The sequence below is a fragment of the Pontibacterium sinense genome (genome assembly GCF_015209595.1).
GTDB lineage: Bacteria > Pseudomonadota > Gammaproteobacteria > Pseudomonadales > Balneatricaceae > Pontibacterium > Pontibacterium sinense.
This window is the reverse complement of the sequence record NZ_JADEYS010000025.1, coordinates 1-57,671: the sequence shown is the minus strand read 5'-3', so window position 1 is coordinate 57,671 and position 57,671 is coordinate 1. Positions and strand designations below refer to the sequence as shown.

General features: G+C 50.6%; 51 protein-coding genes (1 of these 51 running past the window's edge). 40 read left to right on the top strand and 11 right to left on the bottom strand.

Annotation, left to right across the window (positions count from 1 at the left end; genetic code table 11):
• The 12 genes from IOQ59_RS18955 to IOQ59_RS18900 form a co-directional block, all read left to right on the top strand.
• Positions 1-127, top strand: the final stretch of a protein-coding gene (locus IOQ59_RS18955; protein ID WP_193955039.1) for a metallophosphoesterase. Its footprint begins 842 nt before the window's first position; the window shows 127 of its 969 coding nt (coding positions 843-969); the start codon falls outside the window, past its left edge; the stop codon is at positions 125-127.
• A 33-nt stretch (positions 128-160) separates the two neighbouring features.
• Positions 161-1,021 carry a rhomboid family intramembrane serine protease gene (locus tag IOQ59_RS18950; RefSeq protein ID WP_193955038.1) on the top strand — a complete coding sequence of 287 codons (861 nt, stop codon included), beginning with the start codon at positions 161-163 and terminating at the stop codon, positions 1,019-1,021.
• A gap of 71 nt (positions 1,022-1,092) precedes the next feature.
• Positions 1,093-1,362 carry a YeaC family protein gene (locus IOQ59_RS18945; protein WP_193955037.1) on the top strand — a complete coding sequence of 90 codons (270 nt, stop codon included), beginning with the start codon at positions 1,093-1,095 and terminating at the stop codon, positions 1,360-1,362.
• Between the two features lie 42 nt (positions 1,363-1,404).
• A complete protein-coding gene (locus IOQ59_RS18940; protein ID WP_228051022.1) occupies positions 1,405-2,199 on the top strand; it encodes a DUF2797 domain-containing protein in 795 nt (264 codons plus the stop codon).
• 16 nt (positions 2,200-2,215) lie between these two features.
• Positions 2,216-4,843, top strand: coding sequence for an aminopeptidase N (gene pepN / locus IOQ59_RS18935; protein WP_193955035.1), 2,628 nt, complete (start codon positions 2,216-2,218; stop codon positions 4,841-4,843).
• Between the two features lie 85 nt (positions 4,844-4,928).
• Complete coding sequence (locus IOQ59_RS18930; RefSeq protein ID WP_193955034.1) at positions 4,929-5,315, top strand: hypothetical protein; 387 nt, start codon at positions 4,929-4,931, stop codon at positions 5,313-5,315.
• A 38-nt stretch (positions 5,316-5,353) separates the two neighbouring features.
• Positions 5,354-6,184, top strand: a complete 831-nt coding sequence (locus IOQ59_RS18925) for an AlbA family DNA-binding domain-containing protein (RefSeq protein WP_193955033.1) — start codon at positions 5,354-5,356, stop codon at positions 6,182-6,184.
• Position 6,185: 1 nt separating this feature from the next.
• The gene (locus tag IOQ59_RS18920; RefSeq protein WP_371871897.1) at positions 6,186-6,785 is read left to right on the top strand and encodes an HAD family hydrolase; all 600 of its coding nucleotides are present in this window, start codon (positions 6,186-6,188) and stop codon (positions 6,783-6,785) included.
• 233 nt (positions 6,786-7,018) lie between these two features.
• Entirely contained in the window at positions 7,019-9,307 is a 2,289-nt protein-coding gene (locus IOQ59_RS18915; protein ID WP_228051021.1) for a TonB-dependent receptor, read from the top strand.
• Between the two features lie 36 nt (positions 9,308-9,343).
• Positions 9,344-10,243 carry an energy transducer TonB gene (locus tag IOQ59_RS18910; protein WP_193955032.1) on the top strand — a complete coding sequence of 300 codons (900 nt, stop codon included), beginning with the start codon at positions 9,344-9,346 and terminating at the stop codon, positions 10,241-10,243.
• A gap of 343 nt (positions 10,244-10,586) precedes the next feature.
• Entirely contained in the window at positions 10,587-11,372 is a 786-nt protein-coding gene (locus tag IOQ59_RS18905) for a TIGR01458 family HAD-type hydrolase (protein ID WP_371871896.1), read from the top strand.
• 21 nt (positions 11,373-11,393) lie between these two features.
• On the top strand, positions 11,394-11,987 hold the full coding sequence (locus tag IOQ59_RS18900) for a DUF938 domain-containing protein (protein WP_193955031.1): 594 nt from the start codon (positions 11,394-11,396) through the stop codon (positions 11,985-11,987).
• Positions 11,988-13,105: 1,118 nt separating this feature from the next.
• On the opposite strand, the gene IOQ59_RS18895 is transcribed toward IOQ59_RS18900, so the two are convergent.
• Positions 13,106-13,633: a retropepsin-like aspartic protease family protein gene (locus IOQ59_RS18895; protein WP_193955030.1), complete on the bottom strand. Its 528-nt coding sequence runs from the start codon at positions 13,631-13,633 to the stop codon at positions 13,106-13,108.
• A 41-nt stretch (positions 13,634-13,674) separates the two neighbouring features.
• The gene (locus tag IOQ59_RS18890) at positions 13,675-14,817 is read right to left on the bottom strand and encodes a response regulator (RefSeq protein ID WP_193955029.1); all 1,143 of its coding nucleotides are present in this window, start codon (positions 14,815-14,817) and stop codon (positions 13,675-13,677) included.
• A gap of 300 nt (positions 14,818-15,117) precedes the next feature.
• On the opposite strand from IOQ59_RS18890, the gene IOQ59_RS18885 reads away from it, so the two are divergent.
• Both IOQ59_RS18885 and IOQ59_RS18880 read left to right on the top strand, forming a co-directional pair.
• A complete protein-coding gene (locus IOQ59_RS18885; protein ID WP_193955028.1) occupies positions 15,118-15,567 on the top strand; it encodes a YaiI/YqxD family protein in 450 nt (149 codons plus the stop codon).
• Positions 15,568-15,684: 117 nt separating this feature from the next.
• The gene (locus tag IOQ59_RS18880) at positions 15,685-16,077 is read left to right on the top strand and encodes a YbaN family protein (RefSeq protein ID WP_193955027.1); all 393 of its coding nucleotides are present in this window, start codon (positions 15,685-15,687) and stop codon (positions 16,075-16,077) included.
• Between the two features lie 60 nt (positions 16,078-16,137).
• Here IOQ59_RS18880 and IOQ59_RS21670 read toward each other — a convergent pair whose 3' ends face one another.
• The 3 genes from IOQ59_RS21670 to IOQ59_RS18865 all read right to left on the bottom strand — a co-directional run bounded on the left by IOQ59_RS21670 (position 16,138) and on the right by IOQ59_RS18865 (position 18,260).
• Positions 16,138-16,938 (bottom strand): MOSC domain-containing protein, encoded by an 801-nt coding sequence (locus IOQ59_RS21670; protein WP_193955026.1) that lies wholly within the window; start codon positions 16,936-16,938, stop codon positions 16,138-16,140.
• Positions 16,939-16,963: 25 nt separating this feature from the next.
• Positions 16,964-17,197: a Rho-binding antiterminator gene (locus IOQ59_RS18870; RefSeq protein WP_193955025.1), complete on the bottom strand. Its 234-nt coding sequence runs from the start codon at positions 17,195-17,197 to the stop codon at positions 16,964-16,966.
• 268 nt (positions 17,198-17,465) lie between these two features.
• A complete protein-coding gene (locus IOQ59_RS18865) occupies positions 17,466-18,260 on the bottom strand; it encodes a glutathione S-transferase family protein (protein ID WP_193955024.1) in 795 nt (264 codons plus the stop codon).
• Between the two features lie 151 nt (positions 18,261-18,411).
• On the opposite strand from IOQ59_RS18865, the gene IOQ59_RS18860 reads away from it, so the two are divergent.
• From IOQ59_RS18860 to IOQ59_RS18845, 4 genes are all read left to right on the top strand, one after another.
• A complete protein-coding gene (locus IOQ59_RS18860) occupies positions 18,412-19,308 on the top strand; it encodes a LysR family transcriptional regulator (RefSeq protein ID WP_193955023.1) in 897 nt (298 codons plus the stop codon).
• A gap of 33 nt (positions 19,309-19,341) precedes the next feature.
• Complete coding sequence (locus IOQ59_RS18855) at positions 19,342-19,560, top strand: DUF3820 family protein (protein ID WP_193955022.1); 219 nt, start codon at positions 19,342-19,344, stop codon at positions 19,558-19,560.
• A 117-nt stretch (positions 19,561-19,677) separates the two neighbouring features.
• Positions 19,678-20,670, top strand: a complete 993-nt coding sequence (gene ubiU / locus IOQ59_RS18850) for a ubiquinone anaerobic biosynthesis protein UbiU (RefSeq protein ID WP_193955021.1) — start codon at positions 19,678-19,680, stop codon at positions 20,668-20,670.
• A 10-nt stretch (positions 20,671-20,680) separates the two neighbouring features.
• Entirely contained in the window at positions 20,681-21,583 is a 903-nt protein-coding gene (locus IOQ59_RS18845; RefSeq protein WP_228051020.1) for a U32 family peptidase, read from the top strand.
• A 195-nt stretch (positions 21,584-21,778) separates the two neighbouring features.
• Here the strand turns inward: IOQ59_RS18845 and IOQ59_RS18840 are convergent, their stop codons facing one another.
• Positions 21,779-22,996 carry an NADH:flavin oxidoreductase/NADH oxidase family protein gene (locus IOQ59_RS18840; RefSeq protein WP_193955020.1) on the bottom strand — a complete coding sequence of 406 codons (1,218 nt, stop codon included), beginning with the start codon at positions 22,994-22,996 and terminating at the stop codon, positions 21,779-21,781.
• Between the two features lie 193 nt (positions 22,997-23,189).
• On the opposite strand from IOQ59_RS18840, the gene IOQ59_RS18835 reads away from it, so the two are divergent.
• The gene (locus tag IOQ59_RS18835; protein ID WP_193955019.1) at positions 23,190-24,089 is read left to right on the top strand and encodes a LysR family transcriptional regulator; all 900 of its coding nucleotides are present in this window, start codon (positions 23,190-23,192) and stop codon (positions 24,087-24,089) included.
• 165 nt (positions 24,090-24,254) lie between these two features.
• On the opposite strand, the gene ubiT is transcribed toward IOQ59_RS18835, so the two are convergent.
• Positions 24,255-24,743, bottom strand: a complete 489-nt coding sequence (gene ubiT / locus IOQ59_RS18830; RefSeq protein WP_193955018.1) for a ubiquinone anaerobic biosynthesis accessory factor UbiT — start codon at positions 24,741-24,743, stop codon at positions 24,255-24,257.
• Between the two features lie 154 nt (positions 24,744-24,897).
• Here ubiT and IOQ59_RS18825 point away from each other — a divergent pair, with 154 nt between their 5' ends.
• Genes IOQ59_RS18825 through IOQ59_RS18815 form a run of 3 tightly spaced genes read left to right on the top strand, consistent with a single transcriptional unit; the run spans position 24,898 to position 27,559 of the window.
• Positions 24,898-26,616 carry a ribonucleoside triphosphate reductase gene (locus IOQ59_RS18825; protein WP_193955017.1) on the top strand — a complete coding sequence of 573 codons (1,719 nt, stop codon included), beginning with the start codon at positions 24,898-24,900 and terminating at the stop codon, positions 26,614-26,616.
• A 32-nt stretch (positions 26,617-26,648) separates the two neighbouring features.
• Positions 26,649-26,816, top strand: coding sequence for an anaerobic ribonucleoside-triphosphate reductase (gene nrdD / locus IOQ59_RS18820; RefSeq protein WP_228051019.1), 168 nt, complete (start codon positions 26,649-26,651; stop codon positions 26,814-26,816).
• Between the two features lie 38 nt (positions 26,817-26,854).
• A complete protein-coding gene (locus IOQ59_RS18815) occupies positions 26,855-27,559 on the top strand; it encodes an anaerobic ribonucleoside-triphosphate reductase activating protein (protein WP_193955016.1) in 705 nt (234 codons plus the stop codon).
• A 14-nt stretch (positions 27,560-27,573) separates the two neighbouring features.
• On the opposite strand, the gene IOQ59_RS18810 is transcribed toward IOQ59_RS18815, so the two are convergent.
• Both IOQ59_RS18810 and IOQ59_RS18805 read right to left on the bottom strand, forming a co-directional pair.
• Positions 27,574-29,301 carry a bifunctional protein-serine/threonine kinase/phosphatase gene (locus IOQ59_RS18810; protein ID WP_193955015.1) on the bottom strand — a complete coding sequence of 576 codons (1,728 nt, stop codon included), beginning with the start codon at positions 29,299-29,301 and terminating at the stop codon, positions 27,574-27,576.
• A gap of 88 nt (positions 29,302-29,389) precedes the next feature.
• Positions 29,390-30,862, bottom strand: coding sequence for a NarK family nitrate/nitrite MFS transporter (locus IOQ59_RS18805; RefSeq protein ID WP_193955014.1), 1,473 nt, complete (start codon positions 30,860-30,862; stop codon positions 29,390-29,392).
• A gap of 1,033 nt (positions 30,863-31,895) precedes the next feature.
• On the opposite strand from IOQ59_RS18805, the gene IOQ59_RS18800 reads away from it, so the two are divergent.
• A complete protein-coding gene (locus tag IOQ59_RS18800) occupies positions 31,896-35,741 on the top strand; it encodes an EAL domain-containing protein (RefSeq protein ID WP_193955013.1) in 3,846 nt (1,281 codons plus the stop codon).
• Positions 35,742-35,836: 95 nt separating this feature from the next.
• Here IOQ59_RS18800 and narL read toward each other — a convergent pair whose 3' ends face one another.
• Both narL and IOQ59_RS18790 read right to left on the bottom strand, forming a co-directional pair.
• Positions 35,837-36,505 (bottom strand): two-component system response regulator NarL, encoded by a 669-nt coding sequence (gene narL, locus IOQ59_RS18795; RefSeq protein WP_193955012.1) that lies wholly within the window; start codon positions 36,503-36,505, stop codon positions 35,837-35,839.
• A 15-nt stretch (positions 36,506-36,520) separates the two neighbouring features.
• Entirely contained in the window at positions 36,521-38,341 is a 1,821-nt protein-coding gene (locus IOQ59_RS18790; RefSeq protein ID WP_193955011.1) for a type IV pili methyl-accepting chemotaxis transducer N-terminal domain-containing protein, read from the bottom strand.
• Positions 38,342-38,638: 297 nt separating this feature from the next.
• Between IOQ59_RS18790 and IOQ59_RS18785 the strand changes: the two genes are divergently transcribed.
• From IOQ59_RS18785 to ybaK, 17 genes are all read left to right on the top strand, one after another.
• On the top strand, positions 38,639-39,889 hold the full coding sequence (locus tag IOQ59_RS18785; protein WP_193955010.1) for an MFS transporter: 1,251 nt from the start codon (positions 38,639-38,641) through the stop codon (positions 39,887-39,889).
• Positions 39,890-40,006: 117 nt separating this feature from the next.
• Positions 40,007-41,611 carry an MFS transporter gene (locus IOQ59_RS18780; protein ID WP_193955009.1) on the top strand — a complete coding sequence of 535 codons (1,605 nt, stop codon included), beginning with the start codon at positions 40,007-40,009 and terminating at the stop codon, positions 41,609-41,611.
• A gap of 679 nt (positions 41,612-42,290) precedes the next feature.
• Positions 42,291-46,043: a nitrate reductase subunit alpha gene (locus tag IOQ59_RS18775; protein ID WP_193955008.1), complete on the top strand. Its 3,753-nt coding sequence runs from the start codon at positions 42,291-42,293 to the stop codon at positions 46,041-46,043.
• Complete coding sequence (gene narH / locus IOQ59_RS18770) at positions 46,040-47,602, top strand: nitrate reductase subunit beta (protein ID WP_193955007.1); 1,563 nt, start codon at positions 46,040-46,042, stop codon at positions 47,600-47,602. Before IOQ59_RS18775 ends, narH begins: the two co-directional genes overlap by 4 nt.
• Positions 47,595-48,347, top strand: coding sequence for a nitrate reductase molybdenum cofactor assembly chaperone (narJ, locus tag IOQ59_RS18765; protein ID WP_193955006.1), 753 nt, complete (start codon positions 47,595-47,597; stop codon positions 48,345-48,347). The genes narH and narJ overlap by 8 nt, the downstream gene beginning before the upstream one ends.
• 19 nt (positions 48,348-48,366) lie before the next feature.
• The gene (gene narI / locus IOQ59_RS18760; RefSeq protein ID WP_193955005.1) at positions 48,367-49,041 is read left to right on the top strand and encodes a respiratory nitrate reductase subunit gamma; all 675 of its coding nucleotides are present in this window, start codon (positions 48,367-48,369) and stop codon (positions 49,039-49,041) included.
• Between the two features lie 70 nt (positions 49,042-49,111).
• Positions 49,112-49,927 (top strand): peptidylprolyl isomerase, encoded by an 816-nt coding sequence (locus IOQ59_RS18755; RefSeq protein WP_193955004.1) that lies wholly within the window; start codon positions 49,112-49,114, stop codon positions 49,925-49,927.
• A gap of 49 nt (positions 49,928-49,976) precedes the next feature.
• Entirely contained in the window at positions 49,977-50,600 is a 624-nt protein-coding gene (gene can / locus IOQ59_RS18750) for a carbonate dehydratase (protein WP_193955003.1), read from the top strand.
• A gap of 339 nt (positions 50,601-50,939) precedes the next feature.
• The gene (moaA, locus tag IOQ59_RS18745; protein WP_193955002.1) at positions 50,940-51,941 is read left to right on the top strand and encodes a GTP 3',8-cyclase MoaA; all 1,002 of its coding nucleotides are present in this window, start codon (positions 50,940-50,942) and stop codon (positions 51,939-51,941) included.
• Positions 51,942-51,948: 7 nt separating this feature from the next.
• Complete coding sequence (locus IOQ59_RS18740) at positions 51,949-52,653, top strand: Crp/Fnr family transcriptional regulator (protein ID WP_193955001.1); 705 nt, start codon at positions 51,949-51,951, stop codon at positions 52,651-52,653.
• Positions 52,650-53,123, top strand: a complete 474-nt coding sequence (locus IOQ59_RS21410) for a putative zinc-binding protein (protein WP_193955000.1) — start codon at positions 52,650-52,652, stop codon at positions 53,121-53,123. The genes IOQ59_RS18740 and IOQ59_RS21410 overlap by 4 nt, the downstream gene beginning before the upstream one ends.
• Positions 53,069-53,617: a molybdenum cofactor biosynthesis protein B gene (moaB, locus tag IOQ59_RS18730; RefSeq protein ID WP_193954999.1), complete on the top strand. Its 549-nt coding sequence runs from the start codon at positions 53,069-53,071 to the stop codon at positions 53,615-53,617. The genes IOQ59_RS21410 and moaB overlap by 55 nt, the downstream gene beginning before the upstream one ends.
• A 57-nt stretch (positions 53,618-53,674) precedes the next feature.
• Complete coding sequence (locus IOQ59_RS18725) at positions 53,675-54,904, top strand: molybdopterin molybdotransferase MoeA (protein ID WP_193954998.1); 1,230 nt, start codon at positions 53,675-53,677, stop codon at positions 54,902-54,904.
• A 26-nt stretch (positions 54,905-54,930) separates the two neighbouring features.
• On the top strand, positions 54,931-55,533 hold the full coding sequence (mobA, locus tag IOQ59_RS18720) for a molybdenum cofactor guanylyltransferase MobA (RefSeq protein WP_193954997.1): 603 nt from the start codon (positions 54,931-54,933) through the stop codon (positions 55,531-55,533).
• Between the two features lie 289 nt (positions 55,534-55,822).
• Positions 55,823-56,371 carry a BPSL1445 family SYLF domain-containing lipoprotein gene (locus IOQ59_RS18715; protein ID WP_307727063.1) on the top strand — a complete coding sequence of 183 codons (549 nt, stop codon included), beginning with the start codon at positions 55,823-55,825 and terminating at the stop codon, positions 56,369-56,371.
• A gap of 6 nt (positions 56,372-56,377) precedes the next feature.
• Positions 56,378-56,944, top strand: coding sequence for a hypothetical protein (locus tag IOQ59_RS18710; RefSeq protein WP_193954995.1), 567 nt, complete (start codon positions 56,378-56,380; stop codon positions 56,942-56,944).
• Positions 56,945-57,040: 96 nt separating this feature from the next.
• Entirely contained in the window at positions 57,041-57,514 is a 474-nt protein-coding gene (gene ybaK / locus IOQ59_RS18705; protein WP_193954994.1) for a Cys-tRNA(Pro) deacylase, read from the top strand.
• Positions 57,515-57,671 lie beyond the last annotated feature (157 nt).

Below are 57,671 nucleotides of genomic sequence, written 5' to 3'. Positions count from 1 at the left end.
TATCGCATGCTTGGATTACAGTGCGGTGAAGTTTGGTAAATTGGTTGCCTACCGATACGATGGCGAAGCAGAATTACGCAAAGATAAATTTATCTGGGTTGATGTACGCAAGGAAATCTTCGAATAGGGGACCTGCCATCAGTCCCTTGAAGAGGTCGCCATGATAAAAGTGTTAGAGGTCCCGTTGTCTGAGGACCTCTCTGAGTTCGCCGAATTTCTTTGGATGAACGAAATCCCCCATCGTATTCTTGAGCGTGACCAGCAACAGCAGTTGTGGGTCGCTCCCAGCATTGATTCGGAAAAAATTGCGGCCCTGTTTCAGATGTGGAAAGAGGGTGCTGACCTGCGCAAGATTAAAGTCGGCCACGCCCAGCCTAAAACAGGCATTTCAGCGGTTGGTCTGCCACAGATCTGGTTAACCGTCTCTCTTATTTTACTCAGCCTGGGAATTACTTTTTTGATAGGCATGGGAGAGAATTTCGAGTATTTCCGGCTGTTTACCATGACCGATATTGTTGAAAGAAACGGTAAACTGGTCACTACCAGCCTTTCTTATACGTTCACCAACGGTGAATGGTGGCGCTTGATTACCCCTGTCTTTATCCACTTCAGTGTATTGCATATCATCTTTAATCTGCTCTGGGTCTGGATCGTTGGCAGCAAAATTGAGTACTTTCAGGGCCGCTGGGCGCTCGCAGGTCTGGTTTTGTTCTCTGGTATATCGTCCAATTTGGCACAGTTCTATATCAGCGGACCGCTGTTTGGTGGCATGTCAGGCGTTGTATTTGCTCTATTGGGATATGCCTGGTTATGGGACCGGCGGAACCCGTCCAACGCGATCGGCCTACCTCCGGCGTTGCTGGGTTTTATGGTCGTCTGGTTAGTTCTGGGGTATAGCGGATTACTCGAAGGTATGGGGCTAGGTGCGATTGCGAATACAGCCCATTTGGCGGGTTTGATTGCTGGCTTTGTGTTTGTACCCTTCGGGGAAATGGTTGCTCGCCCAAGGCGGAAGTCCTGACTTGAGCTCAGTTAAGTGACAATGAATGGGATATGGTAAACTGCGCCCATTGGCAACAGGAGTATCATGAGATGACCTATGAAGAACTGATTGCAGCGATGACGCCTGAGATGCATGTGTCGCTGAAACAGGCGGTAGAGTTGGGTAAGTGGCCTGATGGGCGACGCCTGAGTAGTGAGCAGCGTGATATCTGCATGCGTGCAGTCATCGCTTATGATATGGAAAAACTTCCACCGGAAGCGCGTACGGGGTTTATTGACCGTACAAAGAAAGACGGTTCTCAGCATGGTGCTGATCCATTGGAACCACAAACGCTAAAAATCCTTTCTGACGCGGATTGATCCCTTCTTATGCAAGAGCTGGCACGTGGCGTTTTGCAAAAAATGCGCACTGAACTTGCCGACACAGTGCAGTACCGTTTGCCATTGGGTGATGAAGAAGTCCCAATGAACGAGCTGATCGGTAAGCCGATCTCACTGCAGTATCTGGGTGCTATCAATTGCACTCATTGTGGTCGGAAAACGAAAAAGAGCTTTAGTCAGGGATACTGCTATCCCTGTTTTACCAAACTCCCACAATGTGACCGTTGTATGGTGAGCCCGGAAACCTGTCACTTTCATGAAGGGACTTGTCGCGATCCTGCTTGGGGTGAACGTACCTGTTTTGCGGATCACTATGTGTATCTGGCGAACTCTTCTGGTGTAAAGGTAGGGATCACACGAGGTACTCAGGTTCCGACTCGTTGGCTGGATCAGGGGGCTATTCAGGCTTTACCTATTCTGAAAGTCTCAACGCGTCAGCAATCGGGTTTTGTTGAACGTCTGCTAGGTGAGCATGTTGCCGATAAAACCAATTGGCGGGCAATGCTCAAAGGGCAGGTTGACCCACTGGATCTTGCGGTAGAGCGAGACAAGTTGTTTGAACTCTGTGCTGAGGGATTGTCCGAGCTTGAGCAGCAATATGGTATTCAAGCGATACAACGTTTACCTGAGGCTGATCAGATCGAAATCAACTACCCGGTTATGAACTATCCTCAGAAGGTATCGACCTTCAATTTTGATAAAACACCTGAAGTGAGCGGTGTGCTCCAGGGTATTAAGGGGCAGTATCTGATCCTTGATGGTGGGGTTATCAATATTCGCAAATTCACAGCCTATCAGGTTGCGTTTAGTGCCTGATAATGGAAGTCAGAAGATGTCTCAGGAACTTAATGAAATTTTTCTCAAAGACTATCAGGCACCACGTTACCTGATAGAAAGCACTGATATGCACTTTGAGCTGCATGAGCAGGATACACTGGTCCGTACCCGGATGCAGGTGACGGCTAATGTTGATGGTGGCGCAGGTGCTGCATTTGAGTTGTTTGGTCATGAAGATGTGGAACTATGTCGCATTGCTATCAATGATCAGGTGCTGTCGGAAAAGGACTATCAGCGACAAGGTGAAAAGCTGATTGTCAAAAGTGTTCCAGCCTCCTTTTTATGTGAAACCCTGACGCGTATTCAGCCACAAGATAATACAGCGCTGGAAGGGTTGTATAAGTCGGACGGGATGTTCTGTACACAGTGTGAAGCCGAAGGCTTCCGCCGGATTACCTTTTACCCGGACCGCCCTGATGTGATGTCGGTGTTCCGTACAACGGTAGAAGCGGACAAAGCGCTGTATCCGGTGTTGTTGTCGAATGGTAACCCGGTGGAGCAGGGTGAGAGTGATGATGGCCGTCACTGGATCACATGGGAAGATCCATTCCCTAAGCCAGCTTATTTGTTTGCGTTGGTCGCGGGTGATCTGGAGTACATCGAAGACAGCTACCCCACGATGTCTGATCGCGATGTAAAACTGCTGATCTACGGTGAAGCGAAGGATCTCGATAAGCTCGAATACGCGATGGCCTCTCTGAAGAATGCAATGCGTTGGGATGAAGAGGTATACGGGCGCGAATACGATCTCGATATCTATATGATCGTTGCCGTTGATTTCTTCAACATGGGAGCGATGGAGAACAAAGGGCTCAATATCTTTAATACGTCCTGTGTTCTGGCGCACCCTAAAACAACAACTGATGCGGGCTTCCAGCGGGTTGAAGGCGTTGTTGCACACGAATATTTTCACAACTGGTCGGGTAACCGTGTGACCTGCCGTGATTGGTTCCAGCTGAGCTTGAAAGAGGGCTTTACGGTTTTCCGTGATGCTGAGTTCTCTGCTGATATGAATTCCCGCACCGTTAAGCGTGTAGAAGATGTGGCCTTGTTGCGTACCGCTCAGTTTGCTGAAGATGCGGGACCTATGGCGCATCCGATTCGTCCGGCTTCTTTTATCGAGATCTCTAATTTCTACACCCTGACGATTTATGAAAAAGGTGCAGAAGTTGTGCGGATGATCCACACGCTGTTAGGGGAAGAGCAGTTTCGAGCCGGTAGTGATCTCTACTTTGAGCGCCACGACGGTCAGGCTGTAACGACTGATGATTTTGTGGCGGCGATGGAAGACGCATCGGGCCGTGATCTCAGTCAGTTCCGCCTCTGGTACAGTCAGGCGGGAACGCCTGAACTGAAGTTTAGCGATGAATATGATCCGCAGGCACATCGCTATGTTTTGCATGTTCAGCAGAGCTGCCCGGCAAGCCCTGGGCAAGCGACTAAAGAGCCTATGCATATCCCACTAGCGATGGGTCTACTCGATCAGCAGGGCAATGATTTAACGCTGGTGAATGGCGAGACAACATTGGTATTGGATGTGACCGAAGCGGAGCAAAGCTTCACGTTCGAAAATATCCAGTCCCGTCCTGTTCCATCGTTACTGCGAGGTTTCTCTGCACCGGTTAAATCGCACTATCCATACCAGCGTGATGAACTGGTGTTCCTGATGGCGAATGACAGCGATGGTTTCTCTCGCTGGGATGCGGCACAGAAGCTGGCTGTGGATATCATGCAATCGTTGATTCACGACCATCAGAATGGCGTGGCGCTGACGTTAGATCCGCGTTTGGTTGATGCATTCCGCGCGATTCTGGAAGACAGTACGTTGGACAAAGCGATGGTGGCGAAGGTTCTGACGTTACCAAGCGAAGCGTATTTGAGTGAACTGGCAACCGAAATAGATGTGGACGCGATTCATCATGTCCGTAACTTTGTGCGTAAAGAATTAGCACAAGGACTGGAGTCGATACTGCTGTCTGTTTATGAAGCCTGTGAGCTGGCTGGTGAGTATTCACCTGATGCTGCTTCGATTGCCCGTCGTAGCCTGAGAAACCTGTGCCTGTCGTATCTGATGGCGACTGAAGAGGCGCGCTATCTGGCGTTGGCTGAAGAGCAGTATGTTAACGCAGATAACATGACGGATCAGTCTGCGGCGTTGTCCATGGTTGCACACTCCCGGTTTAAGCAGGCCGCGCACAAGTTACTTGAGCGTTTTTATAAGCAGTGGCAGGATGAAGCACTGGTGGTAAATCAGTGGTTTGCGATCCAGGCAACGAATCCTGAACCTGGAACTTTAGCTGATGTTGAAGCTCTGATGCAGCATCCTGCTTTTGATATGAAAAATCCGAATAAACTTCGTGCATTACTGGGTGGATTCTGCGGCCAGAATGCGATTAACTTCCATATGGCGGATGGCAGTGGTTACCGATTCTTGGGTGACCGTATTCTCGAACTGAATAAGCAAAATCCGCAGGTGGCATCCCGGATGCTGACACCGCTGACGCGCTGGAAGAAATATGGTGAAGCGCGACAGCAACAGATGAAGGCTCAACTTCAGCGCATTCTTGATAGCGATGGGCTGTCTAAGGATGTTTATGAAGTAGTGAGCAAAAGTCTGGCTTAACTGAAACCTTACTTTAGTCGGGAAGACGCTACTTCCCGGCTTGGTTATACTCAATTTAAAACAATTACATTCGCAAGGATGGACAATGGAACACACTCTTTCGGCGTCAGATAAATACGAAATCCAACAGAATTTTCGTCGTTATATTCGTTTAAAAGAGCGCTTCGACACTGCTCGTGGTGCTTACGTAACATCCCGTGCCAGCAAGGTGTGGGTCGCTGGTGTTGTGGCTTTACTTTTTGCACTGGCGTCTAACTTCTTCCTGGGAGTTGCGACGGGTTTATTCGCTGTCTACTTCTACTCAATGGTACGCAGCTGGATGCAAATTAGTGAATCAGAAGAAGGCGTAGAAGAGCTGGATCGTTGGTTCTCTGGCAAGAAACTGAAGTTTGAAGGCAGCATTCTGTACTTCAGCAATGATCAGTTGCTGGAAAATCCTCTCGATCCTTTCGATGAAGATTGCTATCAGTAAATAAGTACTGGTAGAGCCTGTCCGTCAGGAGGCTCTGCATGCACAGGCACACTAAACCCGGTATTCAGAAAGAATACCGGGGACTCAGTCGGCGTACCTTGTCTCTGTTGCAAGTTTCAGAAGGCATGAACGTCGACTTTAAACGCGATGTCAGTGGCATTAAAAGCCGTGATCTTGTGGCCTTTGCCAATACGCCGCTGGGCGGCACTATTCTTGTTGGTGTAGATGAATATACTGATGTGGAAGGTGTTCAGCGTGGCGAAGTGGTGGGCTGTGAGGTCGACGACAATGCGCGACTGGTTATTGTAAACAAAGCAACCGACTGCTTTCCGACGGTAGAGTTGGGTATTTTCGTGGAGAATATTGCCCGAAAACCGATTCTGCGTATCGAAATCCCCCCCGGACATTACAAACCCTACTGCACCCAGCGGGGCGAATACTGTATTCGCTCAGATGCGCGCGTGCGTGCATTATTCCCCGATGAATTGCTGGCGATCTTTATGGATCGAGAAGGTGAGCAGTTTATTTCCCGTTTTCACGATGCTGTCCATCAATTGGAACAGCAGGTCGGTTCTATCCGCCATGTGTTAAGTGCAGGTATGCTGGATGTCAGTGATCATATTCATGATCTGGATGACCAGCTGCGAAGGACGCTAAACCGTATTGGTCGGTTAACCGACAGCAATAAGAAGCGCTCGCGGGATCTGTTGCAGGTATTGAAAGAAAGTCGTGACAGTCTAATGACACTGGAGCAGCTGATACTTTCGGGCAAAGCCAACGGAGAGCGTTTGGATATGCTTGAGGAGATTCATAGCAATCTTGGTATGCTGGTTGAGAACCTTGATATAGAAAACAACGAGGATACCTGACGTGTTATCACTGCCAGATCGCAGGGCCTGGATTTTTGATCTTGACGGCACGCTGACGCAACCGGTGCATGATTTTCTACATATCAGGCAGGAGTTGGGTATCGCACCCGATCAGGATATTCTGGCAACCATTGCAGCCCGTCCATCCTCTGAACGAGAGGAGATGATGGTTCGGCTGGATGAGCTTGAGCATCTCTATGCCGCTCGGGCAAAGCCGGCACCGGGCGTTCTTGAGCTGCTGGAGTTTTTAGCGGTTAATCGGTGTGATATGGGTATTCTTACCCGCAATACTCAGAGTATTGCTATTGCATCATTAGCGGCTATTGGGGCGGAACATTTTTTCATTCATGACCGGATTATCGGACGTGATGAAGCACGACCAAAACCCGATACACAGGGTATTACGTTGCTACTGAATAGCTGGCAACGAATGCCGGATGAAGCCGTAATGGTGGGTGATTTTCGCTATGATCTGGAAACGGGTCGTGCAGCAGGCACCTTTACGATTCATGTTGATGATCGTGATCGCCACTGGCCGGAACTCACTGACCTGCGTGTATCGTCCCTTCAGGCACTGACTCACCATCTGAAAAACGCTTAAATTGCTGCTTCGGGAATATTTCCCGGCAGCTACTTCCTGTTTTCCCTAGAATTTTACCGACTGTCGTATGCGTGTGCTTTGGTATCGATGCTAAAGCGGCATTCATATACTGCTGACCGTAGAAATGTTAACCATTGGAGTCTTCGGCAAACTTATTTCATGACACTTTTATTGCAGCTGTGTCCGATCCGTTGCAATCAGAGTTAAAATAATAAGAGCCGGAGAACGCTTCTATGAAACGCACACTTTTGGTGGTGCCTGTACTGAGCATACTGACAGCACTTAATGCCCATGCCGCCGTGACAGAATTGGAGGGCGTCACTGTTGTTGGTCAAACGCCAATACATGGTACGGGGATTGAGAAAAGCAAACTGGCAGCCTCGGTGCAAAGCGCTAATTCTGATGCAATTCAACAGAGCCAGTCACGTAGCCTAAGTGATTACATGCGTCTGAATTTTAGTGGTATCTCCATTAATGAAGCGCAGAACAACCCCTATCAGCCTGACGTTCAATACCGTGGTTTCACCGCATCTCCTCTGCTGGGCTTACCACAAGGTATGTCGGTATACGTCAACGGTATCCGTTTTAACGAGCCGTTTGGTGATACGGTGAACTGGGATCTGTTGCCGCAAGGTGCGATTGATTCCGTCAATCTATTTGCCGGTTCTAACCCCGTATTTGGTCAGAACACGTTGGGTGGCGCGCTCTCTCTGCGGCTTAAAAATGGTTTTGATCATCAAGGTAATGAAGTAGAAGCGTTGGTGAGTGAACATGGCCGCCGTAATGTGCAGTTCAGCAGCGCAGGAAATGACGGTCGTTTCGGATACTTCGTGATTGGTAATTACGATGAGGAAGATGGCTGGCGTGATTTTTCTCCGTCTGATGTGCGGCAGTTGTTATCTACATTGAGCTGGCGTGGGGACGACAGCAGCCTGGATCTGACGCTGGCAGCAAATGACAACAAGCTTCTGGGTAACGGTGCGTCCCCAATCGACCTGTTAGATCAGTTTGGTCGTGAGCAGGTGTTTACCCATCCCGATCAGACCGAAACAAAGCTCAAACTGCTTGCGCTGAGTGGTGACCGTTGGTTGGATGATAATACTCAGTTGGCCGGCAACCTTTACTACCGCAAGAACGAAGTAGCGACCTTTAACGGGGATGATACTGACTTTGAAGCTTGTGAAGATGCGGCGAATGCAGGTTTTCTCTGCGAGGAAGATGGTGCCGAAGAAGAGATTGTTGAAGACCTAAATGGCAATAATGTCACCGCAACGATCAATGGTGAAGAGCCTGAAGCCACCAATAACCGAAGCAACACTGATACAGATGCCTTTGGCGGCGCGTTGCAGTTAGCGCTGGAAAATGAACTTGCGGGTTTAGACAATCAGCTGATTGTGGGTTTCAGTTATGACACTGCTCAATCTGATTTTGCTGCGGATACCGAGCTGGCGGAATTGACCAATACCCGAGGTACTGAAGGGCTGGGTGTATATGTTGATGAAGCGCGGGTGCGTCTGCACTCCGAAGTTGAGCATTACGGTCTGTTTCTGACGGATACGGTTGATCTGACGGACCGCCTCTCTGCCACACTGTCTGGTCGCTACAACTACAGCCGTATCGTGATGGAGGATAATTACGGCACTGAGCTGAACGGTGTACATAGCTTCAGCCGTTTCAATCCTGCAGCGGGTTTGGCTTATACGCTGGATGATGGCATGAGCGTTTACGGTAGCTACTCTGAAAGTTCACGTGCACCGACCCCGGTAGAGTTGAGCTGTGCCGACCCGGATGATCCATGTAAGCTGCCGAATGCCTTTATCTCTGATCCACCGCTGTACCAAGTGGTTGCTAAGAGTTATGAGATGGGTATTCGTGGCGAGTCATCCGACCTGAATTGGAATTTGGGGCTGTTTCACACTACCAATCATGACGATATCTTGTTCATTAATGGCGGTTCTCTGACCAGCGAGGGCTACTTTGACAATGTAGGACGTACCCGTCGTCAGGGTATTGAAGCGGCGTTTGCCAAATCGATGGGTGACTGGCAGTTCAGCGGTAGCTATACCTATTTAGATGCGACTTTCCAAACTGGATTTATCGCCAATAGCCCGAACAATCCGCAGGCTAATGCGAATGGTCAGATTGCAGTCGAGAAGGGAGATCGTATTCCAACTTTACCTCGTCACAACATCAAGCTGGCGGCTGACTGGAATGCTACTCAGGCGCTGGCACTCGGTATGGATGTTCAGTTCAACAGCAGCCAATACTATCGCGGTGACGAAGCCAACCTGAACGAACAAGTGGATGGTTATACGTTGGCAAATCTGCGGGCAACATATAAGGCGAATCCTTCGGTTGAGTTGTTTGCACGGATTGAGAACGTATTTGATAGCGAATACGAGACCTTCGGTGTGTACGGTGAATCTGATGAAGTGTTGGGCGATCAGGGTATCGATGATGATCGCTTTGTTGCACCAGGCAAGCCACGTACTGCCACCGTTGGCATTCGCGCGCGATTCTGACAGGTGGCAGCCCTTCGGTGAAGGGCTTGTATCCCGATGTTACCGTATGATTCAGTAAAGCCGCTTTGTGCCGCGGCTTCATTCTCTATTCTGGCCCACCTGAGCTTTGCGCTGGGCTGGGGCAGCTCGTCTCCGGAGCTCTCAGCCAGAGAGGTTACCACCGAGCAACCTGCTGCACGGGTGGTCCATCATGTTCGGTTAGCTTTTGCACATCCATCCCCACCAGATCTGGATGCGACGGAAGTTATTCCTGAGATCGTGACTTCATCCGGCCCTGATCAGACAGAACCGCCTCGCGAAACAAAGAAGCTTGCAGCGGAACCCAAAGCGGATGTTAGTCTCAAACAGGATGTACAGACTTCGGAGGTTGCCGCCAGGGAAAGTGTTCAGCAAGCTTTACCAAAGCCAAAGCCAAAGCCAAAGCCAAAGCCACAGCCAAAGCCAAAGCCACAGCCACAGCCACAGCCACAGCCACAGCCACAGCCACAGCCACAGCCACAGCCACAGCCAGTTAAGTCACTGGTATCGGTTGAAAAGGTCGTTGCAGAGCAGGCAGAAGCTTTTCATCAGACGATTGATCCCATCGACGCCTCGTCTGTATCGGATTCGCGCTCTATTGATGCGGAGCACGGTGTAGCGAAGCCGGAAGCAGAGCCGATCCGAGTGATCAAAGCGAAGTATCGAGAGGTACCCCGTCCTCCAAAGTACCCGCGTAAAGCTAAGCGTAAGAAGCAACAGGGTGAAGTGTTGTTGCACGCATTGGTTGATCCCCGTGGTGTGACGCTGGAAATAAAGGTTGTGCACGGCAGTGGATTTGAACTGCTCGATAAAGCTGCATTAAAAGCGGCAAAGCACTGGTTATTTGAACCTGCGAAGGAAGGTGGTGTTGCTATCGAGTCCTGGGTCTCAATCCCTGTTATGTTTAAGCTGAACTGAGCGGAGTTGAAACCAGTTCAGTGTCTTTGTGATTCTGGAGGACTGCTGTGTAAAATTACGCCGAATTTTGATTAAGAAATAATCACATTGTTTATCAATGTGTTAGTCCAAAAATAGAAATTTTTCACATTTTTTCGGAACTAATTGCGTTTAGCAGGTACTAACCAAACAGTGAATTTGACTTTCCTTTGCCCGGCACCCCCTTCAGCTGGGTAAATTGTGCGGACCTGTTTGTCCGCACTGTGTTCTAAACCGTCGATTTGGCCCGCCTTGTGCGGGCATTTTTCTGCCTGAAATTCCGCCTACACTATAAGACAGCAAAGTCTCAAGAGATGAATAGACTGTGATCAAAGCGGTACTCATTGATCTTGATGGTGTCATTTATCAGGCAGATCAACCAATCCCCGGCGCTCAGCGTACGCTCGACTGGCTCAAAGCCCGAAGAATCCCGTATCTGTTTGTTACGAATACGACTTCGCGTCCGAGGGACGCCGTTGTTGAGAAGCTTCGCCTCATGGATATTCAGATCAAACCTCAGGAAGTACTTACGCCTGTCGTTGCTGTGGCCGGTTGGCTTAATACTCAGGGGGCAGTAACGATTGCCTCATTTTTACCCAAAACCACCCAGAAAGACCTGAGTCAGTTTGCCCAATGGGCAGGTACAGACGATGGGTGTGTTTCAGCGGTCATTGTGGGGGACTTGGCGGAGGAGTGGAGCTTTGGTGAATTGAATCGAGCCTTTCGGCTGTTGATGTCCAACCCAGATTGCCCGTTGCTTGCGTTAGGGCTGAGTCGTTACTGGCGTTCTGTTCAGGGCTTACAGTTGGATGTAGGACCTTTTGTGAAAGCGTTGGAGTTTGCGACGGGGCGCGCTGCTATTGTGTTCGGGAAGCCTTCCCGTGACTTTTTCCAACAGGCGTTGACTATGCTCGATGTAAAAGCCAGTGAGGCTCTGATGATCGGAGATGATATTCGCGGTGATGTGGGTGGCGCCCAGGCAGCAGGCCTGAAAGCTGCGCTCGTGAAAACCGGCAAGTTTCAGCAGACAGATCTCTCCGGTGATATAGTGCCGGACGGGATCTTGGCGTCGTTTGCAGAGCTGCCGGCGTACTGGAAATCATTGGAATAACCTGAAACCGGAGTCGTTTTAATGCTGAACTTTTCTGAAGCCTGTGAGCGGAACAAAGGCGTTATCCTGCCGATGTTACAGCACTATCTAGAGAGTCACCGCTGTGTACTGGAGATCGGGAGCGGATCAGGTCAGCACGCGCTGTACTTCTCTCAGGCTATGTCTTCCCTGACATGGGTGCCGAGTGATCTGTCTTTTAATTTGCCCGCGTTATTAGAGAATCTGCAGAACTCTCCTTGTGAAAATATCCTGTCGCCGCTGGCTTTGGATGTCGGTGTTCAGCCTTGGCAGATCCCCCATCAACCGGATGCTATCTTCACTGCGAATACTCTGCATATTATGGACGAAAACTCAGTCCGGGCATTTTTTGACGGTGCAGGGGCATTATTGGAATGCGGAGGCAAGCTTTGTGTTTATGGGCCATTCCGCTATAGCGGCCAATACACCAGCGCTAGCAATGCTAATTTTGATCTCTGGTTGAAAGACCGCGATCCGCGCAGTGGTATCCGGGATTTCGAGACGCTTGATCGTTGGGCTCAAAATAACGGGATGCGATTGCAACATGATCATGCGATGCCGGCAAATAACCAGTTTGTTGTTTGGGTTAAAAATTAGGTAAGTACTGTTTCAGCGGTTGCTAATCGATTGTTGTTAGCTAGGCGACTCTGGCTAAGAAGTGGGGTAAAGCGCATTTATTCGTGTATCTGGGTGGTTTGTATAAGAGCAGGAGGTTTGGAGCTGATGCTGCCAGCGAGGGCAGCATCAGGGTGAAAAGTGATCATCCCTGATACCCTTGTAACGTTATTGCTATCATGCAGGATTTTCAGTCTGACTACTTAGATGTAAACCACGGATGCCACTAGGACCCGACAACAAACTGCTCACCACAGACGACAACTATCTGTCCGACTACTTAGAAACAGCGCACAGACGACGGCTTAACTGTCTGACTACTTAGCGCTATTCCACAGACGACTACATACTGTCTGACTACTTAGGTGTTCAGTTACGGGTAACCCAACGGTATCCGACTACTTAGGTTTTACATCACAGACGTTCGAATCCTGAGAAGAGCATTCCCCTCCCAGTATTCCCATCAACGTTACGAAACCATCCGATCACATCCTGACTGCATACCGACTACAAACTACCAGTATCAGGAGACAGCAGAACCGTGATGGTTTTGCCATGGTTCCCATTTGACATCATCCGACAACATAGCTGGATACAAATGACTTCTGGAACAGGCGGACATTCTGTTTTAGATCTTATGAGCGATAAACGTACAGTTGTTCGCTTTTGAATCAGGAGTGTCATCATACAGAAATTAACTGGAAAAACTACGGGGAAAATACCTATATTTCTGCTGTTGTTTGAAAAAGGTGTAAATCTATTGATTTCACTCAATAAGACATTTGTGACTTGTTTATCATTTGTGTCGTAAAACTACATAACTCATGGGAAATCAACGTGATTTGTATGGAAAATCGAACAAGTCGCTTTGTTCTGTAGATTGCTTACACTGTTTCTGTATGTTTGTTCAAGTTAAGGTTTTTTAATGATCAAAGTTTGAAACATTTGTTTGATTGCGGGGGCTTTGGATCAGGCTCATTAGGGGGCTGATGTTTTGTTATCCTGGTCCCACGATAGTGTACAAAGTTTTGTGGTTTAAAATGGGAGCTGAGGTAAATTACCGCTGCGAGAGTGGATGTATTGAAGGGCGCTGGACGTGCTTAATGACGCAGGCGTAAGGTGTCGCCTTTTTGCACCATTTCCAGATGTTTCATGAAGCTCATACCCAATAACACGGTATTACCTTCCATATACGGATTAATATGTGCCCGCATATCGTTGAGTGTAATGCTTCCTAAAGAGACACTGTCCAGACGAACGTTGTGCACTGTGATTGAGCCATTTGCGGTGTTAACCCTACTGCTACCACGTTGCCGCAACTGCATTGTATCGGCCACCGATTTAGGAATGCTAATTGAGGTTGCGCCAGTGTCCAACATAAAAATGACGGGTACATCGTTGATCAAGCCCGGTGCGACATAGTGCCCATAGGCGTTGCGCTTCAGAACAACTTCAGGTGACGGTTGACCGGTTGAGTTGGCCAGGTGAAGGTTGGGATTGTGTTTTTTTTCCAGCAGACCACCAAAGTAGACAGTGAAGCCAGCCAGCAAAATAATCCAGAAGCCATAGGTCATGAGGCGGGCCATAAAACGGCGGTTGTGGTCGGGATCTTTCTGGACAACGGGCATAAAAGCTATCTTTCTTAGGGACTCGCGACAGTGGTTGTTCTTTATCCACTGGTTAAGTTGTAATTGATTTTGTACATCAGCATGTCTTTATCGACAGGCTTCATCATGACCTCGTTTATTCCCATCTTAACAGCTTCCATGACTTTGTCTTTATCCCCTTGTTTGGCCAGCGCCATGATTTTCGTATTCTGCAGTTTAGGATGGCTCTGAATACGGGAGATGACGTGGAGAGCGCTCATATCAGGCAGTGTCAAATCAACCAGTACAATGCGTGGTTGCCACTGCTCTAGCATCTTAAGGGCATGGGTTGCATGGGTGGATACATTGGGAGAATATCCGGTCTCTTCCAGATAGGTCGCCAGCCTCATCAGTTCCTGTTCTTCATCTTCTATAATCATGATGCTCACTGCAGAAGGTTGGTTCTGCTTTATTTCATTCTGCAGGCTGGACTTGTTGTTTTCGGTTTGGGTCACCAGATCATTTACCAATGAGTTAACGCTTTCACTCGCGTCTTGTTTTTCTCCCTGTAATTGGGGCAGCAGGGTGTTAGTGGCATGATCATCGATAATGGCATTAACGGTTTGCGCGCAAATGTTCGGGTTATTGGGCTGTTCGTTGCGCATACGCTCCTTCATTGACTCCATGGAGAACGTCACCGTTGCCATCAGGCGTTCCAGTGATTCCTGGTTGAGGTCCATCAGTTCTTGACCGGAAGTGGCGACTTGATCAAAGAAGCTGCACATTTCATCCACCGACATGGATTTACTTTGTTTCAGGCTGTTGGTGGATAGCAGACGACGGAGGGTGCGAAGGCGTAACAGAATATGGTGCGGATCGTAGAGTGGTTTTACGATGAAGTAGTCGTTGAAGATATCTTTGTTGCAGATATTAAACGCATTCTGTACCTGCTCTTTGCTGCAGAGTACCATAGTCGACGATATCTTATCTTCGATGGTCCGATCATTTCGAATCATATGAAGGAAGCAGACCTCTGCTTCCTGAACGTCTCCGTAGCCGAACAGCACAACATCAATACCTTTGCTGTTTATGACTTCTACCGCTTGTTCAGGACTGCAGGCCAGATAGAAACAGGTAAAGTGCCTTTTTATCAGGCGTATGATAGTTTCTAGCGGACCTTTGTTGTCTGTGATCAGCAGTACTGCGAATCGATTCTGACGGCTCATGGGTTCCTTCTCCGGTGTTGTATCCGGTGGCGCACGAGATTTTTTGGGGACCTATGCGATCCAAAAAATCGTTACGGCAGCTCCTCCCTGAATCTGCGACAACATGTGTCAGCATCCTGCTATTGGTCGGGAGCACTCGTTTCTGCTAAATAAGGGTATTCTTAAACTGTTCGAACCACGTAATATAAGTTATTGAATGTACACTCATATTTTGTGCGTTTATTGTTTGTTCAATAAAGGTAGTTCATGCATACATTTTTTCAATGAAACGATGCATCTGAGCTGATAATCGGTAGAGATATGCAGATTTGGGTTGATGCGGATGCGTGTCCGCGTGTAATTAAAGATATTTTATTTCGTGCTGCTGAACGGACGGAAACCCGGTTAACACTGGTTGCAAACCAGTTTCTGGCAACACCTCCGTCCCCTATGATCAATTCGATCCAGGTGCCGGCCGGATTTGATGTGGCAGACAACACCATTGTACAGAAGCTGGAGGCAGGAGATCTGGTGATCACTGCTGATATTCCTCTTGCTGCTGAGGTTATTGAAAAGGGCGGACATGCCCTGAATCCGCGTGGTGAAATGTACAGCAAAGAGAATATTCGCCAACGTCTGTCGATGCGTGATTTTATGGATACGCTGAGAAGCTCCGGTATTGATACCGGGGGGCCTCCTGCACTCAATCAGAATGATCGTCAGATGTTCGCCAATAAACTGGATCGTTTTTTGGCAAAAGCGGGTAAATAAACGCTCTGGTGTGACGGGGAAGGCTGTCTGCGCTAGGATTAGTAGTTATACGCGACATTAACAGAATCATGAACGTAGGGTGTCTGGCTTGATGAAAGTTGGATGGAGGAGTACTGCATGGGCAGAGTGATCTATCTCGTTGTAGGGCTGATCTGCTTGCTGGCTGGATTTATCGGTATCTTTTTGCCGTTGTTGCCGACCACGCCGTTTGTACTTCTTGCGGCGTACTGTTTCTCGCGTAGCTCTGAACGCTTACACCAGAAGTTGCTGAGCCACCGATTGTTCGGTCCGATTATTGATGAGTGGGAGCGCCATGGTGTGATCCCGCTTAAAGTGAAGTGTTTCTCCAGTACCATGATGCTTGTCATGGTGAGCTATCCGTTGATCTTTCGTGAGTTTGACCTTTGGCTGAAGATGTTAGCGGTTGTGGTGGTAATCGTTGCGCTCGTCTATGTCTGGAGCAGACCTTCCTATCCGGCTACGGTACCTGCCGCGGTCAAATCTGAGTAACGCTAAACGAAAACAGGCCAGTGATACCGGCCTGTCTTTCTTATCCTAAGTACCCGCTCATTATCCAATCAGTTCGATCTGATCACCCGTCTGAATAATACCTTCATTTCTTGGGATGATATTCTGCCCAAATTCGACTTCACCTTTGTCGTTACGACGGTAGCTGGCCAGTGTTTTAAGCGGTTCACTTTTTAGCATACGTTCAAGTGTGTCGGGATGGTAGGTCGTCATTACGCAACGGGTACAGGGCTTTACCACGTCAAAAATAACTTCACCGATCTTGATAGCATTCCAGCCGTCTTCAGCAAAGGGAGTGCAACCCTCGACGACAATATTGGGGCGGAACTGGCGCATATCGAACTGTTTGTCGGCGCGTTGGCTGAGATCCTCCAGTGAGGCCTCGGAGATCAGCAATAAGGGATAACCGTCGGCAAAAGACACCGGCTTTTCAGGGAAACGCGGTGTCCCACGCTCGGACTGCTCTCCAAAATAGAGCAGCTGACATTCTACATCCAGCTTATTGCTGAACCACTCATCAAACTGCATCCCGCACAGCTGAGCATTGATCTCAGTGCCCCAGACATTAACCTGACGGTAATTCTGGAAAAACTCCGGAATATGGATAGCGATGCTGTCGCCATCAGGGGCTATCACGTAGAGCCCATCAGGTAACAGGGCGGTGCGAAAGTGCAGCATTTGCGGGTATTTTCGTGCGGAGATAAAGTCTCCTGCCGGGTCAGACAGAATAAAACGGCGATCAAAACTCAGGCCGCTTGTCTCAACATAACTGCGATCCAGCGCAATACCGGCGGTGGACTTGATAGGGTAAACGTTGATCGCACTGAGGTTTATATCTGACACGGTGTGTACTCTTCCTGATGAGCGGTTAGTAGGGTAGCGTGCTGGTGATCATATCAAGGCGGATTCGAAACTTCTTCCCTTCGCGGTTTTCCGCGATCAGGTGCTCTTCCTTGTTGCTGCAATCCAGGTCGAGAAAGCGCAGTTGCTCGTTGTGGGTCTCGCCATCTTGTTGCCAGCTGATCTCGTGGATCGCGTTGCGCATACACGCCAATTCATAGCCGTCGTGCACTTCACAGTTGATACGGGAGTACTCTTTCATAACGCGGCTCCTGAATTCTGATTCTTTCTTCGCCCGCTATGAGACTCTTGATTTGGCTAATCGGTTCCCTTGAATATCAGTGTTGTTGAGTAGAATTAATGGCACGGTATCCGGATCAGTGGTGGGAGTGTGAGGAATGCCAGATTGATGAAGGATGAGAGTCGGATGCGGAGATGGATCCTGTTAACGGTAAGAGTGCAGGCATAGAGGGGTGGGCCAGCTTACCTGTGTATCTGAAGGCAGGCTGGCGAAAAGACGAAGTGGTTGTTTAGATGTTTGCTTTAAGGTGCTTGGCAATCACCGGCCACGCGTCACGTCCACGGGTATTCAGATCTGCCAGAAGGCCCGGATCAAAGTCCTCACTAACCGCTTTCTGGAAAGAGGGGCGTTCGGTGATACGGTCTAACCAAGCACTGACCTCCGGGAATCCTTCCAGCATGCTTAGCCAGTCAAACTGAATCAAGGTCTGGAAGTAGGGCGCTGTCGCACAATCACTGATTCCGAATTCCTGCCCGCTTAACCAAGGTTGTTGTTGCAGTGTCTTTTCCATCTGGACGATGGTGTCGTGGTAGACCTTGACGGCACCCGCAACATCGGGCGCTTCCAGGCCTTGTGCCAGTAGTCGACGCTGACGTTCACGGCGAGGTGCCTCTGGAATTTGATCAATCAACCGCTGTTGTTCCTCGTCGCTTTTTGCCATTAGTCCCGGGCGCATGACCAGCGGCCACTGCAACGCGCCACAAGAGGGGTGCAGCTTGTTGTCGATATGTTTCAGCCAAACACGCATGCGGGCGATCTGAGCCGGGTCAGCCGAACGCAGAGCGGGTTGAGGAAAAGCATCTTCCAGATATTCACAGATCACAGAAGATTCAATGACCGGCTGATCGTTATGTACCAGCGTTGGTACAACCCCCAGCGGGTTGAGGGCCAGATACCAGCTCTGCAGGTTTTCTTTGTTGGGCAGATCGATAGGGTGAGCGGTCCAGGGCAGGTCCTTTTCTGCCAGAACAATACGCACCTTTTGTGCACAGGGCGACATAATGTGAGTGTATAAGGTGATCATGGGTGGGCCTCAATCGCTGAATGACGGCGTCATGTTATTGGAATGATTCCAGTGTAGATCTGTAAAAATGCAGTTAAAATGTATATAGATGCAGTTTTGATATGCAATATTGCAGTTTGGTTATCACTTTAGGTGTAAATCTGAGACGCAAATGAACTGGAATGATCTTAAGTACCTGTTAGCCCTCAGTCGGTTAGGGACGTTGAGCGCCGTCGCAAAAGAAACGGGTGTCGATATGACCACGGTCTCGCGCCGGCTTAAAGCGTTGGAGAGCGCACTAGGTGCTCAGCTGTTTCAGCGCATTGATAACCGCTACTTGCCAACCGATGCCCTGCAGCAGGTATTGATGCGCGCAGAGCAGGTGGAACTGGAGATTGGTCGTCTGCAGAGTGATCTGCTGGGGCAGGATGAAGACCTGCGTGGGCGGGTGCGCATCACTTCGGTCCATACCTTTATCAACAGTTACCTGTTGCAGCGCTTACCGGATTTCTATGAGCGTTATCCTGATATAGAGCTGGAAATCATTGCCGATAGCAGTCAGCTGGATTTAGGGCGGCACGAGGCGGATCTGGCGCTGCGTATGGGGCGCCCTGATCAGAGCAGCATCGTAACCCGCCGTATGGCCGACCTGAACTATGCCGTGTATGGCCACAAAGCGCTGGTGGACCCAGGTCTGCAGGTTGGTGATCTGCCGTGGATCTTATTTGAAGACCGCTATCACAACTTGCCGGAAGCGCTCTGGCAACAACAGCATTACCCGGATGTTAAGGCACGGCTGTTTTGCAATGTAGGGCCTGCGATGTTGACTGCCGCCAGTAACGGTTTAGGTGTCGCGTGTTTACCCTGTTATATGGCTGAACCCGTGAGCGGGTTAGTCGGGTTAACGGAGGCGTTTCCGCTGCGGGCGCTGTGGTTGTTAATGCATCCGGAAAAGCGTAATCTGGCGCGCATTCGGGTGTTCGTGGATTGGCTGGAACAGCAGCTGGATAGTGATACATTGCTGTTTCAGGGACCGCACTTAACCCCCGGTGATGCCCATAACACTTGAGCCCAATGAGTTCAGCAGAGATAGAGTCACGGTATGGATCTGAATCCGCAGATGTTAAAAAAAATGGCCCGCATGAAGATGCCGTTTGGCAAATATCAGGGGCGGGTGTTGATGGATCTGCCAGAATCGTATCTGCTGTGGTTTGCGCGTGAAGGCTTTCCGAAAGGAGAGCTAGGCCTGTTATTGGGGTTGTTGCTGGAAATCCGGATCAACGGTCTGGAATCGCTGTTACAGCCGCTGCGAGAACGATAAGTATCCCTCGACGTTTGACCTTTCCCACTGATTTTGACCGCTTGATGCCCATCAAGTATTTATCCTGACTGCATTGATACGCTGCCGCACTGTTATCCGATTTTACTGGAGGTAGTGATGGAGCTGGTCTGTCCGGCAGGCAGTTTTCCTGCGTTAAAAGCGGCGGTTGATAATGGTGCCGACGCGGTTTATTTCGGGTTCAGGGACGCAACCAATGCTCGTCACTTTGCTGGTCTGAACTTTGACCGGCGCAAAGCCGAGAAAGGGATCGAATACGCCCGCAGCCGTGGTGTCAAAGTGCTGTGTGCAATCAATACCTATCCGCAGCCTCAGGGCTGGCAGATCTGGCAGCAGGCTGTGGATATGGCCGCTGATCTGGGTGTGAATGCACTTATCGCAGCGGATATGGGGGTGCTGGGCTATGCCGCCGATCGTCATCCTGATCTTAACCTGCACCTGTCAGTACAAGGTTCTGCTACTAACTACGAAGCGCTAAGTTACTACCAGCAGCAATTTAATATTAAGCGTGCGGTACTGCCGCGTGTGCTTTCGCTGGCACAAGTCGAGCACTTGTCCAAACACAGCCCGGTGGAGCTTGAGGTGTTTGCCTTCGGTAGCCTCTGCATCATGGTGGAAGGGCGCTGTTATCTATCCTCCTATCTGACCGATGAATCCCCCAATACGCGCGGAGCCTGTTCTCCCGCCAAGGCGGTACGTTGGAAAGAAACGGATCAGGGTTTGGAATCTCGCCTGAATGAAGTGTTGATCGACCGGTATGGTGAAGGCGAAAAGGCCGGATACCCGACGCTGTGTAAAGGGCGCTTTGATGTGGAGGGGAACGTTTATCATGCGATGGAAGAACCCACCAGTCTTAACACCCTTGATCTCATTCCAGAGCTGGAATCGATCGGCATCAGTGCGGTCAAAATCGAGGGTCGCCAGCGCAGTCCTGCCTATGTAGCTCAAGTTGTCAGCATTTGGCGCAGCGCGCTGGATCGCGCCAAAGCCTCGGGAGCCTATACAGTGCAACCGGAGTGGAACAAGGGGCTGACCGATCTTTCCGAAGGTTCAACCACCACCATCGGTGCATACCACCGCAGCTGGCAGTAGGAGACGGCTCATGGATAATCAGATGCAACTGACGCTGGGACCGATGCTGTATTTCTGGCCCAAGCAGGACGTTTTTAACTTCTACGCTGAAATGGCTGAATCGTCCGTCGAGACTATCTATCTGGGGGAGACAGTCTGCTCTAAACGTCGCCAGCTTAAACTGGATGACTGGCTGGGCTTGGCGCGGGAGCTGCAGGAATGTGGCAAACAAGTCGTACTATCGGGGCTTGCGTTACTTGAAGCCGAATCGGAGCTCAAAGCGCTGCGCAGAATCTGCAACAACGGTGACTATCAGGTGGAAGCCAATGATATGGCCGCCGTGCAGATGTTGAGTCAGCAGGGCGTGCCGTTCATCACCGGACCCTCGATTAATGTCTACAATGTTCAGGTGCTGAAACGACTGTATCAAAGTGGTATGCGACGCTGGGTCATGCCGGTGGAACTGGGTGCTGAGACCCTAACCACACTGCTGCATCAGGCAGAACAGGATGGTTCGATGCCCGATCTGGAAACCGAAGTGTTTGCCTACGGCTGTTTGCCGCTGGCATATGCGGCTCGCTGCTTTACGGCCCGTTATCGCAACGTGCCTAAGGATAACTGCGAGTTTTGCTGTATCGAATATCCGGATGGTTTGATGATGCGCTCGCAGGAAGGCAAAGCGCTATTCACGATGAACGGTATCCAAACCTTGTCGGCCGAGCACTATAACCTGGAACATGAGCTGGATCGGATGCAGGCGATAGGCGTCAACAAAGTGCGTATCAGCCCCCAGCGTGAAGGTTTAGGGGAGGTGATTGAGCGCTTTGCGGCACGTCTGCAAGGGGAATCTATCTCAGATACTATCCACATGATCAGTCAGGACCAATGCAACGGATACTGGTATGGCGAGCCGGGGATTCAGTGGGTGGAGTGATGTGCCGATAGAGTCAAGAATAGGGACAAGGTAAGCCAGTCATTCCCCAGCGGATGGCTGGCTTTTCTATTTGAATATGCGACCGATCGCGGGCCTTAACGCTAAAGACGCCTGCTTTTCACTGAGAATCTAACGGCAGATCTGGATATCTGTGACACATTGAAATCCATCGCCCCGGAACAGCAGGGTGTTGTCTTAGACCTCTGATACCTGATGGGGGAACCGGCGCAGCCATGTTGCGCATCGACACTCATCACGCTCCTCATAAAGGGAGATCGCTGATGGAAGGTCCATCTTAAAGCGGCTCTCACAGTCATTGCCTATGGCGGTTAAACGCATCGTATACCACGCGGTAATTCCGCCTGCAGGTGGCGCCTCAAACGTTGGAAAAGCTGGATCACCCCCGGTATTCGCTACCCAATCATTCGCAAGTGCTGGATTGAGCACCATAGCTCTAGCCAACCCCACCGTATCAGCAGCGCCACTAGTCAGTGATTCCAGCGCATCGACGCGTGTTTTGATTCCGCCTGTTACCTGTAACGGTACGTCGGTCACTTGCTTCGCCCGGTGGGAAAACTCAACAAAGTACGGTCCTCCACCTGATGCATCGGAACTTGCTTTTGCACCAGGAAAGTAGGTGCCACCACTTAACTCAATTAGATCAATCGACGTGCGATCCAGAATACGAATAGCCTCCAGAGCATCGGCCTGTGTTAAGCCTCCTTCTAGCTGGTCAGAGGAGTTGATCTTAATCCCTACCGGAAATCGAGGTCCTACGGCCCGCCGAACCTTTTTAATTACTTCGACGATAATGCGACTGCGTGCTTCAATAGAACCGCCGTATTGATCGTTGCGACGGTTGAACAATGGCGACAGAAACTGGCTGAGTAAAAAACCATGAGCGGCGTGAATCTGAACGCCTGTGAATCCGACATCTTTAGCCAGTCGTGCGGTTCTGGCATACATATCAGGTAACTGCTCCACCTTTGCTCTGGACATACCCGCGCATCTAAAACTTCCAATCTCAAGCGCTGATGGCCCTGCAGGCTGGCTGATAGCTCGGTGAGACAATGCCCCAGCATGGCCAATCTGAGGCCATATATGTGCACCTTGAATGGCAGCGCGGGTAGCCAATGAGCTCAATGCCTGAAGATTAGAGTGGGTACCGAATACTAGGTTGCCAGGTTTCTCAGGAAAGCGGGGGTCGCCCTGAACTTCACCGATTATCGATAGTGCAACCCCGCCCTCTGCCCATCTTTCATAGAGCCGAATCTGAGCGTCGGTCGGATTGCCTCCGCCGTCTGCAAGCGAATCAGACATGGCTGACTTTACTAGCCTGTTTTTTAAAATGGCACCGCAAGGCAGTTCCAATGAACGGTTCAGTAAATAATGAGTGTCTGCTGTTTCAAGCATGCCCGCTCCCTTTAAATCTGCGTATTGTTTTCATTGCAACTCACACAACGGTCATCGAGCTAAGCTTGGGTCAGGCTGGATTTAACATGTGTTTCTGTTGGTCAGTTACCGAAGGAGAGAGGGACATTATTGATGTTCTTTAATAAACTAAAAACATGGCAATCATATAAATACTATTAAATAAAAGTTAACAATGAATACGTCAGACCTTAATCTGTTTATTCGGATCGCGGAAACCGGCAGCATCACCGAGTCTGCAAAACAGCAGGGAATTTCAACTGCGGCGGCTAGTTCTGCTCTCAAACGATTGGAAAAGCAGCTCGATATCCAGCTGTTTATCAGAACGACCAGACAGTTGCGGATTACATCACAAGGGGAGCAGTTCCTGTTTCATTGCCGTCAGGCCCTGGAGTCGCTCGATCAGGGACGCATATCGGCCCAACAGATGATGGGCAGGGTTGGCGGTGAGCTGCGGCTTTCAGTGTCCTCTGATTTAGGGCGCAATCTGGTGCTTCCTTGGATCGATGAGTTGATGGAGGCGCATCCTTCTTTGTCGATTGACTTGAATGTAGGTGATTCCCTCTCCAATTTTTTTATGGACAAGGTTGATGTCGCACTGCGTTATGGAAAGCCAGAAGACTCAACGATGGTGGCGTTTCATATTGCGACCATCGATAGAATTACCTGCGTATCGCCAGACTATATATCGACGTTTGGAGAGCCTTCCCATCCGGAGGAATTAAGAGAGCACCATTGCTTGTTGTACCGGCTGGACGGCCATCTTTTCAACAACTGGACGTATGTGGATAAGTTAGGCAGATACGAAATAAAGGTCAGCAGCAACAGAGTCAGTAACGATACTGATATTGTTCGGCGGTGGGCTGTTGCAGGAAAGGGCATTGCTTACAGATCCAAGATAGATATCTCGTCCGATCTTCAGAGCGGAAAACTGGTACAAATACTATCCGATTACCAGTCACCGTCGGCGCAGCTTTACTTGCTTTGCCCTAGCCGAAAGCAAGTGACGCCCGCTGTGATTGCGTTCAGGGAGATGCTTAGAGAAAAGTGTGCACATCTGGGGATTGCTGGTTAATTTACTTTAGATAGCACGTGAAATTGAAGGCTGGTATCTCCATGGTGAATCGACAGTGAACATGGAGAACGGGTTTTAAAAATCCATGATCTCTGCTCGTAAGGTACATGACGTTGCACACATGTACCTTACCGACCGCCGGACGTCATTATCACGGTGATGGGATTACAGAGGTAATCGACTCGCAAGTTCAATCCCTTTCCGCATGGTGCTGGGCATCTCATCCCAATCCACACTATCCAGTAGATTCTTCACCGCCAGTCCCAACTCGGTATTTCCCTCAATCAATAAACGGCGCTGGAAGAAGAGTGTATCCGGGTCTTGTTCACGGTTAGCAAGGATCAGGAAATCACGGGCTTCCCCTTTGATCCAGGCATCTGCGGTGTCGCTGGCACATACAATTAATTGTTCATCTTCACAGCTGATCACCACACGTATCGCCAGATCAGTAACCTCAAGGCCCAGTTGTTGTCCCTCTAGGAAATAGAACTCATCGTCTTCCAGAGGTTGCTTAAACGCTTGGTTAAGCGCCTTTTCCAGCAGATTTTTCTTCAGCTTAAATGGCAGAACCGATTCGGTTTTACTGATTACCCGGCTCACCAACGTAGAGGCATCAGGGCGGGGAAAGGGCAAACGGGCGGTGAGAAGTGACATCAGATTACTCCTGTTTAGTGGCCGTTATGATAAGCGAAATTTAATTTTACCCCCTTGATATCAATCAAGGCTGACTTGTGCCTGCGTTCTGCAAAATGCACTACATATTGTGCTAATCTGTAATTAAATAACCATATATAGTGTTGAGGGTGTGATGGATAATCATCAGTCAGTGGCGGTAAGAAGTACGGTGGATGAGTATCTGGAGCGAAGTGATTGGCGGGTGAATGCCAACGCCAATCAGGGATACTCGCTCGGAGGATTGATTCTGAACGTATCGGGCAAGGTGATTGCCAACTACTGGCTGAACGAGGTCTACACCCCTCAGATTGGTTTGGCACATCGGCAAGGTGATCTGCATATTCATGATCTGGATATGCTGTCGGGTTACTGTGCCGGATGGTCTCTGCGGACGTTGTTGCACGAAGGTCTGAACGGCATTCCCGGTCGTCTGGAAAGCGGTGCACCGAAACATATGAGCAGCGCAATCGGGCAGATCGTCAATTTCCTCGGTACCTTGCAGAATGAATGGGCTGGGGCGCAGGCCTTCAGTTCATTTGATACCTATCTGGCGCCGTTTGTACGGAAAGATCAGATGGATTATCCCGCGGTGCTGCAATGCATGCAGGAGTTGATCTATAACCTCAATGTGCCTTCTCGCTGGGGGACACAAACACCGTTTACCAATCTGACGTTTGACTGGCATTGCCCGGATGACCTGCAAGAACAGATTCCGGTAATTGCTGGTGAGGAGATGCCGTTTAGCTACGGTGATCTGCAGGTTGAGATGGATATGATCAACCGCGCTTATCTGGAAGTGATGGAGCAGGGTGACGCCAAAGGGCGGGTATTTACCTTCCCGATTCCCACCTACAACATCACCAAAGAGTTTGACTGGGAGAGCGAAAACTCTGAGCGTTTGTTCAGCCTGACAGCGAAATATGGCTTGCCCTATTTTCAGAACTTTATTCGCTCGGACCTGGAACCGAACATGGTGCGCTCCATGTGTTGCCGTCTGCAACTGGATCTGCGCGAGTTACTTAAGCGCGGTAATGGTCTCTTTGGCTCTGCAGAGCAGACCGGTTCTATAGGTGTAGTGACCGTTAACTGCGCGCGTTTGGGGTATCGTTGTAAAGGGGATTGGGATGCGCTTTATGCGGAACTGGATCATCTGCTGTTATTGGCAAAAGATTCACTGGAGCTGAAGCGTCAACGTATTCAGCACCTGATGGACGAAGGCTTATTTCCCTACAGCCAGCGTTATCTGGGGACTTTACGCAATCACTTCTCCACCATTGGCGTTAACGGCATCAACGAAATGCTGCGCAATTTTAGCGATGATCAGTTTGATATCTCTGGCGAAGAGGGAATGACCGAAGCGATCCGTTTGTTAAACCATATCAATCAGCGCCTGACCGATTTCCAGCAACAAACCGGCCATCTCTACAACCTTGAAGCGACGCCCGCTGAAGGCACGACCTATCGTTTCGCCCGTGAGGATCAGAAGCGTTATCCGGATATTTTGCAGGCCGGTACCTACGAACAGCCTTATTACACCAACTCCAGCCAGTTGCCTGTCGGGTATACCGATGATCCGTTTACGGCGTTGGAGATGCAGGATGAACTGCAAACCCGATATACGGGCGGTACGGTATTGCATCTTTACATGCGTGAACGCATCTCCAGTGTGCGTGCCTGCAAACAGATGGTGAAAACGGCGCTGACCCGTTTTGCGCTGCCCTATATCACGATCACGCCCACATTTTCGATCTGTCCGGTGCATGGTTATCTGGCCGGAGAGCACGAGTTTTGTCCGCGTTGCGATGAGCAGCGCATGCAAGAGAAGCTAAAACAAGAACACGCGACCCATTAAATCGACCGACTACAGTGATCAAGGATATCAACATGAATACTCAAGCTATGAATGCCGTGACCCAGCTAAAACCAGAAGAGCGCCAGCGTTGCGAAGTATGGACGCGTGTGATGGGCTACCACCGTCCGGTGGCGCAATTTAACGTAGGTAAGCAAGCGGAACACCGTGAACGTCGCCACTTTGTTGAGCCGCAAGCGTAACGTGAGACCTATTCGTCAGGTATTGTGAGGAGTTCTAAATGACAGCCGCATTGCAGATCAGTGGTTTGACACCACTGACCACGATTGATTATCCGGATCATCTGGCCTGTGTGCTGTATACACAAGGGTGCCCGCTGCGTTGCGGGTATTGTCAGAATCCTCACCTGATTCCATTTGTAGAGGGGCAGGGGAACCTGAGCTGGTCCAAGGTGACCAGTTTTTTAACGCAGCGTAAGGGACTACTGGAAGCAGTGGTGTTTAGTGGGGGTGAACCTACTCTGCAGCCGGGACTTCGAACGGGAATCCTCAGTGTCATCGAGCTGGGCTATAAGGTGGGATTACACACCTCGGGTGTGAGTGCCAGCTCACTGGCTCAGCTGCTGGGGCTGGTGGATTGGATCGGGCTGGATGTAAAAGCACCGGCAAATCTGTATCAGGCAGTCACAGGTAAGCCGAATCAACATATTCAGAATGCGCGCAGTCTGGAGTTACTGCTGGCGGCGGGAACGGCATTTGAGTGTCGTACTACGGTGGACTGGCGGTTACTGCAACCGGAAGATTTGATCCGGCTGGCCGAGCATCTGGCAGCACGCGGGGTTACACAATATGCATTACAGATCAATCACGGCGGTCCGTGCTACGATCCTGCGCTGCGTGAAGCAGTAAGTATCCCAAGCGCAGAAAAAGTGCAGCTGAAAGCGGAGCTGCACAGATTGTTTCCCCGTTTCGAATGGCGCGAATAAACAGTTTTAACGGGTTACTTTAACCAGAATGCAATCAGGGTAAACAGGGCGATCATAAACCACACCAACGACATTAACTGCCAGAAAATCAGGGCATTGGGTGATTTCTGCGCCACTTCCCGGGAGACCAGAAAATCTGGGTTGGGTTCTGTCAGGTCATGCATGAACTGGTCGATCGTGTCGTAGCGGTGTTGAGGTTCAATAGTCATCGCTTTTTCCAGAGCGCGGTCGAACCAGATAGGAATGATCGGGTTATGCCGATCCGCAGGGATGTATTTGAGTTTCTGCAATTGTTGCGGTTTTTCACAGTTTTCCAGTCCGTCACCAAACGGCAGATTGTGGGTGAAAATCTCGTATGTCATCGCTGCCAGAGAGAACATATCCCCCTTGATGCCGGTATTTTGTCCCAAGCGGAATACCGGATCTGAGTAATTCATGGTGCCGAGAATACGGTCTCGCTCGATCGGTACAAAGATCTCGTTAATACCGGCAACAAACACTGATCCAAAATCCACAATGACCGCACTATTATCGGGGCGGATCATTACATTACTGGGCTTCAGGTCCTGATGCAGAGTTTCGCGTTTATGGAAGGCTTTCAGGCCCTGCGCAATCTGTTTAACGATCTGGATTGCGACGGCAGGTTTCGGTGTCGGATTGGCTTCTATCCACTCGTCCAGCGGGACCCCTTCGATAGGTTCCATCAGGTAGTAGAGAAAGTTCTTGGCTCGGTTGGGGATATGTACGTTCACCACGTTGGGGCTGTTGATTCGGCTGCCGACCCATTCTTCCATCACAAAACGTTCGATATAAGCAGGGTCATCCTCGTAGTTATGAGAGGGGGTTTTCATCACCCATAACTGTTCTGTTTCCAGGTCACGTACTTTGTACAGCTGACTGCGATTACTGGCATAGAGTTCTGATTCGATAAAGTAGTTATCGATCTTCATGCCCCTTTCCAGTTCGGGCGGGAAGGGAAGGTCGGTCAGGCGATCAGTAATCTCATTGAGCGTATCATCTGAGATCTTTTCGATGCGTACCAGCTGACAACTCAGGTTGTCGGTGCTGCCTGCATCATAAGCGGCTTGAACCAAGTTTTCGCTACAGGTTTGTAAGTTGCTATCAGATAGCGCGAGCTGTTTAAGCTGTGAAGGTTCCAGAGAGTCATGGATACCGTCAGTGCTGAGCAGAAACAGGTCACCTTCTTCGATATCGATAACGCGATAGTCAATTTCCAGATGTGTATCCATGCCCATCGCGCGAGATAGGCAGCTGTTGCTTTCGCTCAGACGGGTGATGTGATCTTCAGTGAGCAACTCCAGGCTTTGATTACGCACCAGATAGATACGGCTATCACCTATATGGAATAAGTGCGCTTTGCGGGATTTGATGACCAGTACCGACAAGGTGCAGACATGTCCACGGGTGGTGGACAGGTATTCGTGACTGCGGGCGTAGAGCAGGCGGTTGATCGAGGTCAGGACTTTTTGAGCCGATTTACTGACCGTCCAGATATCAGGTGTATCGAAGTAGTCACTCAGAAACTCCTGTACACAGTATTGGGCCGCTTCTGCGCCAGCTTCAGCTGTGCTGACGCCGTCAGCAATGATAGCGACAGCCCCTTTAGTTGTGAGCAGGTTGCCTTCCGGCTGATACGTACCCAGGCAATCTTCGTTGCGTTCTTTGCGGCCTTTTTCGCTGCACTGACCGGTTTCAAGCTCAATCTCATTGCTTAGGTACATAAATCACTATCCTGTTTTCTGCCACATCCTAAAAACGGAAAAAGGCGGAGTCAGAGACTGACCCCACCTTAGCGTTCAGATGTGGTTATTACTCCACATCGATAAGCTGTACTGTGCCATCTGGCAGTACCTCGGCCATCTGACCGCTTGGCTCATCCATAAACTGAACCATCACGAAGACGACGGCTGCAGACGCTGCGATAACCAGGAAGAAAGTCGAGTAATCTACAAAGCTCAATACGGTCAGGTAACACACTGCACCCACGTTACCGTATGCGCCTGCCATACCGGCGATCTGACCTGTCATGCGGCGCTGGATCAGAGGTACGACTGCGAAGACTGCGCCTTCACCGGCCTGTACGAAGAATGAGCAGCACATGGTGGCGATCACTGCCACTGGAATCCACCAACCGCCATCAATCTGGCTCAGGACGCAGTAGCCAATGGCCAGACCCAGAATCAGAACACTCAAGGTTTTCTTACGACCGATTTTATCACTCAGATGGCCCCCGGTTGGGCGGGCAACTAAGTTCATAAAGGCAAAACCAGACGCTAGCAAGCCCGCAGTTACAGGGCTTAGGCCTTCAAAGGTTTCCAGAAAGAACAGCGGCAGCATCGATACAACGGCCAGCTCGGAGCCGAATGTTGCAAAGTACGCTACATCCAGAACAGCAACCTGTTTGAACTTGTAACGATGCAGCTCTGGCACACCATGTTTAAGATTCTCGGCATTTACATGGTAGATCGCACGCAGTTGTACGAAGAACAGCACAATCAAAGTGACGTAGATTGCGTTAGTGGAAAATTCATCCAGCAAACCGATGTTGGTTGGTGACAGTTTCCAAGTCAGGACTGCCAGCGCCGCGTACATCGGGATGTTCATCAGGATGTAGAAAACGAAGTCGCCTTTGCTAGTGACTTCCAGGCCACCACTTTTCTTCGGTTTGAAGTAAGTGGAGCCTTTGGGAGTGTTGCGGGCTACACGGTAGTAGAAGAAGCCGTACAGGATTGCCATTATGCCGATGGATACCAGTGCATAACGCCAGCCGTTTTCACCGCCGTACATCAGTGCGACAGTTGGCAGAGTCATCGCGCCTGCTGCTGAACCGAAGTTACCCCAGCCACCGTAGATACCTTCTGCAACACCTACTTGTTTCGCGGGGAACCACTCACTGACCATGCGGATACCAATAACGAAACCGGCGCCTATAAAGCCGCTGAGGAAACGCATGATTGCAAGTTGTTCATAGGTTTGTGCGGCGGCAAAACCTAAACAGATTGTGCCCCCTATAACCAACAATATACTGTAAATGAGCCGCGGGCCGAACTTGTCCACCAGTGTGCCGACGATGATCCTCGACGGAATCGTCAACGCTACGTTTAATATCAGCAGGGCTTTGACTTCGGCGCTGGTCAGACCAAAGACATCCTTGATATAGGCCATCATCGGCGCATGGCTGAACCAGACCACGAAGGTCAGGAAAAATGCGAACCAAGTTACGTGTAAGGTTTTAATCTTGGGATCGCCAAAATCTAATAACCTTATTCTGCTAGTGGACATGTGACTGCTCCTAAAATAATAACAGCGTTTGATGCGTTACAGGCGTTGTACCGGAAAACAGATAGTGCTTTGTGTCTCGTGGTTTATCTTTTTGAGCGATCAAAAACGGTGGTGTTTTTAAACGCAGATAAAGACACGTGCTTTCAGCAAATAAACCCGTTGGGCGGTAGCAATGACAATAATCTTGCTGCCAAAATAGGCCCTTTCTAATCGGCGGATATTGATATATATCAACGCTTTACTAGGCTGTCAGGCAGTGGGAAGGGGCATATACCACCTTTGTGGTAGTAGGTTTTTTGGTTGTTAACGTATTGAAAAATAAGGCTATTGTCGTTCGTTTGTCGTGTGTGGGTTTGGTTTTTGGTATTGGGGGTATCTTAAGGGGTACACGTTCGTCTAACGTCAAATTCAGCCCCCGTTTTTGTCAGTTGTCGATGCAGCGCATAGCGATGGGAAAGTAAATGACAGATGTTAAAAATGGCCGGATTTTAGAGGGGTATATAAAAGTTATCTCTTCAGAGGTATTGGTGGAATTGAATATCAGGATTATCTTTGATGGCGTTCTCACGGTTGTTGCACGTATTAACCTAAATGCTCGGGTTAAATGTCAGATGATACCCTCTCCTCGTTATCTGACAGCGTGCGATGGCTGTTTTAGAACCTTGACTCTCAGAGGTGTTCAGGGCCTCGTATTAACTGGCAAGTAATCCGGCGTGGACAGCGATGTTCCGCCGGTTTTTTTTGTCTCAAAATCCCCCCATTCCCAACCGTTAGCACCCGTTGCTATCTCCCAGATACGTTAGAGTGTTGGCGTTTTTATGTGTCTGCATATCCGTTGCGTATCCCCGTACTTTGTTCCACGACAATGGGGCATCTAATCGTTTGTTGTTTGAATTGCTGCGTGCGCGTTATTGTGCAACTATTCAGATTGATCTCCGATGTGTTTGAATCGTGGAGATCCTGGACCCTTGCCTTTGACTGGCGATTGAATCAATCGTAGTAGTCGGATGCTCAGACAAAGGAACAGATCATCATGCGGTTGACCCAACCTTCTAGTTCCGATGCGGGTGAGCAGTCATCAGCCCCGCCCGCGACAACTCACTTCACCCCGCCAGCCGTTTATATACTGGGCTTGATTCTTTTTTTCGCACTGGCACTTGGTATTTATCTGGCTGAAGCGCTCAGTGCTGAGCGTTATGCAACGGAACGACGTGCAGAGGTTCAGAAGCATCTTTATACCCTGCGCAATCAATTAGAAAACACGTTGATTAGTGATATGCAGTTGGCGAAAGGACTGGTTGCGGCATTGGCAACCGATCCTCAGCTAGATCAGCGTGCGTTCGAGAAAGCCGCTGCTGCATTGTTGAAAAAAAATACTCAACTACTTGGGTTGTCTGCTGCGCCTGATTTGAAGATCAAGTTGATTTACCCGCTGGTTGATGGCGAAGACGTCTTGGGGCTCGACTTGCGTCAGGTGCCAAACCAGTTTGGTGCCATTGAGCGGGCCCGCGAATCTGGAGGTATTGTATTGGCGGGCCCCGTGGAACTGATTGAAGGTGGAACTGCGTTTATCGCCCGGATGCCAGTCATTCTTGAAAACAGTAAGGGAGAGGATTATTTTTGGGGCATCGCCAGTGCGTTGATCGATGAACAGAGTTTGTATCGGAATAGTGGCATCCTAAATCATGAACTGCCGGTTGAGATTGCGATTCGTGGGCGCGATGCGTTAGGTGTGAACGGAGATGTCTTTTTTGGTCGCGCTCCGTTGTTTAATGAACAACCTGAACTGACTGACATTCAACTGCCGGTAGGGCATTGGCAAGTGGCTGCTGTGCCGACGTCGTCTTTTGTGGGGCCTGCCGAGAATTTAATTGCGATGCGTCTGGGGTATGGATTGGCTTCACTGATCCTCCTTGTGGCATTTCTGGAAATGGCGCGTGCCGTAAGTTCAGCCTCAAAAGCCCGTCATCAGGCTGAGCAGGCTCAATCACAACTCAGGACATCCTTGCGCGCCTTGCACGAGAGGGAATTGCTGCTGAGGACCGTGATTGACGAAATGCCGGATGTGCTGGTGCTTAAAGACGGCAATGGAAAATTCCTATTAGGCAATAAGGCGGTGGCCCGCTTGTATCACACCACGCCAGAAGAGATGGTCGGCAAGGATGACGGTGATTTTGGTGTGCCCGCTGAAATGGTCGAGTTCTTCCGCGAAAATGTATTGGCTGTCATGGCTCGCGGTGAAACCGAAGTGGTGTACGAAGATAGTACCGATTCTGCCACGGGAGAGGTGCGTCATTTCAAATCGATCAAAAAACCGTTTCTTGATGCGCAGGGTAATAACCAGATACTCGTTATCGCTCATGATATTACGGATATCGTTACTGCACAGAAGCAGGTGGCGGAGAGTGAAGGCAAACTGCGTACAATTTTGGATAACGTGGATGCTTACATCTATCTGAAAGATGACGAGGGACGGTATCTGTTTGCTAACCAACCTATTCGTGATATCTGGCACAGCGAAGAGCAGGACATTGTAGGTTTTACCGATACAAAATTTTTCGACGCGGAGAGTGCACAGCATATCCGGGAGAATGATCGTCAGGTGATGGTGCAGGGCGAGGCCTTACGGAAAGAAGAGACCGTCAAAATACTCGGTACCAGCGAACCGACCACGTATAAAACAACCAAGCTGCCTTTACGTACAGAGGACGGTGAAATTTATGCGCTCTGCGGTATTTCCGTAGATATTTCAGAGATCAAGCGGATTGAGCAAGCGCTGCGTGAAAGTGAGCAGCGATTTAAGGTGGCTGGCAAGGCCGCCTATGATTTGATCTATGAGTGGGATGTCGCCACCGACTCATTGCAGTGGTTTGGTGATATTGATCGTATTCTCGGCTATGACGAGGGGGAGGTTTCACACCATATTGAAACCTGGCTCAAACTGATTCATCCAGAAGATGCTGGGATGTTAGTTGATGCTGTGCAGTTGCACCGAACCTCAACCCAGCCTATTAGCTATGAATATCGAATCCAGCATAAAGATGGAACCTACTGTTTCTGGAGTGACCGTGCATTGCCATTGCTTGATGACAGTGGTCTTCCCTACAAGTGGGTGGGAGTGTGCACTGATATCACGACCCAGAAACAGCAGCAACATCAGCTGGAGTTTAGTGCCTACCATGACAAGTTAACCAGCCTACCTAACCGTCTTTTACTTTCTGATCGTTTGCGTCAGGCAATGCATCAGGAAGACCGCCGGGGACAGGGGTTAGCGGTGGTTTATATCGATCTGGATGGTTTTAAGGAGATCAATGATAGCCACGGTCATGAGGTTGGTGATCACCTGCTTATGGCTATTTCACATCGTTTTCAGCGTGTGTTGCGTGAAGGTGACACGATTGCCCGTCTGGGTGGGGATGAGTTTGTTGCGGTATTGATTGGCATAGAGGATGCCGCGAGTTCAATTCCAATGTTACGCCGTATCCTGAACACTATTGCAGAGCCTATCCTGATAGATGACTTGGTGCTGCAAGTATCTGCCAGTCTTGGAGTGACGTTCTATCCGCAGATGGAAGATGTTGATGCGGATCAGCTGATGCGTCAGGCCGATCAGGCGATGTATCAGGCCAAGCTGTCGGGCAAAAACCGTTACTACTTCTTTGATACGGAGCATGATCGCAGTATGCGCGGTCAACATGAAAGCCAAGGCCGTATCGCTGAGGCGTTGAAACAAAATGAGTTCCAACTCCATTACCAACCGAAAGTGAACATGCGTAGCGGCCGGGTTGTGGGTATGGAAGCGTTGATTCGCTGGAATCATCCGGAAGAAGGGCTGTTGCAGCCCGCAGAATTTTTACCCGTGATCGAAGATCAGCCCGTTGCCGTTGATCTGGGTGAATGGGTGATAGAGCAGGCGTTACAGCAGATCGAACGCTGGAATATGGCCGAGCTGGATATTCCCGTTAGTGTGAACATTGGTGGCTTGCAACTGCAGCAGGCCGATTTCGTGCGGCGATTACAAGCGATGTTGGCTGCATATCCGAATGTACGTCCTGAAAGCCTGGAGCTGGAAGTGCTGGAGACCAGCGCCTTGCAGGACATCGTGAAAGTGTCGGCGGTCATGCGGGACTGTCAGGCGATCGGTGTCAGCTTTGCGCTGGATGATTTTGGTACCGGGTATTCTTCGCTGACCTATCTGAAGCACTTACCGGCCGCAGTGTTAAAAATTGATCGCTCCTTTGTGCGGGATATGCTGGATGACCCGGATGATCTGGCGATTCTTGAAGGCATCATGGGGATGTCCTCAGCCTTCCGTCGTCAGGTTATCGCTGAAGGTGTTGAGCACATTGAGCACGGTACGATGTTGCTGCAACTGGGATGTGAGTTGGGGCAGGGATACGCGATTGCTAAACCGATGCCAGCGGATGAAGTGGCCGGCTGGATGGCTCAGTGGAAACCACCTAAGGTGTGGCAACGCCAGCAGCGCATCAGCCGTGATGACCTGTCGTTGCTGTTTGCGGCGATTGAACACCGTGCCTGGGTCCGGGCCATTGATCGTTATGTACATTCTGATGATCAGTTTATACCGCCACTGGATCCCTGCGAGTGTCGCTTTGGCCAGTGGTTGTACAATGAAGGGAATCAGCGATATGGCGGCTCAACGCTGTTTGAGGAGATTATCGATCTGCACAAGCAGGTACATCACTGCGGTGAAGATGTTTGTCTGCACGGAGCGTCAGGAGACATGCAAGCGGTTGCGAAGGCTCAGGAGGAGTTGAATGACCTTAGTGATGATCTGTTGAGCTGTTTGTGTGTGTTAATGAATGACTATGCCATCGGGCATCTGGCGAATATAGAGCAGCCTGTCGGCGGTGATTGACACCCGCATCCGCAGACCTCCGGGAAGCGTGTATGTCCTTTCTGGAGGTCTGCGGATCTGTCAGAGATAACCTGTTGAGGCGTGGTGCTGGTGGCCTATTTTAGGCCTTCCTGTACTGCCCAAACGGCGACTTCTACACGTGAGCGCAGGTTCAGTTTCTTCAGCAAGTGCTTCACATGAACTTTCACAGTGCCTTCAGTAATGCTCAGTTTGCGAGCGATCAGTTTATTCGGCAGGCCCGCGGCAATCAATTTAATGATCTGTTTCTCGCGCGGGGTCAGGCTGCTGATGTCTGGCCCTTTCGAGGCTGTGCGTTTACTTTGTAGCGCTTGCGCAAGCAGGGTTGTCAGGCGTTCGCTGATGACCATTTTCCCGGTTGCTGCCTGATTCAGATTGCTCAGCAACTCTTCAGGCTCCATATCCTTCAGCAGGTATCCGTCGGCACCCGCTTTAAGGGCGGCGACCACATCCTCTTCATTGTCTGACACTGTAAAGACCACCACGCGTGAGCTGACGCCATCGTCACGCAGCATCTTCAGGGTCTCGATGCCGTTGATCTCGGGCATATTAAGATCCAGCAAGATTAGATCAGGCTCGTGTTCCAATGCTTGTGCTAATCCTTCGTGAGCGTTACTGGCTTCAGCAACCACTTCCAGATCGGTATCCAGTTCGATCAGCTGTTTTACACCTTTTCGTAGCAGCGGGTGGTCGTCGATCAATAGGATCGATGCCTTGCTACCTTGCTCACTGCTTATGTCACTCATAAAAAATCCTGCTACTTATCTCTGTTTAGGGCGGAAGCGCATCATGACCTGAACACCACCGCCGTCGCGATTGTTAACCGACAGGTCGCCGTTCAAGGTGCTGGCGCGGTCGCGCATGATTACCAGACCATAATGGTTGGTGAGGTCTTTGTCATTGGGTAATCCGATACCATCGTCTTCAATGCAGACTTCAACCTGTTCACCGGGTTGCATAACATGGACCGATACCTCGCTGGCCTGACTGTGTTTAACGACATTCGCGAGGGCTTCACGGACCAGCTGCAAAACATGCACCTCTTCGTTCGGGCTGAGGCTTTGGTGGCGCAAGCTGTACTTCAGTCCGATATCGAGATCCAAGCGCTCAGAGAACTCTTTGATGGTCGCTTCCAAAGCCGGTTTCAGGCCCGGTTGGTCCAGTGTCAGGCGGAAGGTTGTCAGCAGTTCTCGTAACTGACGATACGCATTGTTCAAGCCTTCCTTCAGCTCATTGGTCACATCATCAATCTGGCTTTCATCCGCATGCTTTTTACGCAAAATCTGCAATCGGCTGACCTGCATCTTCAGATAAGAGAGGGATTGTGCCAGTGAATCGTGCAGCTCGCGGGCAATAACCGCGCGCTCTTCCATCAGGGACATCTGCTGTTCTTTTTCTGCCTTCAATTCAAGCGAGAGCACAGTGCCAAGGTTTTCCACTAACGTGGTGAGCAGACGTATCTGCTCGTTTGACGGTGGAGTATCCGGGTTGAATTCAACGATAAATTCGCCGAAATACGCCTCTCGGGTCTGAATCGGAATGCTCAGCGAGTCGCGTACTTTGTTGTCGATGCGTGATACCAGGCACACATCACAGCTCTGATTGGCGCAATCATCCGGGCGTTCCAGAAGCTGAGTGGTTAAGGTGCGATAGCTGTTGCGCTGGTTAGGTTCACACAAGGTGACGCGGACCGGGCCTACCGGAATGACTTCTTCCAGCTTTTTCATGACGGGCATCAGGCGGCGACAGATATCTTCGTCGCGGTTAAAGCGGCGGGTAGCTTCATACAGCAGTTGCAGGGTTTCGTTGGTGTTGCGCAGCTGCGCGGTTTTTTTCTGCACCCGGTTTTCAAGATCGGTATAGGTTTTGGATAGTTCTTCGGCCATATGGTTGAAGGTTGTGCCTAGCAGCCCCAGTTCATCGTCACTCTGGTAATACACCCGGGCATCAAGGTTACCCTGACCGGCTTTTTTGGCGGCATCCAGCAGTTGGGCCAGCGGTTCTACGACGTTACTTTTGATGTCATACATGGCGATGAAGATGATCAGGATGGTCATAAACAGGCTGATGCCTTGTACCAGGCTGAGTAACTTGATCTTGGATTCGGTGCTTTCCTCTAGAAGCTGCACCAGATGATCGATCTTGGGGACAAATTCTTCGAAGCTGCGCAGATATTCGGCATTTCCACGTGGACCTGCCTGGATTGCCATGGTCAGAGCGGGGGCGAGTTCATTCTGCCATTCGTCAATCAGGCTCTCATAGAACTGTCGCTGATTGTGTTCACTGTCACTGGGAATAACGTTCGCCAGTTTGGGGCTTTTGATGCGTTGTTCGAACTCATCCAGCGAATTTTGTACTTTCTGCAGGGTGTTTTCCGATGCGTGAATTTCGTGCTGTTGGGTTTCAGCCACAATGCGGTAGGACATCATTCGTAATGAGCCGGCCAGGTTGATACCCGCGGCATCCCCCTGTGTACTTTCCGCCACAATGACCGAGCTGATCATGCTGATCAGCGCCATCAAACTGATGGCAAACATGGCGGTACCAAGACGAGTGATGATCGATTGGTTGAGGAAATTCATAGGTAAGCCCCGTGATTGACTGGCGGTACTCATAAAGAACCAGTCGCTGAAAAGCGTTTTCTTACGCCTTCTACTAAAGTCCACAAATTATCAGCTAAAACAGCAGCTTACAAAGGAAATAAGAGGTACCACTAAGGAGGTATTCCTATAAAACCGCCATCTTTTCAGTAAGTTAGAACTTGATTCGGATCAATACCCGGATGCTCTGTGAGGGATAGGTTTTGACTTAACGCAAGTTCAAACACCTCCGAGATTGTGATGGCCCAGGATACTCAAAAGCAAATATCAGCACTGATTATGAGCACATTGATGTTCGCAGGGTGCTTTGCTGTCTGGACGTTGATCTCGGTAATCGGTGTACAGATCAAGTATGAACTACAGTTGAGCGAGACGGAATTCGGGTTTTTGGTGGCGACACCGATCCTGAGTGGTGCGCTGGCTCGCTTGCCGATGGGGATGTTGGCAGAGCGCTTTGGCGGCCGTCAACTGATGACGGGCTTAGTCCTGCTAGTCAGTATTCCGCTCTACGCCTTCTCGTACGCTGAAACATACTGGCAGTATCTGGCGCTGGGCCTTTGTATTGGTATGGCCGGCAGTAGTTTTGCCATCGGAATCCATTATGTATCTGCCTGGGCTTCCCGTGACAATCAGGGGTTGGCGATGGGCATCTTCGGTGCTGGCAACCTGGGTGCGGCACTGACCAACCTTGTTGCGCCGCTGATCATTATCGCTTACGGCTGGCGCATGGCGCCGGTGGCGTACGCCTTCGTACTGGTGTTGCTGGGGCTGTTGTTCTGGTTGCTGACACAGGACGACCCGGTGCATCAGCGCCGCACTGAGCAACAGAGCGAACCTAAGCTGAATCAGCTGTTTATCCCACTGCTTGATCTGCGTGTATGGCGTTTCGGTCTCTACTATTTCTTCGTATTCGGTGGCTACGTGGCATTGACCTTATGGTTGCCTGAATACTACGTCACTCAATATGGACTGGATCTGAAAACTGCGTCCTTCCTGACCTTGCTGTTCACTGTACCCGGTGCGTTAACCCGGGTTATCGGTGGCTGGTGTGCGGATCAGATTGGCGCGCGCCGGGTGAACTGGTCGGTTTTCTGGATCTGTCTGATCTGTCTCTTTTTCCTTTCCTATCCACCTACAACCATGACTATTCATGGCACTGAGCAAGACATGACGTTTCTGCTCGAGATGCCGGTCTGGATGTTTACTGTACTAGTGATGATTGTGGGTGTGGCAATGGGATTTGGCAAAGCCAGCGTGTTTCGCATGGTGTACGACTACTACCCCGATCGGATGGGGACTGTGGGCGGCGCTGTCGGGCTGCTGGGAGCGATTGGTGGTTTTGTACTGCCGATCAGTTTTGGTCTGGTGACAGACCTGTTTGGGGTTCGTAGCTCTTGCTTCATGTTGCTTTACGGTCTGCTGGCGGTATGCATGGTCACCATGTTTTACGGCATCAGCAAACAGGACCAGAAGCAGCGTTTGCAGGAGGCGATCCAGAATAACTTTCTGAAAGAGAACCTGGACGCTTAGGATGGCGGACACCCGGGGGGCCGGTTTAGGTTTGAAGAGATCAGAAAGTGCCATTTGAACACATATAAGAGGACGGGAAGTACATTCCTGTTCTGCTCTAAGCCTGGAGAATCAGTTATGTCTGATCTACGCACGTGGGATGTCGAGGACACCAAGTTCTGGGAATCCGAAGGCAAGAAGGTGGCGAACCGAAATCTGTGGATCTCGATCCCCAGCTTGCTGAGTGGTTTCGCCGTGTGGTTGTACTGGGGCATCATCACAGTACAGATGTTGAACCTCGGTTTTGGCTTTGAAAAAGCTGAACTGTTTACTCTCGCGGGTATTGCCGGTCTGACCGGTGCAACGCTGCGTATCCCGAGTAGTTTCTTTATTCGTATTGCGGGTGGTCGAAACACCATCTTCTTTACCACGGCGCTGTTGATGTTGCCGGCTGCGGGTGCAGGTTTTGCGCTGCAGGACAAAGATACGCCATTGTATGTGTTCCAGATCCTGGCGTTCCTGTCCGGTATTGGTGGTGGTAACTTTGCATCGTCCATGTCCAACATCAGCTTCTTCTTCCCGAAACGTCAGCAGGGTCTGGCGCTGGGTCTGAACGCAGGTCTGGGTAATGCAGGTGTAACTACCATGCAGATCCTGATCCCACTGGTGATGACATTTGGTATCTTCGGTGGTGAGCCGATGATTCTGGAAAACACCTCCGGTACGCTGATCGGTAAGATCCCTGCGGGTTCTGAAACCTACATCCACAATGCTGGCTTTGTATGGTTGCTGCTGTTGATCCCTCTGGCGATTGCGGGTTGGTTCGGCATGAACAACATCCGTACCGAAGCGGTATCTCCTGATATCGGTTCTCCTGCAGGTGCGATGGGTAAAATCACTGGCCTGCTGCTGATCGGTTTCTTCACCGCAGCATGTGGTCTGTATGTGATTCTGCCTGCACCACTGGGTATGGGTGCACCAGGCTGGGCTAAATGGCCTGTGATCGCGGGTATCCTCTTCAGCACCATCATGCTGATGAAGATGATCCCGGGTGATATCCGTCCAAATCTGCAGCGTCAGTTCAAGATCTTTGAAAACAAGCACACCTGGGTGATGAGTGTTATCTACACCATGACTTTCGGTAGCTTCATCGGTTACTCCGCAGGTTTCGCCCTGGCGATCAAAGTCGTATTCGGTTACCAGCACATCATGGTAGACGGTGTACTGACCCACGAAACTGTGAACGCTAACGGCCCATCTGCTCTGATGTACGCTTGGATGGGACCATTTATCGGCGCACTGATCCGTCCTGTTGGCGGTTGGATTGCGGATAAAGTGGGTGGCGCTAAAGTGACTCAGTACGTTGCTGTCGTAATGATCGCAAGTGCATTGGGTGTAGCTTACTTCCTGAAAGCGGCTTACCAGTCTGCAACTCCGGAAGAGTTCTTCGTACCATTCCTGATCCTGTTCCTGGTGCTGTTCGCCGCAACTGGTATTGGTAACGGTTCCACTTTCCGTACTATCGCGATGGTATTCCCGAAAGAGCAGGCAGGTCCTGCACTGGGTTGGACTTCTGCGGTAGCGGCTTACGGTGCCTTCCTGATCCCTAAAATCTTCGGTGAGCAGATCAAGCTGGCGACTCCAGAAGTTGCTCTGTACGGCTTCGCGGTATTCTACGCGGTATGTCTGGTACTGAACTGGTGGTACTACCTCGGCCCTAAAGCTGAGTTCAAAAACCCTTAAGATTTTTCTCCCTTAGGTGTTTTGACGGGGTCTTCGGACCCCGTTTTTGCGTTTGTGCGCTGTTGAGGTGTTTCGTATAGCTGTTGGGTATCGCGTTGCTCAACCCAACCTACGAAGACTACGAGCGTACTTTGCCTGTAGGTTGGGTCGAACCCAACATTTGCTACTCAGTCTCCAGTAATCTCACTGCAGCTTGGGTCGAGCGTAGCGATACCCAGCATCTAAAAACAGGCCCCATATTTTGGTGTGCTATCTACAAAATATCCGCTGTTCTAGCCTTCCCCACGTCGGCTGTTGAAGTGGTACCCATTAAGAACCCTGGCTACTCCCTCACTTACCCCCTTGTTCTTCCTGTCTCTAAAAAACCTTTATAAATCATCAGGTTAAACCGGTAATTCGATATACCTCTTTGGTGGTAACTCGTTGATTAGCAAGGTTTTTGCGCATTTTGGATGTTGATCTGGGTCAACAGTCTCCGGCTGATAGTGGCGTAACTTGGGTCTCACAGTAAACGCAGATGGACTGCACGGACGCAGATAAATCTGTAACAGACCAGCCGTCATCCGGTTGTTGGGGTGGCCCGATCCTTGAGCAGATCAGGTTATTGCACACCGGGTAAAACCGCCGAGTCCATCTAAGATGGGCTCAGTCCTGACCAAGGGGTTTCAGGAGATAAGACATGAGCCATTTGCTTGATCGATTAAAATATCTGAAAAAACAAAAGCCCGAGAGCTTCTCTGGCGGTCATGGCCAGACCACCGATGAAAGTCGTGATTGGGAAGACGGTTATCGCCAGCGTTGGCAGCACGATAAAGTCGTGCGTTCGACCCACGGCGTAAACTGCACCGGCTCTTGTAGCTGGAAAATCTACGTGAAAAACGGTCTGATCACCTGGGAAACCCAGCAGACTGACTACCCACGTACACGCCCGGATCTGCCAAACCATGAACCACGTGGCTGCCCACGTGGCGCGAGTTACTCTTGGTATATCTACAGTGCCAACCGTTTGAAGTACCCAACTGTCCGTAAACGCCTGTTGAAGCTGTGGCGTGAGGCGAAAGCCCGCAATAGCGATCCGGTGGCGGCATGGGCATCAATTGTAGAAGACGATGCGAGAGCGAAGTCCTACAAGTCTGTTCGTGGTCAGGGTGGTTTTGTACGTTCAAGCTGGGATGAAGTTAACGAGATCATCGCTGCGTCTAACACTTACACGATTAAAGAGCATGGTCCTGACCGTGTGATTGGCTTCTCTCCAATCCCGGCAATGTCCATGGTCTCTTATGCAGCTGGTGCGCGTTACCTGTCTCTGATTGGCGGTGCTTGCCTGAGCTTCTACGATTGGTACTGTGACCTGCCACCTGCATCTCCGATGACATGGGGTGAGCAGACCGACGTACCTGAATCGGCTGACTGGTATAACTCCAACTACATCATCGCTTGGGGTTCTAACGTACCTCAGACCCGTACCCCGGATGCTCACTTCTTTACAGAAGTGCGTTACAAAGGTACGAAGACCGTCGGTATCACACCGGATTACTCCGAAGTTGCGAAACTCTGTGACCTGTGGCTGAACCCGAAACAGGGTACAGATGCTGCACTGTCGATGGCATTTGGTCATGTCATCCTGAAAGAGTTCCACGTTGATAACCCAAGCCAGTACTTCACCGACTACGTGCGTAAAACCACGGATATGCCGTTCCTTGTAGAACTGGAAGCGCGTGAAGATGGCAGTTACGCTGCAGGTCGATTCACCCGTGCATCCGACTTTGATGCGGGCCTCGGACAAGACAACAACCCTGAATGGAAAACAGTCGCCTTTGATGAGCAGAGCAACAGCTTTGTTGTACCAAACGGTTCTATCGGTTTCCGTTGGGGTGAAAAAGGTAAGTGGAACACTGAAGAGAAAGAAGCAAGCGAAGGCCGTTCAACTACGTTGAAACTGTCGTTGCTGGATAGCCACGATGAAGTCGTGTCTGTTGGCTTCCCTTACTTCGGCGGTGAAGAAAACGAACACTTTACCAACAACAAGTTTGCTGACGTTGTTCATCACAATCTGCCGGCTAAACGCATCAATACTGTCGATGGCGAAAAACTCGTCGTGACAGTGTACGACCTGATGCTGGCGAACTACGGTATTGACCGTGGTCTGGGTGGTGACTTTGTTGCGACTTCCTACGACGACAACGCGCCTTACACCCCTGCATGGCAGGAGCCGATTACCGGTGTTAAACGCGATGTGGTGATCCAGGTTGCGCGTGAGTTCGCTGATAACGCCAACAAGACCAAAGGTCGCTCCATGGTCATCGTCGGTGCCGGTATGAACCACTGGTATCACATGGACATGAACTACCGTGGCTTGATGAACATGCTGATCATGTGTGGTTGTGTCGGTCAGTCTGGTGGTGGTTGGGCACACTATGTGGGTCAGGAAAAACTGCGTCCACAGTGTGGTTGGTTGCCTCTGGCATTTGGTTTGGATTGGCAGCGTCCACCACGTCACATGAACGGTACCTCCTTCTTCTACAACCACTCTAGCCAGTGGCGTTATGAGAAGCTGGACGTTGATGAGATCCTGTCTCCGTTGGCTGACAAGTCCAAGTGGACCGGTAGCCTGATTGACTACAACGTACGTGCAGAGCGTATGGGTTGGTTGCCATCTGCGCCTCAGCTGGGTACTAACCCACTGGAGCTGACAAAAGCGGCAGAAGCTGCGGGCAAGTCACCACAGGATTACACGGTTGAACAGCTGAAATCCGGTGCGTTGAGCTTCGCCTGTGAAGATCCGGATAACCCGAAAAACTTCCCGCGTAACATGTTTGTATGGCGCTCTAACCTGCTGGGTTCCTCCGGTAAAGGTCACGAGTACCTGCTGAAATACTTGCTGGGTACAAACCACGGTCTGATGAACAAAGATCTGGGTGAAGACAACGGTAAGAAGCCGGAAGAAGTGATTTGGAATGACAAGGGCGCTGAAGGCAAGGTTGACCTGCTGGTAACGCTGGACTTCCGTATGTCTACCACCTGTCTCTACTCCGATATCGTGTTGCCAACTGCAACCTGGTACGAGAAAGATGACCTGAATACATCGGACATGCACCCGTTCATTCACCCTCTGTCTGCAGCGACTGACCCTGCTTGGGAAGCGCGCTCTGACTGGGATATCTACAAAGGCATTGCTGAGAAATTCTCTGAGGTCTGCGTTGGTCACCTGGGTGTTGAGAAAGATATCGTTACTGTTCCTATGCAGCACGATACTCCGGGAGAACTGGCACAGCCGATGGGCGTACTGGACTGGAAGAAAGGCGAATGTGAGCCGGTTCCAGGCAAGTCCATGCCAAATCTGGCGGTGGTTGAACGTGACTACCCGAATACCTACAAGCGCTTCACTTCTGTAGGTCCGTTGCTGGAATCTCTGGGTAACGGCGGTAAAGGTATCACTTGGGATACGAAGGAAGAGGTCGATTTCCTTAAGAAACTCAACTGGACTCACACCGAAGAGGGTGCATCTGAAGGTCGGGCGAAGCTGGAAACAGCGATCGATGCGGCTGAGATGATCCTGAGCCTTGCGCCGGAAACCAACGGTACCGTTGCAGTGAAAGCGTGGGAAGCACTGGGTGAGTACACCGGTCTTGATCACTCACACCTGGCGAAGCCAAAAGAAGAGGAAAAAATCCGCTTCCGTGATGTTCAGGCGCAGCCTCGTAAGATCATCTCCTCTCCAACCTGGTCAGGTCTGGAAGATGAGCACGTGTCTTACAACGCTTGTTACACCAACGTTCATGAGTTGATCCCTTGGCGTACGGTTACCGGTCGTCAGCAGTTCTATCAAGATCACGAGTGGATGCGTGACTTCGGTGAAAGCTTGATGTCGTATCGTCCGCCGATCAACACCAAGTCGGTTAACCCGATCATGAATGCCAAGCCAAACGGCAACCCAGAGATCGCGTTGAACTGGATCACACCGCACCAGAAGTGGGGTATTCACTCCACCTACAGTGACAACCTGATCATGCTGACTCTGTCTCGTGGTGGTCCGATTATCTGGATGTCTGAAGTGGATGCAGCAAAAGTCGGTATCGAAGATAACGACTGGGTTGAGATCTTCAACACCAACGGCGCGATTGCTGCCCGTGTGGTGGTATCACAGCGTGTGAATGAAGGTATGACCATGATGTACCACGCACAGGAACGTATCGTGAACGTACCTGGTGCAGAAACAACCGGCACCCGCGGTGGTATCCATAACTCGGTAACCCGTGTATGCCCTAAACCGACTCACATGATCGGTGGTTATGCACAACAGTCCTACGGCTTTAACTACTACGGCACTGTTGGTTCCAACCGTGATGAGTTTGTAGTTGTTCGTAAGATGAAGAACATCGACTGGTTGGATGGTGAAGACAACAACACCGTTCAGGAGGCAGCCAAATGAAAATTCGCTCCCAAGTAGGCATGGTGCTGAATCTCGATAAGTGTATCGGTTGTCACACCTGCTCAATCACCTGTAAGAACGTCTGGACCTCACGTGAGGGTATGGAGTACGGCTGGTTCAACAACGTTGAAACTAAGCCTGGCATCGGTTACCCGAAAGAGTGGGAGAACCAGGACAAGTGGAAAGGTGGCTGGATTCGCAAAGCCGATGGCAACATCGAGCCGCGTATCGGTGGTAAATGGCGTGTGTTGGCGAATATCTTCGCCAACCCGGATATGCCTGAGATCGACGATTATTACGAGCCGTTCGATTTCGATTACCAGCAGCTGCACAACGCGCCAGAAGGTAAGCACCAGCCGGTTGCTCGTCCACGCTCACTGATCACCGGTGACCGTATGGACAAGATCGAATGGGGTCCGAACTGGGAAGAGATCCTCGGTACTGAGTTCGTCAAACGTTCTAAAGATAAGAACTTCGACAACGTACAGAAGGATATCTACGGCCAGTTCGAGAACACCTTCATGATGTACCTGCCACGTCTGTGTGAGCACTGTCTGAACCCTGCATGCGTAGCATCTTGCCCATCCGGTGCGATCTACAAACGCGAAGAAGACGGTATCGTACTGATCGATCAGGACAAGTGCCGCGGCTGGCGCATGTGTGTCAGCGGTTGCCCGTACAAGAAGATCTACTACAACTGGAAAACCGGTAAATCTGAGAAGTGTATCTTCTGTTACCCACGTATTGAGTCCGGTCTGCCGACTGTCTGCTCCGAGACCTGTGTTGGCCGTATCCGTTACCTCGGTGTGATGCTTTACGATGCGGACCGCATTAAAGAAGTTGCAGCATCCGGTAACGAACAGGACCTGTACGAGAAACAGCTGGAAATCTTCCTGGATCCGTTTGATCCGGCAGTGATTGCTCAGGCACGCAAAGATGGTGTTGATGACAACGTAATCACAGCCGCTCAGAACTCTCCAGTGTACAAACTGGCGATGGACTGGAAACTGGCGCTGCCTCTGCACCCTGAATACCGCACACTGCCAATGGTTTGGTATGTGCCACCACTAAGCCCGATCCAGTCTGCAGCTGATGCTGGCAAGATCGGTATGAACGGTGCACTGCCGGATGTTGATTCCCTGCGAATCCCGGTTAAGTACCTGGCGAACCTGCTGACTGCCGGTGACGAGAAGCCTGTTAAGGAAGCGCTGAAGCGTATCCTGGCGATGCGTGCATACAAGCGTGACGAACAGGTGGAAGGCAAGCTGAATCTGGAAGTTCTGGAAGAAGTGGGTCTGACCGAAGGACAGGCAAAAGAGATGTATCGTTACCTGGCAATCGCCAACTACGAAGATCGCTTTGTCGTTCCTACCAGCCACCGCGAACTGGCGAAGGAAGCCTTCCCAGAGCGTAACGGTTGTGGCTTCAGCTTTGGTAACGGCTGTGCCGGTGGTGAGACTGAATTCAACCTGTTCGGGGCGAAGAAGCAGAACGTCACTATGGTCGAGAAGATCAGCGGCGTGAAGCAGGTAGACCCGAAGGAGTTGACCGATGCGTAATCTGAAAATCATCTCCGCCCTGATGGACTATCCAGAAGCTGAGCTTCTGGAGGGTCGTCAGGAGTTGATCGATGAACTGCGCGACGATGTTTTCCTGGAAGAACCACAGAAAGCGGCGCTGATCGAGTTTATCGATCAGATCTGCACCTCCGATCTGCTGGATGTTCAGGAAGAGTACGTGTCGCTGTTCGATCGGGGACGTTCCCACTCTCTGTTGTTGTTTGAACACGTCCATGGTGAAAGCCGTGACCGTGGTCAGGCGATGGTGGATCTGATGTCCGTCTACGAGAAACAGGGCTTTGAGATCAGCCAGCGTGAGCTACCTGATTACATCCCGCTGTTTCTTGAGTTCCTGTCTATACGGCCGGAACAGGAAGTACGCCAGTGGCTGGCCGATATCAGCCACATTCTAGCCCTGCTGGAAGCGCGACTGCACAAACGGGAAAGTGGTTATGCGGTGCTGTTCGAAGCACTGCTGAGCCTGACCGGGGTGGTAGTTGAGCGTGAGGAGCTGAAGGAAAAAGTTGCGTCTGAAGCGCGTGACGATACCCCTGAAGCACTCGATAAAGTCTGGGAAGAAGAGATGGTGCGCTTCACCGAGGGTGGCGCTCAGGACAGCGCGTCCAGCTGTGGCGATAGCCTGCTGACTCAGCGTCGTCGTGAACTGGATTCCGTGGATATCGCAAAACCACTGCATATTCAGCCGAGTGTTCAACCGTCTCCGACAGGTACAACCGGCTCCTGAGGGGCCCGGGAGAAATAGAATGTCTTACATTAATGATCTTTTGTTTGGGGTGTACCCGTACATCGCCGGTGCCATCTTCCTGATCGGTAGCTGGATTCGTTACGACCGGGAACAATACACCTGGCGCGCAAGCTCCAGTCAGATGCTGAGCTCGAAAGGGTTCCGTATGGCGAGCAACCTGTTCCACGTGGGCGTGTTGTTCATCTTCTTCGGTCACCTTGTGGGTCTGCTGACACCACATGCGGTGTACGAACCGTTTATCTCTACCGGTGGTAAGCAGCTGCTTGCAATCATCAGTGGTGGTATTGCGGGTGTGGTGTGCTGGGTTGGCTGCTTCCTGCTGTTGAAACGTCGCCTGGGTGACAAACGTGTCCGAGCGACCAGTACTAAAGCAGACATCTTTATCCTGATCCTGCTGTTCGTACAGGTAACACTGGGTCTGCTGACCATCCCATTCTCTATGGGTCACCTGGACGGTAGCGTGATGTTGCTACTCGCAGGTTGGGCACAGAGTCTGGTTACACTGCAGGCTGATGCGGCGAGCCATCTGGTGAATGTCGGCTTTATCTACAAGCTGCACATCTTTGTGGGTCTGACTATGTTTGTTGTCTTCCCATTCACCCGTATGGTGCACATCTGGAGCGCGCCGGTGAAATACTTCGCCCGCGGTTACCAGATCGTACGTCAGCGTTAAGATCGATCCGACACCTGCGGTATAAGCCGCGGGTGTCTCTACTTTTTACCACCGTCTGAGGAGCAACCTCATGCAGATGATTGAAACCACCTCCCTGCCAACAGAAGCACCGGATTTTGATGATGTGATTGTCAACGGCAAAACCATTGAAGCCACGACTATCCTGCAAGAGATGCAGTACTACCCGGCGGAAACAATGGAAGACTCCCGTCAGCAGGCTGCACAGTCGCTGGTGGTGCGCGAGCTGTTATTACAGCGCGCTAAAGAATTAAATCTTGTTCCTGATGATAGCGATGCTGATTACGAACAACTGATCAGTACCTTACTGGAGCAAGAAGTGGACCTGTCTACTGCAGATCCAGAAACTTGCGAACGTTATTTCGAAGCCAATATGGAGCGTTTCAAAACGCCTGTACTGATCGCAGCAAGCCATATTTTGCTGGGTGCCGATCCCAATGATCTGGAAGAACGTGCGGCACGTCAGGCTGAAGCTGAGTCGCTGATCAGCACGCTGCAAGATAACCCGGATCGATTTGCGGCACTGGCGCAGCTGAATTCCGATTGTCCATCAAAAGAAGTGGGCGGTCAGATGGGGCAGCTGGATAAAGGTCAGACCGTGCCGGAGTTTGAGCGTCAGGTGTTTAACCTTGACGTAGGCCTGGCAGAACGACCGGTTGAAAGCCGTTACGGTTTTCATGTGGTCCGTATCGACCAGCGTGTTGAAGGTGAGCAACTGCCTTACGAAGCGGTTGAAGACCGTATTCGTATGTACCTGCAGGAACGTAACTACCGCCGTGCTGTAAATCAGTACATTCAGTTGCTGGCGGGTGATGCTGAAATTGCTGGTATCGAGTTACTGGGCGCAGATGCCCTGTTGGTTCAGTAGACACTGTTGGGACGTCTGTCTCTGATGTCATGGTTGCGAGGGGAACAAGATGCTTTCTGATCTATTAGCCAATAACAAAGCCTGGGCGAAGAAGATGGAAGAGCGCCGTCCGGGTTTTTTTAAAGAGCTGGCAGCGCAGCAGAAACCGGATTATCTCTGGATTGGCTGCTCCGATAGCCGGGTACCCGCCAATGAGATTGTGGGTTTGATGCCGGGAGAGCTCTTCGTTCACCGTAATATCGCCAATATGGTGCTGCATACAGACCTTAATTGTCTCTCTGTGCTGCACTACGCGGTTGATGTGCTTAAGGTTAAACACATCATTGTCTGCGGACACTATGGTTGCGGTGGTGTGCGTGCATCGCTCGGCCATCAGGATCTGGGCCTGATCGATAACTGGTTGCGTCACCTGAAAGATATCGGTTACGCAAATCGGGATATTCTCAGTGCAGAAACCGATGAAGACCGCCGTGTTGACCGTTTCTGTGAATTGAACGTGATGGCACAAGTGAGCAACGTCTGTAAAACCAAACCGGTTCAGCGTGCCTGGAAAGCAGGCCGAGAGCTTACGATTCATGGTTGGATCTATAGCATCGAAGATGGTGTGATTAAAGACCTGAAAGTGGATGCGGATGACTTCAATAGTATGCCGGAGTTGTATTGGGTGGAGTGATTGTCTCGATGAAGTGGAAAGGCACCTTTTTAGGTGCCTTTTTTGTACCTTGTTGGGTCGGAACTGGCCCGCAGGCTGCCTAAAACCATACCTGCTGTGTGTTTTCTTGGCGTAGTAGGCCAATAACCCTGCGCTAAATCAATAGAACGTGCTTTTGTCCCTGACGTCTTTTCCGACCTATAGGGGTATTCGAAAAATGCCCGTCATGCCTTATAAAATGGGGCATTTGGATGCTTATTCCTATCTCCAATATTCCTCTCTCTTACCACCTGTGAGGTATACCTGAGCCTTGGGCGCGTTGCGATAATCGATTGCAATTACTTTCCCAGGAGTTCAGCTATGAACACACCCGAAACACAGTTGATTGACGGTTACGGTCGCAAGATCGATTACATCCGTTTATCCGTAACTGACCGCTGTGATTTTCGTTGTGTGTACTGCATGGCTGAAGATATGCAGTTTTTGCCACGGGCTAAAGTGCTTTCATTGGAAGAGCTGGCCACACTGGGTGAATCTTTCGTTAATCTGGGGATTAAACGTATCCGTCTGACCGGCGGTGAGCCGCTGGTACGCCGTGGCATTGTTGATCTTATCGCCAGACTTTCAGCATTGCCGGGTTTAGACGAAGTGACCCTGACCACCAACGGTTCTCAGCTGAGCAAGTTTGCTAAGCCACTGAAAGATGCAGGTCTGAAGCGCATTAACGTCAGCCTCGACAGCCTCAATCCGGAGCGCTTTGCGAAGATGACCCGGCGCGATATGTTACCTCAAGTGTTGGCGGGTATTGATGCGGCAGTGGTGGAAGGATTTGAGAAGATCAAACTCAACGCTGTGGTGATGAAGAATCACAATGACGATGAGATCTTGTCGCTGGTGGATTACGCGCAACAGCGTGATATCGATATCAGTTTCATCGAGGAGATGCCGTTAGGGCAGATCCAATCTCACGACCGTAAACAGGCTTACTGCTCCAGCGATGATGTGCGACAGGTCGTAGAAACGGCTTACGGCCTGCTGCCGAGCACGGATACTACCGGTGGGCCTTCCCGTTACTATCGGATTCCAAGTGCGCAGGGCAAAATCGGCTTTATCTCTCCTCATAGTCATAATTTCTGTTCCAGCTGCAATCGCCTGCGGGTGACTGCGGAGGGACGCTTGCTGCTGTGTTTAGGGCAGGAAAACTCGGTTGATTTGCGCGAGGTGCTACGTCGCTATCCCGGAGAATCTCAACGCATCGAAGCACTGATTCGTGATGCGATCATCCGCCGTCCGGAGGGCCATCAGTTTGCTGAGGATGACGCCCCACAGGTGTTGCGGTTTATGAACATGACCGGGGGTTAGGTGAGCGATGAATAAAATCGGTGATAAAGAGACCATGATGGCCGAGGCACTTCGGCAGATTCGTCAGCATACGCTGCTCGCAGCACTTAACGATGAACAGTTTCATGCGCTCACCAGTCATTCCCGACTGATCGATTTGAAAGCGGATCAAACCTTATTCCAGCAAGATGGAGAAGCTGAGCGTTTCTTCATCGTGTTACAGGGCAGTATCAAGCTGTTTCGTCTGACCTCGGAAGGGCGCGAAATCGTGATGAATGTCCTGACACCGGATAATGCCGTGGGCGAAGCTGCCATGTTTATGGCCGAACATCACTATCCGGTGAACGCCAGTGCGATTGAGCACAGTCAGGTGATCTCTCTGAGCAGTAACATCTATCAACGTTTGTTACGTGATTCCTCAGAAAGTTGTTTTGGCGTATTGGCCGCGATGGCGTGTCGTTTACAAAACAGCATGGCAGAGATCGAAACCCTGACGTTGCAAAGTGCGTCTCATCGGGTGATCCGTTTTTTGCTTAGTCTGGTGAAAGGTGACGACGAACGGGTGGAGGTGAAGTTGCCGGTGGCCAAGCAACTCATCGCCGCACGGTTGGCGATGCAGCCGGAAACCTTCTCTCGTGTGATGCGTGACTTTAAAAGCCGTGGGTTATTGGAAGTCGATGGGTGCCATCTGACGATCCTGAGTGTGACCGGTTTGAAAGGGTTAATGGGATGAAACGCCGCGACCTGCCGTTAGTCTATGCCTGCTCGGGTTGTTCCAGCGTGGCGCAGCTGGCGAACGACGTGGCGGTACATCTCGATCATGAGGGCAAGGCCGAAATGTCCTGTATTTCTGGCGTGGGCGGCGGCGTACCTGCATTGGTTAAAGTGGCACAGTCAGGGCGCAATATCATCGCAATTGATGGCTGTCAGATGCATTGTGTCGCAGCGTGTCTCGACAAATGTGGCGTAGAAGCTGATCAACACATAAAGCTTTATGAGCAAGGCCATAAGAAGCGCCTTGGTAAAAAAGCCTCAACAGAAGATTTCGTTGAGGTAATCGAACAACTTGAGCACCGCCTGGAACAGCTGCAACGTGACAACGCAGATGCCAGCCGGTGCACTAATGATGATTCCGATGGAGACTCCAGATGGGGCACGCAAAAAAAGATGCGGTTTTTCAGCCGCTCAACATTGCGGTATTAACCGTTTCTGACACCCGCACACTGGAGACCGATACGTCCGGCGACACGCTGCAACAGTGTGTCACCGATGCTGGCCACGCCTTGTGGTGGCGTGAAATCAAGCCGGATTGCATCTATCAACTGCGCTCTGTGGTGTCTCAATGGATCGCACAGCCTGAGGTGCATATCATTCTGGTGACAGGTGGTACTGGTTTTACCGCACGTGACACCACGCCGGAAGCACTGACGCCATTGTTTGATAAACAGGTTGAAGGTTACGGTGAGCTGTTCCGCCAGATCTCCTATGACGAGATTGGTACATCGACCATTCAATCACGTGCAGTTGCAGGTGTCGCCAACCGTACGGTGATCTTTGCTATGCCAGGATCACCTAAAGCCTGTAAAACGGCGTGGGAAAAAATCATCCGTGAACAGCTGGATGCCCGTCATCGTCCGTGTAATTTTGTTGAGATGGTGATGCCGAATGTGAACACGGCGTGTGGCTCCCGTTCCTGATTGATGCATAGAAGAATTGCCTGAAGACCTGTACGACCCGATTGCCGGAGAGACTTTATGACTGCCTGTAGCTGTGATTACGATCGTTTAATGCCTTTTAACACAGCGTTAGAAAAGCTGCTGGCATCGGCCAGCGTTGTTTCCGGTACGGAGGAGCTGGCGCTTGATCAGGCTGTTGGTCGTGTGCTGGCCGCTGATGTGTGCTCCACAATTTCCGTCCCGCCCGCGGATAACAGTGCGATGGACGGCTATGCGGTGAACACCACATCGCTACCGGAAAGCTTGCTCATTCCGATTAGCCAGCGTATTGCAGCGGGTGAGCAGGGACAGAGCCTTGAGCCGGGTACGGCCGCCCGCATCTTTACGGGTTCAGAGATCCCTCCCGGTGCGGATGCCGTGATTATGCAGGAGCAATGCCGACGGGTGGGGAATGATATTCAGCTGCTGATTCATCCCGAAGAGGGGGATCATATCCGCCCTGAGGGGCAGGATATTCAGCCGGGCCATTGCGTTGTTGCACAAGGCACCGTGTTGGATGGTCGTCATCTGGGGGTCATCGCTTCGGTGGGCGTTCCGAAGGTAAATGTGTACCGCAGAATTAAAGTTGCGGTGCTGACGACCGGTGATGAACTGGTTCTACCCGGGCAGTCCTGTGGTCCCGGCAAAATCTTCAACTCCAACTATTTTACCCTTCAGGGGCTACTGGAGCCGATGGGCGTTGACGTGGTTTTCCCGGGAATTATCGAAGATGACCCGGACGCTACGCGCAATGCCTTGAAGGATGCTGCTGCAGACGCTGATCTTGTGATCAGCAGCGGTGGTGTATCGGTGGGCGAAGAAGATCATGTCAAAGCGGCTGTTGAAAGCCTCGGCGAGCTGATGCTCTGGCGTCTGGCGATCAAGCCGGGCAAACCGCTGGCGTATGGGCGTGTCGGAGACACGCCATTTATCGGCTTGCCGGGCAACCCCGGTGCGGTACTGGTGACATTCCTGATGTTGGCACGCCCCTACATTCGTACCATGCAAGGTTGTGGAGAGGTGTTGCCAAAACGCTTCTTGGTGAAAAGTGGTTACGAACGTAAGAAAGTGGTCGCACGTGAGGAATTCCTGCGTGCCGCTCTCAGCGCAGAGAATGGCGAGCTAAGCGCGGCGCCTGCACACAGTCAAAGCTCCGGTGTGCTCAGCTCTTCAGTCATGGCCGACGGCTTGTTGGTTATCCCTTCCGAGCAGGCTGTTGCAAAGGGCGATCAGCTCGAATTTATCCCGTTTAATGGCCTGTTGGCTTAAGCCAGATCCGACACGGAGACTGCGTGATGAAATCATCTGATCTGAAACCTGTGACCTCAGTCGCTGCGGTGATTCTTGCCGGCGGGCAGGGCAGTCGTATGGGCGGTGAAGACAAAGGACTCGTGCCTTTCAAGCAAGATCCGATGATCAGCTGGACGCTGGACAAAGTGCGGCCGCTGGTGGATGCGCTGGTGATCAGCTGTAACCGTAATCAGTCGGTGTATGCCGGGTTTGGTGAGCAGACGGTGACCGATGATACCCAAGGGTTTGTGGGGCCGTTGGCGGGTGTACAGGCCGCAATGAATCAATTGAGCACTCAGCACAGTCATTTGCTGGTGCTGCCCTGTGACACGCCCCTGATCAGTCAGGAGTTGATTGCTCTGCTGATCAATAAAGCGCGGCAACAGCCCGATGCTATTACTTTGCTGCGTGCGGCTGGACGGCCGCAGTTTTTGCATGCGGTTATCCCTCTGCAATACCACTCAAACCTCAATGAGAGGCTTGCGTCCGGGCAGCGTGCGGTATTTAAGTGGTACAAGCAGTTTCCGATTCAGGAAATTGATGTTGAAACCCATGCCCAGTGTCTGGTGAACATGAACACCTTCGAACATCTCTCCTTGTCAGCCTGATGCTGTTGATTGGGGCGAGCGCCAGCGATACCCAACCATACCCAATTAATAGGAACCATCGTTGTAGATACCTGATCGTGATGTCCTGTCACTTGATCAGGTCTGGCTTTACCCTGAACTTTTCTTGCCAATACCACTCTGATCATCGCACGCTTTTTGCCAGAACCGTCTTCCCGCACTAATCTGAATCTCAGGACACCTCTGATCGGCTGTTGTACAGTCTTGCGGCTTTCGGTCACAGGCTCGTTACAGGTAGGTAACACACAACTATCCCAGAGAAGGGGAATTGATGATGTTACGGAAACTACAGCTCACTTTTTTATTATTGCTCAGCGTTATGCTGATGATTCCAAGTGCTCAGGCGGCCTCGCGGCAGGAGATTAACGCCAAGGTGCAGGAAGCCCTGTCTCAGTTATACAAAAGCTCATCGTCCGGTAAACGTCTCACTCAGAAAGCGGTTGGGGTATTGGTCTTTCCTGAGGTGATCAAGGCTGGGTTTGGCATTGGAGGAGAATACGGCGAAGGTGCATTGCTTCGAGGCGGAAAAACCCAAGGTTATTACAACCTGGTCTCGGCCTCTTTAGGCTTGCAGTTCGGTGCTCAGATGAAGTCTGAGGTCATCCTGTTTATGACACAGAAAGCGATGAACAAATTTCTATACAGCGATGGTTGGGAAGCCGGTGTGGACGGCAGTGTCGCCGTGGCGACATTTGGTGCGGGTGGAGAGATCGATAGCCATACCGCCCAGCAACCGATCATTGGGTTTATTTTTTCTAATAAAGGGCTGATGTACAACCTCACCATTGAGGGCGCAAAAATCAGCAAAATCGACAGGTAGATGAATATGCGTGTATTGATTGGATTGATCTGTGTAGCGTTGGCTTCTAGCCCTGCTTTAGCGGGAAAACCTGAGTGGGCAGGTAATGATAAACACGAGAAACAACAATCAAAAGAGATGAAAAAAGCCAAAGTAAAGGCGAAATCTGAAGAGAAAGCTAAGCCTGCCAAAGCCGATAAAAAGAATAGAACGTCGGATAAAAAACAGTATTTTGCAGCGCATGATCATGACCTGATTCGTGAGTACTATGCCGAAGAAGGTGTAGAGCACGGACATAAAGGTGGAAAAGTAAAAGATCTTCCTCCGGGTCTGCAAAAGAAACTGGATCGGGGAGGCGAATTACCTCCGGGGTGGCAGCGTAAGTTGGAACGCGGTGAAGTTGTGGATCGAGAAGTACGCTCCTACGCGCATCCGGTTCCAGAAAGTCTTGCTGCACGTTTGCCATACGATGCAGCGACAGAAGAGATCATACGTATACAGGACAAAGTGATCCGTATGAGTCGGGGGGAGGGGACGATTATTGATGTAATCGATATTGCAGACGTCTTCGTCGGGCGCGGCATGCGCGAATAACACCGCTGATTGCTTGGTAAGACCAGATTTCGTAGTGATTAGAGGATTGATTCAGAGCGGCCTATAATGGCCGCTCTGCTGTATAAGGAGCTAATAATGACACCGGCAATCAACGCGGCCAAAAAGGGTAAGGTTAAATACAACATCCACGAGTACAGTCACGATCCCGCGGCGGCGTCCTACGGTGAGGAAGCCGCTGAAGCGTTGGGATTGGAGTATGGACGCGTCTTTAAAACGCTGTTGGTCGCGATGAACGGTGATAATCGTAAACTGGCCGTGGCCGTTGTGCCGGTATCTGTGCAACTGGACTTAAAAGCGATGGCTAGCGCGCTGAAAGCAAAAAAAGTAGCAATGGCCAACCCAACCGATGCTGAACGTGCGACCGGTTATGTGGTGGGCGGCATCAGCCCGCTGGGGCAGAAAAAGAGATTGCCTATGGTGTTGGACAGTAGTGCTGAGAATTACGACAGCATCTGTATGAGCGCAGGGCGTCGTGGGTTAGAGATTGAAATGGCTGCAGCCGACCTGATGAAGCTTACCGGGGCTGCTATGGCATCCATTGGGCGGTAGGACTATGATCTATGGCACTTCAATATGTACTTTCATAGGGATGAACAGTTTAACGTAATGTGATGCAGGTTGGATTAGCTGAGACTGTAGATAAAACTGTGTAACTGCCTATTATTGAGCCAGCAATGGCTAAGGATAGGCAGTATGGACAAGCAAC

Bases quoted from the DNA above. Each gene is read 5' to 3' on its own strand.
- IOQ59_RS18950 (WP_193955038.1), top strand. From the start codon at position 161: ATGATAAAAGTGTTAGAGGTCCCGTTGTCTGAGGACCTCTCTGAGTTC.
- IOQ59_RS18945 (WP_193955037.1), top strand. From the start codon at position 1,093: ATGACCTATGAAGAACTGATTGCAGCGATGACGCCTGAGATGCATGTG.
- IOQ59_RS18940 (WP_228051022.1), top strand. From the start codon at position 1,405: ATGCGCACTGAACTTGCCGACACAGTGCAGTACCGTTTGCCATTGGGT.
- pepN (WP_193955035.1), top strand. From the start codon at position 2,216: ATGTCTCAGGAACTTAATGAAATTTTTCTCAAAGACTATCAGGCACCA.
- IOQ59_RS18930 (WP_193955034.1), top strand. From the start codon at position 4,929: ATGGAACACACTCTTTCGGCGTCAGATAAATACGAAATCCAACAGAAT.
- IOQ59_RS18925 (WP_193955033.1), top strand. From the start codon at position 5,354: ATGCACAGGCACACTAAACCCGGTATTCAGAAAGAATACCGGGGACTC.
- IOQ59_RS18915 (WP_228051021.1), top strand. From the start codon at position 7,019: ATGAAACGCACACTTTTGGTGGTGCCTGTACTGAGCATACTGACAGCA.
- IOQ59_RS18910 (WP_193955032.1), top strand. From the start codon at position 9,344: ATGTTACCGTATGATTCAGTAAAGCCGCTTTGTGCCGCGGCTTCATTC.
- IOQ59_RS18900 (WP_193955031.1), top strand. From the start codon at position 11,394: ATGCTGAACTTTTCTGAAGCCTGTGAGCGGAACAAAGGCGTTATCCTG.
- IOQ59_RS18895 (WP_193955030.1), bottom strand. From the start codon at position 13,633: ATGCCCGTTGTCCAGAAAGATCCCGACCACAACCGCCGTTTTATGGCC.
- IOQ59_RS18890 (WP_193955029.1), bottom strand. From the start codon at position 14,817: ATGAGCCGTCAGAATCGATTCGCAGTACTGCTGATCACAGACAACAAA.
- IOQ59_RS18885 (WP_193955028.1), top strand. From the start codon at position 15,118: ATGCAGATTTGGGTTGATGCGGATGCGTGTCCGCGTGTAATTAAAGAT.
- IOQ59_RS18880 (WP_193955027.1), top strand. From the start codon at position 15,685: ATGGGCAGAGTGATCTATCTCGTTGTAGGGCTGATCTGCTTGCTGGCT.
- IOQ59_RS18870 (WP_193955025.1), bottom strand. From the start codon at position 17,197: ATGAAAGAGTACTCCCGTATCAACTGTGAAGTGCACGACGGCTATGAA.
- IOQ59_RS18865 (WP_193955024.1), bottom strand. From the start codon at position 18,260: ATGATCACCTTATACACTCACATTATGTCGCCCTGTGCACAAAAGGTG.
- IOQ59_RS18860 (WP_193955023.1), top strand. From the start codon at position 18,412: ATGAACTGGAATGATCTTAAGTACCTGTTAGCCCTCAGTCGGTTAGGG.
- IOQ59_RS18855 (WP_193955022.1), top strand. From the start codon at position 19,342: ATGGATCTGAATCCGCAGATGTTAAAAAAAATGGCCCGCATGAAGATG.
- ubiU (WP_193955021.1), top strand. From the start codon at position 19,678: ATGGAGCTGGTCTGTCCGGCAGGCAGTTTTCCTGCGTTAAAAGCGGCG.
- IOQ59_RS18845 (WP_228051020.1), top strand. From the start codon at position 20,681: ATGGATAATCAGATGCAACTGACGCTGGGACCGATGCTGTATTTCTGG.
- IOQ59_RS18840 (WP_193955020.1), bottom strand. From the start codon at position 22,996: ATGCTTGAAACAGCAGACACTCATTATTTACTGAACCGTTCATTGGAA.
- IOQ59_RS18835 (WP_193955019.1), top strand. From the start codon at position 23,190: ATGAATACGTCAGACCTTAATCTGTTTATTCGGATCGCGGAAACCGGC.
- ubiT (WP_193955018.1), bottom strand. From the start codon at position 24,743: ATGTCACTTCTCACCGCCCGTTTGCCCTTTCCCCGCCCTGATGCCTCT.
- IOQ59_RS18825 (WP_193955017.1), top strand. From the start codon at position 24,898: ATGGATAATCATCAGTCAGTGGCGGTAAGAAGTACGGTGGATGAGTAT.
- nrdD (WP_228051019.1), top strand. From the start codon at position 26,649: ATGAATACTCAAGCTATGAATGCCGTGACCCAGCTAAAACCAGAAGAG.
- IOQ59_RS18815 (WP_193955016.1), top strand. From the start codon at position 26,855: ATGACAGCCGCATTGCAGATCAGTGGTTTGACACCACTGACCACGATT.
- IOQ59_RS18810 (WP_193955015.1), bottom strand. From the start codon at position 29,301: ATGTACCTAAGCAATGAGATTGAGCTTGAAACCGGTCAGTGCAGCGAA.
- IOQ59_RS18805 (WP_193955014.1), bottom strand. From the start codon at position 30,862: ATGTCCACTAGCAGAATAAGGTTATTAGATTTTGGCGATCCCAAGATT.
- IOQ59_RS18800 (WP_193955013.1), top strand. From the start codon at position 31,896: ATGCGGTTGACCCAACCTTCTAGTTCCGATGCGGGTGAGCAGTCATCA.
- narL (WP_193955012.1), bottom strand. From the start codon at position 36,505: ATGAGTGACATAAGCAGTGAGCAAGGTAGCAAGGCATCGATCCTATTG.
- IOQ59_RS18790 (WP_193955011.1), bottom strand. From the start codon at position 38,341: ATGAATTTCCTCAACCAATCGATCATCACTCGTCTTGGTACCGCCATG.
- IOQ59_RS18785 (WP_193955010.1), top strand. From the start codon at position 38,639: ATGAGCACATTGATGTTCGCAGGGTGCTTTGCTGTCTGGACGTTGATC.
- IOQ59_RS18780 (WP_193955009.1), top strand. From the start codon at position 40,007: ATGTCTGATCTACGCACGTGGGATGTCGAGGACACCAAGTTCTGGGAA.
- IOQ59_RS18775 (WP_193955008.1), top strand. From the start codon at position 42,291: ATGAGCCATTTGCTTGATCGATTAAAATATCTGAAAAAACAAAAGCCC.
- narH (WP_193955007.1), top strand. From the start codon at position 46,040: ATGAAAATTCGCTCCCAAGTAGGCATGGTGCTGAATCTCGATAAGTGT.
- narJ (WP_193955006.1), top strand. From the start codon at position 47,595: ATGCGTAATCTGAAAATCATCTCCGCCCTGATGGACTATCCAGAAGCT.
- narI (WP_193955005.1), top strand. From the start codon at position 48,367: ATGTCTTACATTAATGATCTTTTGTTTGGGGTGTACCCGTACATCGCC.
- IOQ59_RS18755 (WP_193955004.1), top strand. From the start codon at position 49,112: ATGCAGATGATTGAAACCACCTCCCTGCCAACAGAAGCACCGGATTTT.
- can (WP_193955003.1), top strand. From the start codon at position 49,977: ATGCTTTCTGATCTATTAGCCAATAACAAAGCCTGGGCGAAGAAGATG.
- moaA (WP_193955002.1), top strand. From the start codon at position 50,940: ATGAACACACCCGAAACACAGTTGATTGACGGTTACGGTCGCAAGATC.
- IOQ59_RS18740 (WP_193955001.1), top strand. From the start codon at position 51,949: ATGAATAAAATCGGTGATAAAGAGACCATGATGGCCGAGGCACTTCGG.
- IOQ59_RS21410 (WP_193955000.1), top strand. From the start codon at position 52,650: ATGAAACGCCGCGACCTGCCGTTAGTCTATGCCTGCTCGGGTTGTTCC.
- moaB (WP_193954999.1), top strand. From the start codon at position 53,069: ATGGGGCACGCAAAAAAAGATGCGGTTTTTCAGCCGCTCAACATTGCG.
- IOQ59_RS18725 (WP_193954998.1), top strand. From the start codon at position 53,675: ATGACTGCCTGTAGCTGTGATTACGATCGTTTAATGCCTTTTAACACA.
- mobA (WP_193954997.1), top strand. From the start codon at position 54,931: ATGAAATCATCTGATCTGAAACCTGTGACCTCAGTCGCTGCGGTGATT.
- IOQ59_RS18715 (WP_307727063.1), top strand. From the start codon at position 55,823: ATGATGTTACGGAAACTACAGCTCACTTTTTTATTATTGCTCAGCGTT.
- IOQ59_RS18710 (WP_193954995.1), top strand. From the start codon at position 56,378: ATGCGTGTATTGATTGGATTGATCTGTGTAGCGTTGGCTTCTAGCCCT.
- ybaK (WP_193954994.1), top strand. From the start codon at position 57,041: ATGACACCGGCAATCAACGCGGCCAAAAAGGGTAAGGTTAAATACAAC.